This window comes from Gordonia tangerina (assembly GCF_021556435.1).
Classification (GTDB): Bacteria; Actinomycetota; Actinomycetes; order Mycobacteriales; family Mycobacteriaceae; genus Gordonia; species Gordonia tangerina.
Genome location: NZ_JAKGCU010000031.1, coordinates 1 through 53,358, shown reverse-complemented (window position 1 = coordinate 53,358; position 53,358 = coordinate 1). Strand labels below are relative to the sequence as shown.

45 protein-coding genes are annotated in these 53,358 nt (G+C 66.5%); 22 read left to right on the top strand and 23 right to left on the bottom strand.

What is annotated here, in order from left to right; genetic code table 11:
• The first annotated feature begins 197 nt into the window (after nt 1-197).
• Nucleotides 198-422, top strand: a complete 225-nt coding sequence (locus L1892_RS22180; RefSeq protein WP_235725943.1) for a hypothetical protein — start codon at nt 198-200, stop codon at nt 420-422.
• Nucleotides 419-1,498 carry an NAD(P)H-dependent amine dehydrogenase family protein gene (locus L1892_RS22175; protein ID WP_235725942.1) on the top strand — a complete coding sequence of 360 codons (1,080 nt, stop codon included), beginning with the start codon at nt 419-421 and terminating at the stop codon, nt 1,496-1,498. Before L1892_RS22180 ends, L1892_RS22175 begins: the two co-directional genes overlap by 4 nt.
• Nucleotides 1,499-1,529: 31 nt before the next feature.
• Here L1892_RS22175 and L1892_RS22170 read toward each other — a convergent pair whose 3' ends face one another.
• Nucleotides 1,530-3,038 (bottom strand): glutamate-cysteine ligase family protein, encoded by a 1,509-nt coding sequence (locus L1892_RS22170; RefSeq protein ID WP_235725941.1) that lies wholly within the window; start codon nt 3,036-3,038, stop codon nt 1,530-1,532.
• 16 nt (nt 3,039-3,054) lie between these two features.
• Here L1892_RS22170 and L1892_RS22165 point away from each other — a divergent pair, with 16 nt between their 5' ends.
• The 3 genes from L1892_RS22165 (at nt 3,055) to purM (ending at nt 6,504) form a co-directional block, all read left to right on the top strand.
• Entirely contained in the window at nt 3,055-3,462 is a 408-nt protein-coding gene (locus L1892_RS22165; RefSeq protein ID WP_235725948.1) for a sterol carrier family protein, read from the top strand.
• 180 nt (nt 3,463-3,642) lie between these two features.
• Nucleotides 3,643-5,220: an amidophosphoribosyltransferase gene (gene purF / locus L1892_RS22160; protein ID WP_235725940.1), complete on the top strand. Its 1,578-nt coding sequence runs from the start codon at nt 3,643-3,645 to the stop codon at nt 5,218-5,220.
• Between the two features lie 171 nt (nt 5,221-5,391).
• On the top strand, nt 5,392-6,504 hold the full coding sequence (gene purM, locus L1892_RS22155) for a phosphoribosylformylglycinamidine cyclo-ligase (RefSeq protein ID WP_235725939.1): 1,113 nt from the start codon (nt 5,392-5,394) through the stop codon (nt 6,502-6,504).
• 419 nt (nt 6,505-6,923) lie between these two features.
• On the opposite strand, the gene L1892_RS22150 is transcribed toward purM, so the two are convergent.
• From L1892_RS22150 to ygfZ, 3 genes are all read right to left on the bottom strand, one after another.
• Entirely contained in the window at nt 6,924-7,100 is a 177-nt protein-coding gene (locus L1892_RS22150; RefSeq protein ID WP_235725938.1) for a DUF3073 domain-containing protein, read from the bottom strand.
• Between the two features lie 169 nt (nt 7,101-7,269).
• A complete protein-coding gene (locus L1892_RS22145; RefSeq protein WP_235725937.1) occupies nt 7,270-7,920 on the bottom strand; it encodes an MOSC domain-containing protein in 651 nt (216 codons plus the stop codon).
• Nucleotides 7,917-9,092: a CAF17-like 4Fe-4S cluster assembly/insertion protein YgfZ gene (gene ygfZ, locus L1892_RS22140; protein WP_235725936.1), complete on the bottom strand. Its 1,176-nt coding sequence runs from the start codon at nt 9,090-9,092 to the stop codon at nt 7,917-7,919. Before ygfZ ends, L1892_RS22145 begins: the two co-directional genes overlap by 4 nt.
• A 103-nt stretch (nt 9,093-9,195) precedes the next feature.
• Between ygfZ and L1892_RS22135 the strand changes: the two genes are divergently transcribed.
• The 6 genes from L1892_RS22135 to L1892_RS22110 all read left to right on the top strand — a co-directional run bounded on the left by L1892_RS22135 (nt 9,196) and on the right by L1892_RS22110 (nt 18,328).
• A complete protein-coding gene (locus L1892_RS22135) occupies nt 9,196-10,071 on the top strand; it encodes an aminodeoxychorismate lyase (RefSeq protein WP_235725935.1) in 876 nt (291 codons plus the stop codon).
• Nucleotides 10,072-10,319: 248 nt separating this feature from the next.
• The gene (locus L1892_RS22130; RefSeq protein WP_235725934.1) at nt 10,320-11,876 is read left to right on the top strand and encodes a cytochrome ubiquinol oxidase subunit I; all 1,557 of its coding nucleotides are present in this window, start codon (nt 10,320-10,322) and stop codon (nt 11,874-11,876) included.
• Between the two features lie 11 nt (nt 11,877-11,887).
• Nucleotides 11,888-12,970 (top strand): cytochrome d ubiquinol oxidase subunit II, encoded by a 1,083-nt coding sequence (gene cydB / locus L1892_RS22125; RefSeq protein WP_235725933.1) that lies wholly within the window; start codon nt 11,888-11,890, stop codon nt 12,968-12,970.
• A 113-nt stretch (nt 12,971-13,083) separates the two neighbouring features.
• Nucleotides 13,084-14,724, top strand: a complete 1,641-nt coding sequence (gene cydD / locus L1892_RS22120) for a thiol reductant ABC exporter subunit CydD (protein WP_235725947.1) — start codon at nt 13,084-13,086, stop codon at nt 14,722-14,724.
• Nucleotides 14,721-16,499, top strand: a complete 1,779-nt coding sequence (cydC, locus tag L1892_RS22115) for a thiol reductant ABC exporter subunit CydC (RefSeq protein WP_235725932.1) — start codon at nt 14,721-14,723, stop codon at nt 16,497-16,499. The genes cydD and cydC overlap by 4 nt, the downstream gene beginning before the upstream one ends.
• 488 nt (nt 16,500-16,987) lie before the next feature.
• A complete protein-coding gene (locus L1892_RS22110) occupies nt 16,988-18,328 on the top strand; it encodes a hypothetical protein (protein WP_235725931.1) in 1,341 nt (446 codons plus the stop codon).
• Between the two features lie 17 nt (nt 18,329-18,345).
• Here L1892_RS22110 and L1892_RS22105 read toward each other — a convergent pair whose 3' ends face one another.
• The 4 genes from L1892_RS22105 to L1892_RS22090 all read right to left on the bottom strand — a co-directional run bounded on the left by L1892_RS22105 (nt 18,346) and on the right by L1892_RS22090 (nt 21,635).
• Nucleotides 18,346-19,011, bottom strand: a complete 666-nt coding sequence (locus tag L1892_RS22105; protein WP_235725930.1) for a heme-binding beta-barrel domain-containing protein — start codon at nt 19,009-19,011, stop codon at nt 18,346-18,348.
• Nucleotides 19,012-19,259: 248 nt separating this feature from the next.
• Nucleotides 19,260-19,565, bottom strand: coding sequence for a DUF1416 domain-containing protein (locus L1892_RS22100; RefSeq protein WP_235725929.1), 306 nt, complete (start codon nt 19,563-19,565; stop codon nt 19,260-19,262).
• 2 nt (nt 19,566-19,567) lie between these two features.
• Complete coding sequence (locus L1892_RS22095; protein ID WP_235725928.1) at nt 19,568-20,407, bottom strand: sulfurtransferase; 840 nt, start codon at nt 20,405-20,407, stop codon at nt 19,568-19,570.
• A 316-nt stretch (nt 20,408-20,723) separates the two neighbouring features.
• The gene (locus tag L1892_RS22090) at nt 20,724-21,635 is read right to left on the bottom strand and encodes an LmeA family phospholipid-binding protein (protein WP_235725927.1); all 912 of its coding nucleotides are present in this window, start codon (nt 21,633-21,635) and stop codon (nt 20,724-20,726) included.
• Nucleotides 21,636-21,782: 147 nt separating this feature from the next.
• Here L1892_RS22090 and L1892_RS22085 point away from each other — a divergent pair, with 147 nt between their 5' ends.
• From L1892_RS22085 to L1892_RS22075, 3 genes are all read left to right on the top strand, one after another.
• Nucleotides 21,783-22,589, top strand: a complete 807-nt coding sequence (locus L1892_RS22085) for a winged helix-turn-helix transcriptional regulator (RefSeq protein ID WP_235725926.1) — start codon at nt 21,783-21,785, stop codon at nt 22,587-22,589.
• Between the two features lie 19 nt (nt 22,590-22,608).
• Complete coding sequence (gene mshD, locus L1892_RS22080; protein WP_235725946.1) at nt 22,609-23,493, top strand: mycothiol synthase; 885 nt, start codon at nt 22,609-22,611, stop codon at nt 23,491-23,493.
• A gap of 69 nt (nt 23,494-23,562) precedes the next feature.
• On the top strand, nt 23,563-24,516 hold the full coding sequence (locus L1892_RS22075; RefSeq protein WP_235725925.1) for an endonuclease/exonuclease/phosphatase family protein: 954 nt from the start codon (nt 23,563-23,565) through the stop codon (nt 24,514-24,516).
• 28 nt (nt 24,517-24,544) lie between these two features.
• On the opposite strand, the gene L1892_RS22070 is transcribed toward L1892_RS22075, so the two are convergent.
• The 6 genes from L1892_RS22070 to L1892_RS22045 form a co-directional block, all read right to left on the bottom strand.
• Nucleotides 24,545-25,729: an LLM class flavin-dependent oxidoreductase gene (locus L1892_RS22070; RefSeq protein WP_235725924.1), complete on the bottom strand. Its 1,185-nt coding sequence runs from the start codon at nt 25,727-25,729 to the stop codon at nt 24,545-24,547.
• Nucleotides 25,730-25,732: 3 nt separating this feature from the next.
• The gene (locus L1892_RS22065) at nt 25,733-26,935 is read right to left on the bottom strand and encodes a 3-dehydroquinate synthase II family protein (protein ID WP_235725923.1); all 1,203 of its coding nucleotides are present in this window, start codon (nt 26,933-26,935) and stop codon (nt 25,733-25,735) included.
• Between the two features lie 62 nt (nt 26,936-26,997).
• A complete protein-coding gene (locus tag L1892_RS22060) occupies nt 26,998-27,834 on the bottom strand; it encodes a 2-amino-3,7-dideoxy-D-threo-hept-6-ulosonate synthase (RefSeq protein ID WP_235725922.1) in 837 nt (278 codons plus the stop codon).
• Nucleotides 27,835-27,949: 115 nt separating this feature from the next.
• Nucleotides 27,950-29,164 (bottom strand): 4-hydroxybenzoate 3-monooxygenase, encoded by a 1,215-nt coding sequence (locus L1892_RS22055; protein WP_235725921.1) that lies wholly within the window; start codon nt 29,162-29,164, stop codon nt 27,950-27,952.
• 22 nt (nt 29,165-29,186) lie between these two features.
• Nucleotides 29,187-30,011, bottom strand: coding sequence for a glycosyltransferase family 2 protein (locus L1892_RS22050; protein ID WP_235725945.1), 825 nt, complete (start codon nt 30,009-30,011; stop codon nt 29,187-29,189).
• Nucleotides 30,012-30,206: 195 nt separating this feature from the next.
• Complete coding sequence (locus L1892_RS22045) at nt 30,207-31,613, bottom strand: hypothetical protein (RefSeq protein WP_235725920.1); 1,407 nt, start codon at nt 31,611-31,613, stop codon at nt 30,207-30,209.
• Between the two features lie 280 nt (nt 31,614-31,893).
• On the opposite strand from L1892_RS22045, the gene pstS reads away from it, so the two are divergent.
• From pstS to pstB, 4 genes are read left to right on the top strand one after another with little or no spacing between them, the layout of a single operon-like run.
• Nucleotides 31,894-33,015, top strand: a complete 1,122-nt coding sequence (gene pstS / locus L1892_RS22040; protein WP_235725919.1) for a phosphate ABC transporter substrate-binding protein PstS — start codon at nt 31,894-31,896, stop codon at nt 33,013-33,015.
• Between the two features lie 41 nt (nt 33,016-33,056).
• Nucleotides 33,057-34,145 carry a phosphate ABC transporter permease subunit PstC gene (pstC, locus tag L1892_RS22035; RefSeq protein WP_235725918.1) on the top strand — a complete coding sequence of 363 codons (1,089 nt, stop codon included), beginning with the start codon at nt 33,057-33,059 and terminating at the stop codon, nt 34,143-34,145.
• Nucleotides 34,142-35,068: a phosphate ABC transporter permease PstA gene (gene pstA, locus L1892_RS22030; RefSeq protein WP_235725917.1), complete on the top strand. Its 927-nt coding sequence runs from the start codon at nt 34,142-34,144 to the stop codon at nt 35,066-35,068. The genes pstC and pstA overlap by 4 nt, the downstream gene beginning before the upstream one ends.
• Nucleotides 35,069-35,107: 39 nt before the next feature.
• Nucleotides 35,108-35,884 carry a phosphate ABC transporter ATP-binding protein PstB gene (gene pstB / locus L1892_RS22025; protein ID WP_235725916.1) on the top strand — a complete coding sequence of 259 codons (777 nt, stop codon included), beginning with the start codon at nt 35,108-35,110 and terminating at the stop codon, nt 35,882-35,884.
• Nucleotides 35,885-35,987: 103 nt separating this feature from the next.
• On the opposite strand, the gene L1892_RS22020 is transcribed toward pstB, so the two are convergent.
• From L1892_RS22020 to L1892_RS21995, 6 genes are all read right to left on the bottom strand, one after another.
• A complete protein-coding gene (locus L1892_RS22020; RefSeq protein WP_235725915.1) occupies nt 35,988-36,137 on the bottom strand; it encodes a hypothetical protein in 150 nt (49 codons plus the stop codon).
• 189 nt (nt 36,138-36,326) lie between these two features.
• A complete protein-coding gene (phoU, locus tag L1892_RS22015; protein ID WP_235725914.1) occupies nt 36,327-36,989 on the bottom strand; it encodes a phosphate signaling complex protein PhoU in 663 nt (220 codons plus the stop codon).
• A gap of 101 nt (nt 36,990-37,090) precedes the next feature.
• Nucleotides 37,091-39,187: an LCP family protein gene (locus L1892_RS22010; protein WP_235725913.1), complete on the bottom strand. Its 2,097-nt coding sequence runs from the start codon at nt 39,185-39,187 to the stop codon at nt 37,091-37,093.
• Nucleotides 39,188-39,356: 169 nt separating this feature from the next.
• On the bottom strand, nt 39,357-40,535 hold the full coding sequence (gene dusB / locus L1892_RS22005) for a tRNA dihydrouridine synthase DusB (RefSeq protein WP_308191730.1): 1,179 nt from the start codon (nt 40,533-40,535) through the stop codon (nt 39,357-39,359).
• A 32-nt stretch (nt 40,536-40,567) separates the two neighbouring features.
• Entirely contained in the window at nt 40,568-41,566 is a 999-nt protein-coding gene (locus tag L1892_RS22000; RefSeq protein WP_235725911.1) for an acyl-ACP desaturase, read from the bottom strand.
• A 341-nt stretch (nt 41,567-41,907) separates the two neighbouring features.
• Nucleotides 41,908-42,420 carry a nuclear transport factor 2 family protein gene (locus L1892_RS21995; protein ID WP_235725910.1) on the bottom strand — a complete coding sequence of 171 codons (513 nt, stop codon included), beginning with the start codon at nt 42,418-42,420 and terminating at the stop codon, nt 41,908-41,910.
• Between the two features lie 178 nt (nt 42,421-42,598).
• Here L1892_RS21995 and L1892_RS21990 point away from each other — a divergent pair, with 178 nt between their 5' ends.
• On the top strand, nt 42,599-43,999 hold the full coding sequence (locus L1892_RS21990) for a WS/DGAT/MGAT family O-acyltransferase (RefSeq protein ID WP_235725909.1): 1,401 nt from the start codon (nt 42,599-42,601) through the stop codon (nt 43,997-43,999).
• 23 nt (nt 44,000-44,022) lie between these two features.
• Here the strand turns inward: L1892_RS21990 and L1892_RS21985 are convergent, their stop codons facing one another.
• The 3 genes from L1892_RS21985 to L1892_RS21975 form a co-directional block, all read right to left on the bottom strand.
• Nucleotides 44,023-46,038, bottom strand: coding sequence for an NAD(+) synthase (locus L1892_RS21985; RefSeq protein WP_235725908.1), 2,016 nt, complete (start codon nt 46,036-46,038; stop codon nt 44,023-44,025).
• Nucleotides 46,039-46,112: 74 nt separating this feature from the next.
• Nucleotides 46,113-47,270, bottom strand: a complete 1,158-nt coding sequence (locus L1892_RS21980; protein ID WP_235725907.1) for an acyl-CoA dehydrogenase family protein — start codon at nt 47,268-47,270, stop codon at nt 46,113-46,115.
• A gap of 10 nt (nt 47,271-47,280) precedes the next feature.
• Nucleotides 47,281-48,477 (bottom strand): acyl-CoA dehydrogenase family protein, encoded by a 1,197-nt coding sequence (locus tag L1892_RS21975; protein ID WP_235725944.1) that lies wholly within the window; start codon nt 48,475-48,477, stop codon nt 47,281-47,283.
• Nucleotides 48,478-48,841: 364 nt separating this feature from the next.
• Here L1892_RS21975 and L1892_RS21970 point away from each other — a divergent pair, with 364 nt between their 5' ends.
• From L1892_RS21970 to L1892_RS21960, 3 genes are all read left to right on the top strand, one after another.
• Nucleotides 48,842-50,221 carry an MFS transporter gene (locus L1892_RS21970; protein ID WP_372475396.1) on the top strand — a complete coding sequence of 460 codons (1,380 nt, stop codon included), beginning with the start codon at nt 48,842-48,844 and terminating at the stop codon, nt 50,219-50,221.
• Between the two features lie 138 nt (nt 50,222-50,359).
• Nucleotides 50,360-51,493 carry a thiolase family protein gene (locus tag L1892_RS21965; protein ID WP_235725905.1) on the top strand — a complete coding sequence of 378 codons (1,134 nt, stop codon included), beginning with the start codon at nt 50,360-50,362 and terminating at the stop codon, nt 51,491-51,493.
• Between the two features lie 50 nt (nt 51,494-51,543).
• The gene (locus L1892_RS21960; RefSeq protein WP_235725904.1) at nt 51,544-53,187 is read left to right on the top strand and encodes a class I adenylate-forming enzyme family protein; all 1,644 of its coding nucleotides are present in this window, start codon (nt 51,544-51,546) and stop codon (nt 53,185-53,187) included.
• The last annotated feature ends 171 nt before the right edge of the window (nt 53,188-53,358 follow it).

Here is a 53,358-nt window from a genome sequence, read left to right as displayed (position 1 = left end):
AACAGGGCTCGCCATAAGGTGGCGTTCTGCACGCCGTTCTCCGCTCACTGGTTCCTGGTCCTAGACAGCTCAGAAACCTAGACAGGGAACGGCGTGCTCACGTTTCAGGCGCGCTCAACCAACCCACGGATGCGTCAGGAGAGCCGCAATTCCTGGTGCTCCGCGAGGTGATGCCGCACGCGGTGGGGTGGATACCGGTGAATGTGGCTGCCTGGTCGGTCGGCCTGGTGGCGACCTTCGTGCCCGGCCCGTTTGTCGACGAGGACACATCGACAGTAGTTCTGGTGACTTCCTTCGCCGGGGCGGGTATGTGCATGGCGCTCATCGTCGCGACCATCACCGGCTGGTGGCTACGCCGTCGGGCCGCCGTTTCGCCGAACCCGCCACCGAAAAGTGAAACGTGTTCTAGTTTGAGTGTATGACTCTTCGCGTGGTCGAGTGGTCGACCGGAACCGTGGGCAGGCACGCCATCGCCGGGATCGACGCCCGGCCGGACCTGGAACTGATCGGCGTGTGGGTGTCCGATCCGGCCAAGGTCGGTCGCGACGCCGGGGACCTCGCCGGCCTCGGACGCGAGCTGGGCGTCGCCGCGACCAACGATCGGGATGCGCTCATCGCGCTGAAGCCCGACTGCATCGTGCACACCGCGATGACCGACGACCGCATCTTCGAGGCGATCGACGACCTCATCTTCTTCATCGAGTCCGGTATCAATGTCGTGTCCAGCGGACCGGTTCTCCTGCAATTCCCGCAGGGCATCCTCGATCAGGACCTGATCGATCGGATCGCGGCGGCCGGGCGCAGTGGCAACGCGAGTCTGCACGTCAACGGCATCGACCCGGGTTTCGCCAACGACATGCTGCCACTGTCGATGACGAGCCTGTCCCAGCGGATCGACGAGGTGCGCTGCCTGGAGATCGCCGACTACTCCACCTACTACCAACCCGTGGTCATGAAGACCATCTTCGGGTTCGGCCAGTCGATGGACGAGATGCCGATGCTGCTCTACCCGGGGGTGCTCGCGATGGGGTGGGGCAGCGTGGTGCGCCAGATCGCCGCCGGCCTCGACCTGACACTCGACGAACCGCTCGTGGAGCGATTCGACCGGGTCGCAGCCGACCGCGACTACTCCACGGTGTCGGTCGACATTCCCGAGGGGGCCATGGCGGCACTGCATTTCGAGGTCGTCGGACAGGTGAACGGCGTCGACCGGGTGGTTCTCGAACATTTCACGCGCACCCATCCAGAGCAATGTCCGGATTGGCCCACCCCGGCTCAGGGCGACGGCTGCTACCGCATCCTGATCTCGGGTGAACCGCAGATGCAGGTCGAGTTCACCCACCACGGCGAGAACGGCGACCACAACGTGTCCGGCATGATCGTCACGGCAATGCGGCTGGTCAATTCGGTTGCTGCGGTTGTGGATGCGAAGCCCGGGCTGGTGACCGCGCTGGACCTTCCGCCGGTGAGTGGTCGGGGGCTCGTGGCGGGGAGGTGAGCGCCGAGTAGAACTGTGCGTGCACTCGCGTCTACACCGACCAGGTGTGCACCGGTTCCCCTTCGTGCATCTGGGTGACGTAGTCCCGCAACATCCCCCGCAGTGCTCGCGCTCGGTCCTCGCCGGCATCCTCGCGTGCCAGGACCGCCCTGCGTTGCCATGCCGAACCGGTCTGATGGGTGATGGCGCGGCCCTCGATCACCGACAGGTACCGCGAACGGGCCTTGCCTGACACCCCGTACGCGCGTAAACCGGTGTCGGCGACGTCGATCAAGCGTCGCAGCGTCAGTTCGTCGGGGCGAACCCACCCGACGTTCGGCCAATACAGTTGTGCCTCCATACCTCCGCGAGCACCCGACTGCAGGTTCTCCGCAGCCGCGTTGAACGACATCTGTGACCACAGTGGCCGGTCGGATTCGACGAGGCCACGCACGAGTCCGTAGTAGAACGCGGCATTGGCCATGGTGTCGACGACGGTCGGGCCCGCGGGCAGCACCCGGTTCTCCACGCGCAGGTGTGCGCGGTCGTCGACGACGTCGTAGACGGGCCGGTTCCAGCGGTACACGGTGCCGTTGTGCAAGCGTAGTTCGTCGAGTGCGGGGATGCGGCCGGCGTCGATCTCATCGATGGGATCGACGTCGCTGCACACCGGCAGCAGGGCGGGGAAGTAGCGAGTGTTCTCCTCGAACAGATCGAAGATGGTGTTGATCCATCGTTCACCGAACCACACTCGTGGGCGCACGCCCTGATTCTTCAACTCCAGCGGGCGGGTGTCAGTGGCCTGTTCGAAAACCGGGATACGACTCTCGTGCCATAACGCGGTCCCGGCGAGAAAGGGGGCGTTGCCCGCCAGCGCCACCTGCACACCGGCGATCGATTGTGCGGCGTTCCAATAGGCGGCGAAGTCCTCCGGTGCCACCCGAAGATGCAATTGCAGTGACGTGCACGCGGCCTCGGGCAGGATCGAGTCGGTGGTGGTGCGCAGCCGTTCGCCTGCGTGCCGTTCACTCAGCGGCACGCCCGCGATGTCGATCTCGATGTCCTCACCGCGGGCTGCGAAGATCTGCCGGTTCAGCAGGTCGTAACGCGGGTTCGCCGAGATCCACTGATGCGCGAAGTGCTCGTGCGTCAGCGTCGGCAGCATGCCGATCATGACGAGGTGGTTGTCGGTGCGCGACGCGCGCTCCTCGGCGCGGTTGAGCGACGTGCGCAGCGCCTGCTCGAGCGAGATCGTGTCGTCGGTGACGAATGGGCGGGGGGAGACGTTGATCTCGATGTTGAACTGGCCGAGCTCGGTCTGATAGTCGGGATCGGCGATCGCGTCGAGCACCGTCGCATTGGCCATCGCCGGGTTCATGTCCTCATCGACCAGGTTGAGCTCCACCTCCATGCCGAGCAGCGGCTCGGGCGGACGGCCCTGATCGGTGAACAGGCCGTCGGCGAGCATGCGGGCGATGGCCTCGGTTCCGCGGCTGACCTGCCTGCGGAACCGCACCCGGTCGTCGCCGGTGAACTCGCGTTCGGCCACATCGGTGCCCATGGGTCAATGGTGCATGATGGTCGGCGTGGCAGCGCGCAAACCGATCGATCCGGTCGCCGTGCGTGCAGCGGTGCTGGCCGTGGCGCCCTGGTTGCTCGACGACGCCGCCCCCGAACCGACACGCAGCGAACTGGCTGCTGCAGTGCGCCTCAGCGTCCGTACCCTGGCCCAGCTCGCTCCGGGCAACTCCGTCGAGGTCCGGGTGCCGCCGTTTGTGGCCGTGCAATGCATCGAAGGTCCCCGCCACACCCGGGGGACACCGCCCAACGTGGTCGAGACGGATGCCCGGACCTGGCTGTTGCTGGCGACCGGGCTCGCCGGCTACGACGATGCCGTCGGCGCGGGGCGGCTCAGCGCGTCGGGTCACCGGGCGCCGGCCATCGTGGACCTGTTGCCCATCGTCCCGCTCGACCGGCAGGTCTAGTGTCCGGAGACAGTGCGATGCCTCACACCGCGGAATTTCCCGCCGCGGCGCACCGCTGCTTGATTCGCACGGGCCGACTACCGACCGGTAAACTCGCGGTATCTCCCAATCCGCCGACATCTCGCCCCGTCAACGTGTTGTACCGCCGTGATCTGTAGAGCCCCAGGGAGCGCACCTCGAATGACCGACTTGTCGATCACCAGCAAGAACCTGCTCGCGCCGGTGCGTACCTGCGGTGCGCCCCAGATCTCCGAGGAGCCCGAGAACGAGCCGCGTGAAGAGTGTGGCGTGTTCGGGGTGTGGGCGCCGGGTGAGGATGTCGCCAAGCTCTCGTATTACGGCCTGTACGCGTTGCAACATCGTGGTCAGGAGGCCGCCGGAATCGCCGTCGGCGACGGCTCTCAGGTGCTCGTCTTCAAAGACCTCGGACTGGTCAGTCAGGTCTTCGACGAGCAGACTCTCGGCGCGATGGTGGGGCACGTGGCGATCGGGCATTGCCGATATTCCACCACCGGCTCCACGACCTGGGAGAACTCGCAACCGATCTTCCGCACCACCGCTGCTGGCACCGGCGTCGCGCTGGGACACAACGGAAACCTGGTCAACACCGCCGACCTGGCGAGCCGCGCCCGCGGGCTGGGCGTGATGAGCACGGCCGCGACGTCGGACTCCGACCTGGTCGGCGCCCTGCTCGCGCATGGTGCCGCCGACAGCAGTGTGGAGCAGGCGGCGATGGAACTGCTGCCGCATCTCAAGGGTGCGTTCTGTCTCACCTTCATGGACGAGCACACGCTGTATGCGGCGCGTGATCCGCACGGCGTGCGACCGCTGTGCCTGGGACGCCTCGATCGCGGCTGGGTGGTCGCGTCGGAGACCGCGGCGCTCGACATCGTCGGTGCCTCCTACGTGCGCGACATCGAGCCCGGCGAACTGCTCGCGATCGACGCCGACGGGGTGCGCAGCTCGCGGTTCGCCGAGCCCACGCCACGCGGCTGCGTCTTCGAGTACGTCTACCTCGCCCGGCCGGACAGCGTCATCCACGGGCGTTCCGTGCACTCCACCCGGGTGGAGATCGGTCGGCGGCTCGCCCGTGAGTTCCCGGCCGAGGGCGATCTGGTGATCCCCGTCCCGGAGTCGGGCACTCCCGCCGCAGTCGGATACGCCCAGGAATCTGGTATCCCCTACGGACAGGGGCTGATGAAGAACGCCTACGTCGGACGTACGTTCATCCAGCCGTCGCAGACGATCCGCCAGCTCGGTATCCGCCTCAAACTCAACCCTTTGAAGGAAGTCATCCGGGGCAAGCGCCTCGTCGTCGTCGACGACTCGATCGTGCGCGGTAACACCCAGCGAGCGCTGATCCGGATGTTGCGCGAGGCCGGGGCGGCCGAGATCCACGTCCGTATCGCCTCGAGCCCGGTCCGCTGGCCGTGCTTCTACGGGATCGACTTCGCTTCGCCCGCAGAGCTCATCGCGAATGGCATGGAGTCCGAAGAAGGCATGGTCGAAGGTGTCCGGCAGGCGATCGGCGCCGACTCGCTCGGCTACATCGGTATCGACGAGATGATCGCCGCCACCGAACAGCCGGCGGAGAACCTGTGTGCCGCGTGTTTCGACGGTGACTATCCGATCGAACTGCCCGAGGAGACCTCGATGGGCAAAGCCGTCCTGGAACAGATGCTGGCCAGTGCGGCCGGCGACGGCCGCGACCCGTTGACCGCTTCGAACGACAATGTCAGCGCGGTGATGCGGCCCTGACCGGGTTCGGATCAGGGCGCGACACCCTGCCCGCGGCCATCGCAGGGTCGGGTAGCGTATTCGGCGTCGGGACTCGTGGGTGACCTCAGGCGCGAGCCGACCGTACGACGACGGAGGCTCCGACGCCCGGAGATCCGACCACCTGGATTTCGACAAGGGGTGCTCAGCTAGATGACCGATCGGGATTCGGCTGCCGACGCAACGGCCAACGACCGTGGTGATGGTCTTTCCTACGCCGCCGCGGGCGTCGACATCGACGCCGGTGAGCGCGCGGTCGAACTCTTTGCCCCGCACGCCAAGCGGGCCTCTCGCCCGGAGGTGATGGGCGGTCTCGGCGGGTTCTCCGGTCTCTTCGCATTGAAGGGCAATTACCGCGAGCCGGTGCTGGCCGCCGCAAGCGACGGTGTGGGCACCAAACTGGCCATCGCTCAGGCGATGAACAAACACGACACCGTCGGGCGCGACCTCGTCGCCATGTGCGTCGACGACCTCGTCGTGTGCGGCGCCGAGCCGTTGTTCTTGCAGGACTATGTGGCCGTGGGCAAGGTCGTACCGGAGACCGTTGCGCAGATCGTCGCCGGGATCGCCGACGGTTGCGTCGATGCCGGTTGCGCTCTGCTCGGTGGCGAGACGGCCGAGCATCCCGGTCTGATGGACGAGGACCACTACGACCTGTCGGCCACCGCCGTCGGTGTGGTCGAGGCGGATTCGATCCTCTCTCCCGAGCGTGTGCGGCCTGGAGACGTCGTGATCGCGATGGGGTCGTCGGGCCTGCATTCCAACGGTTACTCGTTGGCCCGCAAGGTGCTCCTGGAGTGGGGGCACATGGATCTCGCCGGCCACGTCGAGGAGTTCGGCCGCTCGCTTGGCGAGGAACTCCTGGAACCGACCAGGATCTACGCCCGGGATTGTCTGGCCGTCGCCGCGGAGGCAGATGTCCGTACGTTCGCCCATGTCACCGGTGGCGGGCTCGCCGAGAATCTGGCCCGGGTGATCCCAGCCGGCCTCGTCGCGGAGATCGAACGGGAGACCTGGACCCCGGCGCCGGTGTTCGCGCTCATCGCTCAACGCGGACGGGTTGCGCGGGAAGAGATGGAACGCACCTTCAACATGGGTGTTGGCATGGTCGCCGTTGTCGCGCCGGAGGACACCGAGCGGGCTCAGGCGGTGCTGACGGCTCGGCACGTGGACAACTGGGTTCTCGGCTCCATCAAGCGCGCCGCCGAACCGAAGAACCCCGACCTTCATCGTGTGGCGCTGTCCGGGGAGCATCCCCGGTTCTGAGCTGAATGGCGGGGCGCTACCTGCGGGGTGCCCGGGAGAACGACCGGAGGCGCCGCCTGTTCTGTGACGGGAACGGCGCGGGACATCAGGTCCACGCGCTGTGGTGGCGCATGGCGCCAGTCAGCGAACGCAGCAGCATCTGTCGGCACATGATTTCGGGCACGCGGCGAGACGCCGCAATGGCGACCTGGCCGACCGGTCCCGCGCACAGGGCGTTGGTGGTATCCGGACGCGACGTGACCGACCGCCCGCAGGTGGTCCGGCGATGGTTCGGTCGCACGTCAGAGACCCAGCACGAAACCACACCCGGGGCGAAGACGGGCAACAATGCCCAGAGTGTGCCGATCAGGTGTGGTTTCGTGTGATGCGCATCGACAACGATGCAGAGGCATGAGGGTCATGCCGACGTCGAACGAGAGTCAGGCTCTACGCCACTCGTCCTCATCGGCCCACTCATCCACTGGATCCCGGCGATCCGCCGAGTCGTCCGACCCGGACAGCTCGCGCTGCAAGCTGTCGAAGTCGGTGTGGGGAGTGGAGTACTTCAGCTGACGAGCAACCTTCGTCTGCTTTGCTTTTGCCCGGCCGCGGCCCATGTGGGACCCCCTCGCACAATGACGGGGCGGCCAAACACTTGGCGGCCCCGTTCTCTAGGTAATGAATCTGTCGTGGGACCCAGTTTAGCGCGCTCGTCTCGATAATGCGGATCGCCCTGCCGTACACGCCGACGCCGACGCAGAATGTGCTGCGCAGAGCGTCAAAAATTCAGGTCCGGGCGAGCTTGCGGGAGGCCTCGCGGTGCACCTTGGGTGCGAGACCGTCGTGGGAGAGCAACACCGACAGAGCCTCGGCATCGGCCTCGGTGCCGGCGAGTAGGTGGCGCACCAGAACGCCGTGCGAGGGTCGGTATGTCACCCGCACGACGTCCCCTGCGGCGACACTGCCGGGCCGCACGATGCGCAGGTAGGTGCCGGTGTCGGCACGTGCCATGAATCGCTTCACCCACTTCGGTTCACCAGCCCAGGAGGCGAAGGTCCGGCACGGGGTGCGCGGGATCGTCGTCTCCACCACCAGGCCGTCGTCGCCGATCTCCCACCGCTCACCGACCACCGCGTCGGTGGTCTCGAGCCCGTCGATGCGAAGGTTCTCCCCGAACCACCCGTGCGGGAGGTCGCGGTCGAGTTCCTCGGCCCACCGCTGCGCCTCGCGTTCGCTGTAGGCGTACAGCGCCTGGTCGATCCCGCCGTGGTGCTTGGTATCGACGACGTGGTCGGTCACCAGGCCCAGTTCGGTGACCTGAATCCGGCCTGTTTGCGGGCGTTTGTCTATTCCGCTGGCGCCGACGTTGTCCAGGATCACATCGTGGCCTGCGGCACAGACGGTCAGCACGGTGCCGCTCGGTGGCGCGTCGGTCACGAGTTCTGTCCGCCGCGGCGGAGCCGCTCGACCGCTGCGCGTCCGGCCTGCACGTGGTCGTCGGAGCGCACCGAATCGGGATCGATCCGGGCGGACACCGGATGTTCGCCGTTGACGAGGAGGTCGACGTCGGGTCCCACCGACCGCTTCACCAGCGCGAGGGCGATCGGGCCCCATTCGAAGTGATCCACCACCGTCCCGACCCGGCCGACGGTCCGACCGCCCGCGGTCACCGGGTCGCCGGTGGCCGGCCGCTCGTCGCCACTGCCGTCGAGGTGAAGCAGGACGAGGCGTCGCGGCGACTTGCCGAGGTTGTGTACCCGAGCGACCGTCTCCTGGCCGCGGTAGCACCCCTTGTCGAGGTGGACCGCACCATGAACCTCCGGACCCCCGATCCAGTCGACCTCGTGCGGGATGGTGCGCTCATCGGTGTCGACACCCAACCGCGGTCGCAGCGCCGCGACGCGCATCGCGTCGTAAGCCCAGGTACCGGCCATCCGGACGCCGAGGTCGGTGAGCTGCGCCCACCACGACTGCACCGCATGGTCGGGCACCACGAGGTCGACCACCGGCACTCGTCCGCCGTCACCGAGGCCGGGCATGACCCGCCAGAAGCCGATCGGCTCGTCCTCGTGGTGCAGTTCGGGGAGGCTGCCGGCGGTGTACACCTCGGCATCGGGCGTCAGTTCGAGCAGCTCGGCGATGGGTCCACCGACGATGTCGGGACCGATCAGCGTCAACACCGCCATGTCGGGGCGCGCGGCCGGTTCGGCCTTGGCCCAGAAGACCATCTTGGTGAGGAAGTCCGTGAACGGGGCGCCCCGGCTGCCCTCGCAGTCGATCCAGGTGATCCCGTCGATGTCGGTGAGCACGAAATGCTCCTCGACACGCCCGTTCAGGTCGAGAGAGAGGTTCTCGGCGCTGTGCCGGTCGGCGAGCGACGCGACGTGCTGGCTGGAGATGGTGTGCAGCCAGGACAAACGATCGGCGCCCGGGATCTCGATGACGGCCCGATCGGACCTGTCGACGATCACCGCGGTGCGTTGCGCTGCCCGCTGCTCCCCGAGAGGATCTCCATAGTGCCAGGCGACATGGAGCAGGTCGTCGGCGGAATCGGGACCGGGCACGGCGCCCTGGTCGGAGTACCTGGTCAAAATTGGTGACGCGGCCACAACGTCCATCCTACGGGTCGACGCGTTCGCATCTTGGCGGCCCGAAAGGCGCACTGCCTACGGGATCCCGCGAATCCTCGGTGTGGGTAGCTAGCCTCGTGCCATGGCTGTTGCGCAGATCCTGGTGACCCTCGACGGCACGGTGCATGACCCCGACGTCCCGTTCCTGCACGCCGACGACCTCGCCGCGCTGCGCGGGGACGGGGTGTTCGAGACCCTGCTCATCCGTTCCGGGCGTACCCGCAAGGTGGGCGCGCACCTCGACCGGCTCGAGCGCAGTGCAGCGATGATGGAGCTGCCCGCGCCCGACCGTGCGCAGTGGCGCGGTGCCATCGAGGTCGTCGAGAAGCAGTGGTCCCGCGCAAACCCTGATGCCGAGGCATGGCTGCGCCTGGTCTACTCGCGCGGCCGGGAGAATGCCCCGGACGCTGGACCGACGGCCTACCTGATGGCCGGGCCGGTTGCCGACCGGGTCGCCGCGGCCCGGTCCGACGGCGTTTCGGTGGTGACGCTGGACCGCGGGTTCTCCACCGACCTCGCCGACCGCGCCCCGTGGCAGCTGTTGGGCGCCAAGACCTTGAGCTATGCGACCAACATGGCTGCGCTACGCTACGCGGCTGCGAACGGGTTCGATGACGTGATTTACCTGAGTAGTGAGGGCTCGGTCCTCGAGGGGCCGCGCTCGACAGTCGTCACCGTGACCGGAACCACCCTGACCACCCCGCCGTCGGAGGCCGGAATCCTGCCGGGCACCACTCAACGAGCGGTGTTCGAAACCGCGGCGTCCGAAGGGTGGACCACCCGCACCGACGCGCTCGGCCGCGCCGACCTCATCGCGGCGGACTCGGTCTGGCTGATCAGCAGTGTCGCGCTGGCCGCGCGGGTCACCTCGCTCAATCGCTACATCATGCCGGTGTCACCGAACCACCACGATTTCGTCGATTTGGTGGACCGTGCCATTTGTGTTGATCGAGAATGATGTCGTCATCGGGGTCCTTCGGCGGTGACCGAGCTCTGGCGCGCCGAACGACGCGATGCATCCCACAATTGAATCCGGGTGCGATCTGACTGCGAAGGGCTTGAGCCGGACGTTCTGCGCAGCGTAGCGTGGGCCACACACCTACTACGACGTCTTGTAGTAGTAGGTGTGGTTCGGTGGTCAGGAGTTCGCACAGCCGGACCGGCCCGTGCATCGCAGCCCGATGCACCGACTCTGATTGAGGCGACATGGACGCTCTTGATGTCTCCCGATGGCAATTCGGGATCACCACCGTATATCACTTCATTCTCGTCCCCCTGACCATCGGCCTGGCGCCGATGATCGCGGTGATGCAGACGGTCTGGCATGTGACCGGCAACGAGCAGTGGCTGCGCGCCACCAAGTTCTTCGGCAAGCTGTTCCTGATCAACTTCGCCCTCGGCGTCGCCACCGGCATCGTGCAGGAATTCCAGTTCGGCATGAACTGGAGCGAGTACAGCCGGTTCGTCGCCGACGTCTTCGGTGCGCCGCTGGCGTTCGAGGGTCTGGTCGCATTCTTCCTGGAGTCCACGTTCATCGGACTGTGGATCTTCGGTTGGGGCCGGCTGCCGCGTCGCGTACACCTCGCCTGCATCTGGCTTGCCGCAATCGGGGTCAATGCGTCCGCCTACTTCATCATCGCCGCCAACTCCTGGATGCAGCATCCGGTCGGTGTCGCCTGGGACGACTCACGTGACCGACCGGCGATGAATGACTTCTGGGCGGTGCTCACCAACAACACCACGTTGGCCGCCTTCCCCCATGTGATCGCCGGCGCCTTCCTGACCGCAGGCACTTTTGTCGCGGCGATCGGTTGCTGGTGGATGGCTCGCAACATGTGGCGGGCGAAGAAACTGCGAGCGGCGTCTGAAGCCGGCGAGACCGCCGATCTGCCGCCCACCACCTCGCCGAGCCAGATCGACGCCACGCCGGAAGATCTGGAACACGACGCCCGTCGTCTCTGGCGCCCGGTGACCAGATTCGCACTGTGGGTCGTGATGGTCTCCGGTGTCGCGCTGTTCATCACCGGCGACATCCAGGCCGAGATCATGTTCAAACAGCAGCCGATGAAGATGGCCTCGGCGGAGTCGCTGTGCGAAACCACCACCGGCGCGCCGTTCTCGGTGCTCGCCATCGGACGGCAGAACAACTGCGACAACATCACCCAGGTCATCGAGATCCCGAACATGCTGTCCTTCCTGGCCAACCGGGACATCAACAGCACCGTGCAGGGTGTCAACGAGTTGCAGGTGCAGTATCAGGAACAATTCGGCATGCCGGGCCAGAACTTCGCGCCGAATCTGTTCGTCACCTACTGGGGTTTCCGCGCCATGATCACCTGGGCGCTCGGGTCGGCCCTGCTCGCGCTGGGCGCGCTGTGGCTCACCCGCAAGAAGCGGGTGGTGGAATCCCGCAGATTCGGGTTGTTCGCGCTGTGGATGATCCCGACCCCGTTCCTGGCCAACAGTTCCGGCTGGATCTTCACCGAGATGGGCCGCCAGCCGTGGGTGGTGGTGCCGAACTGGGAAGATGACCTCGATCCACTGCGGATACATATGCTGGTGCAGGACGGTGTGTCCAACCATGTGGCGGCGACAGTGTGGGTCACGCTGATCGGATTCACCCTGCTCTACGGTGCGCTCGGCGTGGTCTGGTTCATGCTGCAACGCCGATACATCATCGAGGGTCCGGCCACCTATGACGCGGTACCGCCCGACGAACCGTCGGATAGTGATGAGCCCAAACAACTCTCGTTCGCGTACTGAGGAGGTCGACGATGGGTCTGCCCGAACTCTGGTTCCTGATCATCGCGTTTCTGTTCGTCGGCTACTTCGTGTTGGAAGGCTTCGATTTCGGTGTCGGCATGCTGATGCCATTCCTCGGCCGCAGTCACACCGGCGGTGACGAATCGGTGTCACCCACCGAGGAGCTCGCCGATCCCGATGCTCGGCGTCGAACCATTCTCAACACCATCGGACCGGTGTGGGACGGCAACGAGGTATGGGTGATCACCGCCGGCGCCGCGCTGTTCGCGGCGTTCGGCGGCTGGTACGCGACGATGTTCAGCGCTTTCTATCTCCCGCTGTTCCTCATCCTGATCGGGCTGATCACCCGGGTCTGCGCCATCGAATGGCGCGGCAAGATCGACGATCCGAAGTGGCGCAAGGCCGCCGACGTGGGTATCGGCCTGGGCTCGTGGATTCCGGCGATCCTCTGGGGAGTGGCGTTCGCGAATGTGGTCCGTGGCATTCCCATCGACGCCGAATATCAATACACCGCAGGCTTCTTCAACCTGCTCAACCCGTACGCCCTGCTCGGCGGACTCACCACGCTGCTCGCCTTCTTGACCCACGGCGCGGTCTTCCTCGCGCTCAAGACCTCCGGTGTGCTGAAACAGGACGCAATGACCTACGCCGCGCGGCTCGCGATCCCGACGCTCGTGGTGGCCGCGGTCTTTTTGCTCTGGACGCAGTTCGCCTACGGCAACGGATGGACCTGGATACCGGTGCTGATCGGCGCGGTTGCCGCGGTGGTGATGGTGGTCGCCACGCAGATCCGCCGAGAGGGCATCGCCTTCGCCGCGACCTTCGTCGCCATCGGCGGCACGGTGGCGACATTGTTTGCGGTGCTCTACCCGAACGTGTTGCCGTCGAGCACGAGTGAGGACTACAACCTCACCATCGCCAACACCTCGTCGAGCAACTACACGCTGACCATCATGACGTGGGCCGCGGTGCTGATCACCCCCGTTGTCATGGCCTACCAGGCATGGACCTACTGGGTTTTCCGCAAGCGGCTGTCCGTGGAGCAGATCCCGGCGCCCACCGGGTTGCCGTCATTGCGTATGCGTTCGCAGTGACCCGGCCCCTCCGCGCCCCGGTTATAACGGCCACGGCCGAGGCCACGACCGAGGACGGTTCGCCGAATCCCGGGCCGGCCACCGCGGGACGGTCCGGGCCGGTCGATCCGCGACTGCTGCGGCACTCCACGGTTGCCCGCGGCTACGTTGTCGCCACGGCTATGTTCGCCTTCGCCGGTGTGGCGATGACCATCGTGACAGCGGCGATGGCGGCTTCGATCGTCTCCGAACTCATCGTCGACCCGAGCCGGCGATCGTTGGGTGCACAACAACTGCATCTGGCGGTGTTGGCCGGGGCTCTCGTCGCGCGCGGAATGCTGACCTACTTGCACGACCGTTACGCCCACCGTGGGGCCGCGCGGGTCATCGCCCAGCTGCGCGGCCGGGCGCTCGACGTCCTCACGGACCCGACGCAGACCTCGGTGCGTGCCCTGGTGGCCCGTCGCGAACACGCCGCGACGGTGGTGTTGCGGGGACTCGACGCGTTGGGACCATATCTGTCGGGTTACCTTCCCGCACTGATCGTCACGATGACGGTCACGCCGACGGTCGTGGTGGTGATCGGGTTCACCGATTGGCCGTCGGCTGTGGCCATCCTCATCACTTTGCCGCTGATCCCGCTGTTCATGATCCTCATCGGCCTGATGACCCGGGAACGGACCGATCGCAAACTGGCGGCGACCAGTCGCCTGGCGGCGCAACTGCTCGACCTGATCGCCGGACTACCGACTCTGCGTGCGCTCAACCGCGCTCGTGGTCCGGCGGCGAGGGTGGCCGAACTTGGTCGGGCGCAGCGACGCAGCACGATGTCGGCGTTGCGGGTGGCGTTCCTGTCGGGGGCGGTGCTGGAACTGCTGGCCACCTTGAGTGTGGCGGTGGTCGCGGTCGGCATCGGTCTACGGCTGGTCCACGGCGACATGAGCCTGTATGCCGGTGTGCTGGCGCTCATCCTGGCTCCCGAGGCCTATCACCCGTTGCGGCAGGTGGGCGCCCAGTTCCACAACTCCGCCGACGGCGTCGCCGCCGCCGGCGAGGTCCTCGACCTGATCGAGTCGGCACCCGACGACGCGGTGATCGCGCCGGGCCGCCGGAGCTGTTCGGTGGCCGGGCAGCCGGTCCGACTGCTCGATGTCGGTGTGCACGGCCGGGACGGCTGGGCACCCGAGCACCTCGACGCCGTGTTCGAACCCGGCCGGCTCACCATGGTGACCGGGGCGAACGGGGCCGGGAAGTCCACCGCCCTGCTGGCGGTGATGGGGCTGGTGGCTCCCGACAGCGGGTCGGTGCTGATCGGCTCGATTCCCGTCGCCGAACTCGAACCGAGCCTCCTGCACGAACAGATCGCGTGGCTGCCGCAGCAACCCGTGATGGTGCCCGGCACGGTGAGCGAGAACCTCGCGCTGTTCGGCCGGCTCGAATCGGCTGCGTCGGCCCGTGCCGCGGCTGCCACCGGGTTCGACAGGGTGCTCGCGGCTCTGCCCGACGGCGTCGACACCCCGATCGGTGCGGACGGCTCGGGGCTGTCGGCCGGCCAGCGTCAGCGTCTCGCGCTCACCCGGACACTGGCGTCCCCGGCGCCTCTGCTTTTGCTCGACGAACCGGCGGCGCATCTCGACGACGCATCGGTGCGTGCCGTATTCGAGGTCCTGTCCGCCCGGGCGGCGGCGGGGGACACCGTGGTGGTGGTGGCCCATCAGTCGGTGGCACGCGCGTTCGCCGATCGTGTTCTCGTAGTCGGACAGGAGTCGGCATGACGACCCGACCCGGCCGGGATATCGGCACGGCGCCCCCGGTGTCATCGGACGCCGCGCTGCGCCGGGCCTTCGCTTTCCTCGGGCTGCGTGGGCGCCCGCTGGTCAAGTCGATCCTCCTCGGTGTCGGCGGAGCCCTCTCGGCACTGGGACTCGCCGCGCTGTCGGCCTGGCTGATCACCCGCGCCTGGCAGATGCCGCCCGTGCTCTACCTGTCGGTCGCGATCACCGCGGTGCGCGCCCTCGGCATCTCTCGCGGTGTCTTTCGCTATCTCGAGCGTCTGGCCACCCATGATCTGGCGCTCGGCGCGATGGCCACTGCACGCGAGCGGGTGTACCGGACTCTGGCCGCGGGCTCGCCCGCCTACTCGGTCAGCCTGCGGCGCTCGGACTTGCTCGGCCGAACCGGTGACGACATCGACGAGATCGGCAACGCCCTGATCCGCGGCGTCATCCCGATCGCCGTGGGCGCGGTGACCAGCGTGGCGGCCGTCGCCATCATGGCTTCCGTCTCCTGGTGGGCCGCCGGGGTGCTCGCGGTCGCAATGATCGTCAGCGGACTGCTCGCACCGGCGCTGGCCGCGCGGGGAGCGGCGCGGACCATCGCGGACTCCTCCGCCGCACATGACCGGTCGGCCGATGCCGCGGTCACCGCGCTGTGGCATGCGCCGGAACTGACCGTGGCCCGTCGACGCTCCGAGGTGTTGGCCATCGCGCGGCGCACCGAGGCCGACGCCCTGGCCGCAGCCGACCGCGGCCTGCGCTACGAGGCGGCGGCGAGTGCCGCCACACCGCTGTCGATGGGGGCATCACTGCTCGCGGCATGCCTCATCGGGGTGCACCTGGCCTCGCAGATCCCCGGATCGCTGGCCGACGTGGCATCGGGGGAGGGGCTGACACCGATGGTGCTCGGAGTCCTGATCCTGTTGCCGTTGTCGGCGTTCGAATCGACGGGTCCGCTCACCGAGGCGGGTATCCAACTCGAGCGCAGTCGTCAGAGCGCCCGACGGGTGATGGCCCTGGTGGACGGTGCCGGTGTGGACGGCGCCGCAGGAGAACCCGAGGGCGACGGACCCGATCGCGCCATTCACTCCGGCCCGGTCACCCTGGACACCACCGGCCTGCGGTGGGGATGGCCTGCCGGCGATTACCTGGGATCGGCCGACGGACTCGATCTGCACTTGTCACCGGGCGACCGCTTGGTGATCGTCGGTCCGAGCGGCGCGGGCAAGAGCACCCTCGGCCTCACCGTGACCGGGCTGTTGGCACCGCACGCGGGCCGCATCGACACCCGCGACGACCACGGCGCGACAGTGGACGTCCGCTCGGCGAGCTGCTATTTCGCCGAGGAAGGCCACCTGTTCTCCACCACGCTGCGGGAGAATCTGCGGGTCGCCCGCGGGGACGCGAGCGACGACGAGCTGGTCGCCGCCCTCGAGTCCGTGGGTCTGCGGACCTGGCTGGCGGGTCTGGCCGACGGACTCGACACCGAGCTCGTCGGGGGGTCGGCGGCCGTCAGTGGTGGGCAGCGCAGACGTCTGCTGCTCGCGCGGGCTGTGGTGCACCCGGCGCCGGTGGTGGTGCTCGACGAGCCGACCGAGCACCTCGACGCTGCCGACTCGGCGGTGCTGCTGCACCGACTTCTCGGGCGTACCCGCGGCCTGTTCGATTCGGCGCGGATCGTGGTGGTGATCACGCATGATCCTGCAGCACAACAGATTTCGTCGGAGAATCCGCGATGCCGGGTGCTCGAGGTGCTGCCGTCGCCAACCGGCTGAAAACCTGTTGCCGCGCGCCGGGTCCGAGCGTATCTTCGTCGGTACACGAGGAAGGAGGTGGTTCGAAGTTGTATGACTGTTGGACACGTGAGGTGACCATCCGCTAGCGCGGACCGAGGTGTTCACCTCCGCGGAGTGCGCGGCCGATGCCGAGAGGGATCGGTGACGTCGCACCGGTCCGCGTCGGCGAATCCCAGGTGGTCACCCGGCCCCCGTACCCCGATCCTTGTCCGATCGGCTCAGGCCCGTTCACGGGCGGTACGGGGGCCGTCTGCGTCCGCGGCACCAGGCATTCGACGCGATGCGCCGGAAGTAACGCAGATCACCGCAGGGTCGATGCGTAATTCAAGTAGTCGACTACTCGTGTTCGCGACCTGATCGTGACGTGAACTAGGCACAGGCGTCGATCAGCACAGATCACACCGACCCATCCGCACCGGGCCGGGGCGCGAACCACAGATGAACGAATACTCGCAAGGGAGACCGCCATGACCACGACGCATGCACACGTGGTGTCCGTCCTGGACGAGCCGATCGCGCAGGGTCCACGCGCGTCGGCGGCAGAGCTCGACGGCCGCGTCGACGAGCACGTCCGAGCGCGGTTTCTCACCCCCGATGATGCGGACTGGACCAACGACGGCGCCGCGAACTGGGTTGCCGGTCACGTCAGCGGGTTGGCGTATTCGCACGCACCCGGCGCCGACCACCTGGTCCTGCACAATCGCGGCGATTCCGAGCTCGGCGTGCTGTCGGTCCCCGAGCGGCCTGGTACCTCCGACAATGTCTTCACCCACCTGCCCGCCGGCAGCTCGGTGGCTCTGCCTTCCGCCGACTCCCACGTACTGCAATCGGCGCGCATCGACCGACGTCCGGTGCTTGTCGGGCAGATCCTCGAAGGCCGCGACGCACATACCGGTGAACCGCAGATGATTCTCGACGGCCCGGAAGTCGGCGACGTCGATTGGGATCAGCGCGATCCCGACGGCATCTTCTGGCGACCCGGCGACGTCGATTTCGGGGTCCCCACGTCGCCGTCATTCGTCTTCGTCGACCCGCTGACGCACGGGGTTCATCACACCCGGATCGATTCCGAGGTGACCATTCACAACCGTTCCGACGGGCCCGTCGCGGTGTTGACCGTGGGCGCCGACGGGCCGCTGGACCTCCTGGTCGCCGAGCCGGGCGAGTCGGCGCCGGTGCCACCCGGCGACCAGGTCTGCTACGTGCAGGCGCCGCGGACCGACGGGAGCCCGACGATTCTGGGCGTGATGTGGTTGGTCGGTGGTGTACCGATGCCCAGTGCGCTGCCCGTCCCCGATCGTCGTGATCACCTGGCCCGCAACTTCCTGACGCCGTGGAGTGCCGATTGGGAGTGTGGCTACAACCAGCAGGACCACCTCGACGCCGAGGCCGACGGGGTGACCTACCAGTATCGAACGGGCGCCGAGACGTTGACCATCCGCAATACCGGCGACGAGTCGATCGCGGTGATCTACAACCTCGGATCGGATCGGGCAGTCGCCGAGATCGCGCCGCGCGGCAGACGGGTGTTCCCGGTGCGGTCGGATGCCGACACCGGGCAGGTGTTCTCGGTGGTGGGTACGCGACGGGGTGGAACCGCCGGGCGTGCGGCGAGTGTGGATTCCGCGGGTGGGTTCGTCCCGGGTGCATCCGGGCGGCCCGGCACCCCCACCAACTACGGGTCGGTGGTGGTCATGCTCGGGACCGTGGTCTACAGCGCCATCCCGAAGAAGAATCTGTATCTCGCCTGGTCAGATCGTCCCTGGTCAGATCGCCGTCACCGTCGGCATCGTCGGTCGCAGCACTGAGCGCTCGACGGTGGCGGTCAGCCGGCGACGCGGCGCAGTTTGGCCGACAGACGCGGGATGAGGTCACCGTCGGCGTCCACGCGTTCCTCGACGTAGGCCAGGTCACCGTCCTCAACAAGTCCGTAGAGCCGCTTGGCCCCACCGGTGCGGCGGCCGGAGTCGGCCTTGATCACCACATCGGTGGCGAGCTCCCAGGACGTTTGGGTCAGCGGTGCACCGTAGAAGAGTTCGATCGACCCCTCGGCATGGGCGAGAAGCAGTTCGATGCTGTCGTCGTCACCGATCCGCCAGAAGCCCGTCTCGCGCAGGTCCGGACGGACGAAGTGCGCATCCTCGTCGATCACCCAGGAGCGTGCCTGCCAGTTGAGGAAGTTCTGGCCGTCGTGGCTCACCACGATCTGTTGCGCGAAGTGATAGTCCTCGCCGGTCTCGGGGTCGTTCGCCTCACCCTCGCCCTGCCAGATCCCCACCATCGGTAGCAGGGCGAGCAGACCGGAATGCAGATCCGCGCCGTGGCGCAGGTTGGCGGTGTCGTGCGGCAGCGGCAGATCGCCCCACTCGGGCAGGTTCCGTTCGGCGGTCTCCCGCGCGCGTTCGGCCGCCTGGGTGATTGCTTCGTCGCCGGACCGGCGGCCGGCCGGGGTCGGCTGGTCGTCGGCGCCGTCCGCGTCTGCGGAGGTCACGACTCGTCGGTGATCAGACGGTAGAGGACGTACACACCGAACCAGGCGATCAGGATCGATGCCAGAATCAGCAGAATCTCGAAGAAGATGACCACGCGAGGAGTCTACCGCCCGGCTTTCGGGTCCTGCGCGGCGGTCGCTGCTCGGTCACCATGAGCGGCCCGAACACGGCGAGGCCCCCGGGTGGTACCCGGGGGCCTCGGTGGTCTAGTGGCGTGCTACTTGCTCACCACATACTCGCTGACGACCTATTTGCTCACGACGATGTCGTGCTCGTGCACGCCGGGTCCCTCCGGGGACACGGTCACGTCGCCGTTGCCCGACGACGACAGCGCACGCAACGTCCACTTGCCGGGAGCGGCGAAGAATCGGAAGTCGCCGGTCGGGCTGGCCACGACCTCGGCGGTGAACTCGCCGGTGGAGTCGAGCAGCCGGACGAACGCGCCGGCCACCGGGGTGCCCGACTCATCGTTGACGGCGCCGGTCAGCACGGTCTCCTTCTCGACGTCCACGCCGGCGGGAAGCTTCTGGCCCTGTTTGGGTGCAGCACACATGATTACTTTCCTTCTCCCAGCTCGACCGGGACACCGACCAGCGAACCGTACTCGGTCCAGCTGCCGTCGTAGTTCTTCACGTTCTGGTGGCCGAGCAGCTCCTTGAGCACGAACCAGGTGTGGCTCGACCGCTCGCCGATACGGCAGTAGGCGATGGTCTCCTTCTCGCCGTCGAGGCCCGCTTCGGAGTAGAGCTCGGCGAGATCCTCGTCGCTCTTGAAGGTGCCGTCCTCGTTGGCGGCCTTGCTCCACGGCACGTTGATCGCGCCCGGGATGTGACCGGGACGCTGGCTCTGCTCCTGCGGCAGGTGAGCCGGGGCGAGGATCTTGCCGGTGAACTCGTCGGGGCTGCGCACGTCGACCAGGTTCTTGGCGCCGATCGCGTCGACGACCTCGTCGCGGAACGCGCGGATGGAGGTGTCCGGCTCGGCGGCCTTGTAGCTGGTGGCCGGGCGGTTCACTGCGTCGGTCGACAGCGGACGGCCGTCGAGCTCCCACTTCTTGCGGCCACCGTCGAGGAGCTTGACGTCGTTGTGGCCGTAGAGCTTGAAGTACCAGTACGCGTAGGCGGCGAACCAGTTGTTGTTGCCACCGTAGAGGACGACGGTGTCGTCGTTGGCGATGCCGCGCTCGGACAGGAGCTTGGAGAACTGGTCGGCGTCGACGAAGTCGCGACGGACCGGGTCCTGCAGATCGGTCTTCCAGTCGAGCTTCACGGCGCCGGCGATGTGGCCACCGTCGTACGCGCTGGTGTCCTCGTCGACCTCGACGAAGACGGTCTTGTCGGCGTTGAGGTTCTGCTCAGCCCAATCGGCGCTGACCAGGACGTCGCTGCGTGCCATGGTTGATCCTTCCCGAACTATCGGAGATTGTGTGCGATGTGGAGCGGGTGATGAAGGCCGAACCGTCGTGGCAGATGTCGTCACCGACGGAGGAGTCCGGATCGGACACAATAGATGAGGTGTGCAAGACTGCCCGGCCGCCATCGAGAAGGTGAACGCGTCGATCTTCCGACGCCACGTCCACCGTCTAACGACAGCAACAGTCGGCGACACGACAGAAGTCGATCGCACGACGGCGAGTGAGCATGAACTCACGGCGCAGCTGCATGCGCCTCACCATACAGGGACGCATCGGCCCTCCCAAACGGCTGGGTGCTCAGAACTCGTCGGGCCGGAGATCGCGGGCCCCGGTGTCGCCGATGAGCAGGACATCGCTACCTTCGCTGGTGGCCTCGGTGGGGGTGATACCCCACGGCATCGGTACCGGGCCGAGGAGAGTGCTGAAGCGGGACAGAACGTAGGCGTGCAGGTCGTCGGCGATATCGGACTCGACGTGTTCTTCGGGTCCGCGATAGAAATCGGTCGCGGTGATTCGCAGCCGACCGTCGTCGACCGACAGGTCGGCCGCGACACTCACCCGTACGGTCGGGCCGGGATACATCGACGCCGACGGCGGCACATCGGTGGCCCGATTGACCGGGGGGAGCGCGACGGTGCCCGTCAGCAGCACACCGCTCTTCCGCCGCAACAGTCCGTCCGCGGGTCCGCCGCCACCCGCTCGGTCGGCGGGGGCCGGGGTGTTCACGGTCAGGTCGATGATGCCGAGCATGCGCCCGAGATTGACCGAATCGAGCCGCGTGTAGGCCTGCATCGACGAGGTGTGTATCAAGTCACTTGGCTGAAATTCGAAGCCGTCGGGCACCGAGATCGACCCCAGGGTCGCGCCCATCTCCGCGTGGCAGTCCGTGAGTCCTGGACAATCGACCGACACGCCGCGCGCGGTGATCACCGCGCCGCCGAACTCGCCGGCGCGCGCGTGGCTCGTGAACGGAAAACCGCTGATCGTGACCTCGGGGTCGTAGCTCAGGCGTGGCGAATCGAGCAGTGCCTTCGACAGCGAGTGTTCGGCCCGCATCGCGACGAGGGTGTCGGCGAGCAGCGCCGCGGCCCCGAGTACGACGATCGCGACGATGCCGATCCCGATGCCTCGCCGCAGTGCGCGGCGCGGGTGCTCTGCGCGCTGTCGCCGACCCTCCCCGGTCGCCTTGTTAACAGCGAAACGCCCCATTGGCGCTATTCTGTCATCTATCGCGCACACGTTGGTAAGGCGGCGTAAACAATCGCCGGCGGTCCATTCCGACGTCGCACCGGGCTCACAGGGGCGCTCGGGAGGGCGTGACCGAGGGTTTGGGGAACGACGAGATCGGAGTGGTTCATGGATCTCTTGCTGTTGACAGCCGATCCGAACCCGGAAGCAGTGTTGCCGTCGTTGTCGCTGCTGGCACATACCGTGCGGACCGCGCCGACCGAGGTGTCGTCGTTGATGGAGGCGGGCAATGCCGACGTCGCGATCGTCGATGCGCGCACCGACCTGGCGGCTGCACGCGGTCTGTGTCGGTTACTCGGCAGCACCGGGTCGTCGGTGCCGGTGGCCGCAGTGCTCACCGAAGGTGGATTGGTGGCGGTCAACGCGGACTGGGGGCTCGATGAGTTCCTGCTACCGGGTACGGGGCCGGCCGAACTCGACGCGCGACTGCGGTTGTTGGTGGTGCGTACTCGGGGCATGACCACCGAGGAGGCGAGCGGCAAGGTCACGCTGGGGGAACTCGTCATCGATGAGGGCACCTACACCGCGCGGTTGCGCGGGCGCCCGCTCGATCTCACCTACAAGGAGTTCGAGCTACTCAAGTACCTCGCGCAGAACGCGGGCCGGGTGTTCACCCGGGCGCAACTGCTGCAAGAGGTCTGGGGATACGACTTCTTCGGCGGTACCCGGACCGTGGACGTGCACGTTCGACGGTTGCGCGCCAAGCTGGGCAGCGAGCACGAGTCGCTGATCGGTACGGTGCGTAACGTCGGCTACAAGGCGGTGCGCCCCAACCGCGGTCGGGGCAGCGGTGCGGCGGACTCACTCGACGTGATGGGCGACGACACCGCCGGTGACGACATCGGCGAAGACGACATCGACACGGACGATCTGGGCGGTCCGTACGAGGAGTTCAGTGCGAGTGCAGGGAACTGAGGGGTCTGCCGCAGATCCGATGGTGATGGATCGGCTGACGCCGGAGCAGGCTGCTCGGGCACGGGCGATGGTCACCGCGGCGCGGGCGGTCGACGGCGTTGCGCCGCTGTCGGAGCAAGCGGAAAAGGCTATCGGCGATGCCGCCGATCCGGTTGTGCGCCACATTCTTTCCGACACCGGCTATGCCAACGTCAGCGTCGGCCGCGACGATGAGCCGGCGATGATCGAGGCGGTGGTGGACCCCGGTTCGCGCGGACGCGGCCACGGCCGTGAGTTGCTACTGAAGGCTTTTGACGTCGCCCGCGAGATGGTCGCCGAACCGGCGCCGCGTGTGTGGGCACACGGGGATCTGCCTGCTGCGGTGGCCACGGCGGCGGCGTTGGGCCTGACCCGGCGGCGTGAGCTCCTGCAGCTGCGCCGCCCCGTGGGTGGCGCCGCCGACGCGCTGCCCCCGCTCGAGGTGGGCGACGACATCGTGTTGCGGACCTATGCCGGCTCCGCCGACGACGCCGAGATCCTGCGGGTCAACAATGCGTCGTTCGACTGGCATCCGGAGCAGGGTGGGTGGACGGCCGACCAGATCTCCGATCGGGTGCACAGCTCCTGGTTCGATGCGGCCGGCCTCTTTTTGGCCTTCGACGCCGCCAATCCCGCGCAGTTGTTGGGTTTTCACTGGACCAAGCAGCACGACGCCGATCTTGGTGAGGTCTATATCGTCGGGGTCGATCCGGCGGCTCAGGGCCGCGGGTTGGGGCGGTTGTTGACGCTTGCCGGACTGCATCATCTCGCCGAGCGTGGCATGACAGAGGTCGAACTGTACGTGGAGGGCGACAACGCCGCCGCGTTGCGCACGTACGAACGTCTCGGATTCACCCGCTACGCCATCGACGTAGCCTACGGCTGACGACGGCCGCGCGTCGGTCGGTGCCGGTGCATCACAATCGTTGTGGGCGAACATGACAAGATCGATGTCATGCTGCGTGTCGTCCGTGTGATCGGAATCCTGTGCGTCGCCTTGGCTGCGTGCGGGATCGGCGCCCACTTCTCCGGACTGGTCAGCAACACCGTCACCCGGGTCGCGTCGTTCGCGCCGGTGCTCATCGCCGTGGGAATCCTCGGGGCGGTCCTGTTGCTGATCTGCCGGTCGTGGGTGTTCGCCGGCATCGCCGTGGTGGTCGCGGCCGCCGGTGTCGCTTCCCAGGCACCGCTGTATCGCGGTGTGACCGAACAGGTCTCGACCACTGATCTGGCCGTGATGCAGGCCAACATCAAGAGGGGCACCGCGGACCCGGCCGCCCTTGTTGCGCAGGTCCGCGATGCGCGGGTGGACGTGTTGACCGTCATCGAACTGACCGGAGCGGCGGTCACCGCGCTCGACTCGGCAGGTCTGCGGCGAGAACTGCCCTACGCCTTCGAGGTCCCGCGCGACGGCGGCGGTGGCGCCGGGATCTATGCTCGAACGCCGCTCGACGGTGGAGCCGCGCTGCACGGATTCCGGCTCGCCAATCTCCATGCCCGGCTGGATGTTCCGGGACGTGGCGGCGTATCGGTGTACGCGCTGCATCCGTTGCCGCCCTACCCGGAGGCGTCTTGGCGTTGGGATGCTGAGCTGCGACGCCTGCAGGCGATCTTGGCCGCCGACACGCAGCCGCTGATCATCGGAGCCGACGTGAACTCCACCTATGATCACCGGCCGTTTCGCGACTTGCTCACCGGTTCCGACGTCGACGGCTCACCCCAACTCGTCGATGCCGCCGAGCATCTCGGGTCCGGGATCGTGGCAACCTATCCCGCCGATCGCCGCTACCCGCCGCTCCTGGCGCTCGATCGTGTGCTCACCCGCAATGGACCCATCCCGACATCGTTGCGGCGCATCGATATTCCCGGGTCGGATCATCACGGGGTGATCGTCACGGTGCGCGTGTGATCTGCCGACTCGTGTCGGCGACCTGGCGTCAGGTCTGCGGCGAAGTGCTTGCGTGAGACGGATTCAACAGCGGTAGAAGAAGTTCGGCGGTGATCTCGGCTTCAGCCGCCAACGGCCAGCCAGACAGAATCCAGATGTCGACACCGGCCTGCTCGGCCACCGCCGACATCGCGGCGGCGACATTCTCCGGGCTGCCCACGAAATAGGTGCCGGTGCCCTTGCCCGCGATATCGAAGGGTGGTTCGGCCGCGGTCCAGGTGGTCAGTCCCGCTGCCATGTTCGGAGCGAACTCCAGATCTGCGCGGTCCGGCAGGCGGCCGGCGCGCAACGCGTCGATCCGATTCTGGACCTGCGGATCGCGACTGCTGAGTTCATCGAGGCCGGGGTAGCCGAAGCTGCGGAGATTACGATCGGCGGTGGCCAGCACGGTCTCCGGGCGGGTGCGGTTCACTTGCCATTCGAAGCGCTCCCACGCCTGTTCGTCGGTCTCGCGCACGATGACACTGGCCAGCACCCCGAACCGGAGACGTCGGCCGCGCTCGGCGGCGGCGGCGCGGACCCGGTCGAACAGGCCCGTCAGCGCGGTGGGTTCGGACATGAACGACAGATAGACGTCGAGCACCTCCACGGCGTGTGCGATGCCCTCCGGCGATGCACCCGTGCCCCACACCTCGATGCCGCCAGGCTGGCGCGGACCCGGTATCGCGGGCTTGTACCGCGGTCCGTAGGAGAAGAACTCACCCTCGAACGGTTCAGCGTCGTCGAGGTAGAGACGTTTGACCTGCGTCCAGAACTCAGCCGAGACGCGGTAACGTTCGGCCTTGGAGCCGAAGCGGCCGTACCGGTGCAGCACGGGGTCGGCGCCATTGACCTGGTTGTAGATCAGTCGACCACCGGAATACTGATCGAAGACCTGAGCTTCCTCGGCGAGCAGCACCGGAGGTTTGACTCCCGGGTATTCGGGGATCAGGAAGCGTAGCCGTTCGGTGTCGGCCACCAGCGAGATCGCCTCGCGCGCGGTGGTCAGCGCGCCGTAGTAGCCGAGCCGATCAAGCGTCCGAGCCTGGTGACGGATCACATCGAACGTGGGTGCCACCCGTTCGGACGGTTCCCACGGAACCTCGCCGTCGGTCGGATTGATGTACCAGAGGACTTGCGGCCCGGCACGCCCCGGTTCGATGCCGACGTCGGTCCCGAGTTCGGCGATGCTCATGACCTAGCGCTCGTCGCAGAATTCCGTGATGGGCAGGCCGACGTGTCGGGATTCCGGCGGGGCATAGCCGAGCAGCTTGTCGCCGGGCGTCAGGTCGGTCACGTTGTTCACCGACCCGCCCGGTCCCAGCAGTCGCACGTGCCAGTCGTCCTGTGCGATGACGTTGACCACCCGGCCGTCATCGGTGGTCGCGGTCACCGAGATCAGCGGTCGCCGTTCGATCTTCACCCGGCCGATCCGCACCTCGCGGACCTCGCCGGTGCTGCGGATGGCCAGGATCGGCTGGCCCGCCTGCAGTTCGCTGACATACCGGGTCCGGTTGTCGGGCACGAGGACATAGGAGTGCACCGCACCGGCGTTCCAACGGAACGGCCGGGTCGGCATGTAGGGCAGCGGGTGGGTTTCACTGCAGGACAGAAACATCCCGGTGGAGAAGGAACCGATCAGGCAGCCTTCGTCCTTCTCCAGCAAGGAGCAGGTGTCGATGCAGGCCCGCTCACCCATGCCGATGTGTTCAACCTTGGTGACGGTGAGTTCACCGAGTTCGATGCGATCGGCGCTGGGCCGGATCACGTCGGCGAGCGTCGCGACGTCATCGGCGCTGCGCGGGGCCAGCAACAAGCCGTCCGAGCCGTGCTCGAGAACCAACTTGACGATCCCCGCGTCCTCGATGTCGTTGACCACCGTCACCGTTCGACCGCCGGAGTTCTCCGCCGCCGCTATCACGATCTCCAGCGGGATCTTGGTGGGATCGGTGAAGGTCAGCAGTGTCCACGGCGCCCGGCGCACCGTCTCGCAGGCGTGCCGCAGGGTGTCTGCATCGGAGACCACCACGTGTACCCCCGCCTCGGCGGACGGGCCCGCGTCCACGATCGGGTTGACATCACGGCCCGTGTGCGCGGCGAGCACGATGTCTGCCTGACTGGCAGCCTCGACGTCGACCTCCGGCGAAGCAACAGCCAGGACCCGGCGGATCGTGGGGGGGAGATCGGACAACGTGGCGGCGTCGTCGCTCACGATGCCGTCGATGCGGTGGTGGATGGCCGCCTGTACCAGTGCGGCGCGGACGTCGCCGACGGTGCCCCGGATGTCGATCCAGGCGAAGTGGGCACGGGCCGTGCCGTCCGGCCCGGGGCCGTTGTCGGCAGCGGGGACCGCGGTCAGTGGGGTGATGTCGTCGGTGACGATATCGGTGGAGGAGTTCACGGTGGTCTTTCTGTTTGGCTGGGCTGGGCTCGGGGGATGGAGGCTCGGGGTCGGTAAACCGATCAGGCGAGTTCGAGGGCGGCGGCCAGTGGTCGACTCGGGTCCGATCCGCGGTGCAGACGCTCCGCCAACGCCCTCGCCACGCGGTGGGGATGGTCGGCGCCGAAGATGAGGCGGCCGAAACTGAGGCCGGCCACCCGGGACTCCGCGACCCGCATGCCGAAGTCGATGGCGTTGTCGTCGGTGGCGGTGGCCGGACCACCGGCGACCAGGATGGGCAGCGGGCAGGTGTCGACGACCTCGTCCATCTGCTGGGGTGCACCGGCATAGTCGAGTTTCACGATGTCCGCGCCCAGATCGGTGGCGATGGCACCGAGATGGGCGAGTGTCGACACCGACGTCGGCGCGGTGTCGGCGACGCCGCCGCGCGCATACATCATCGCCAGCAGAGGCACACCGAGGCGGTCGCATTCCGCTGCCACGACTCCGAGGTCGGTCAACTGTTGCGCTTCGGTGGGCGCCCCCACGTTCACGTGCACGCTCACCGCGTCGGCACCGAGAGCCAAGCACTCCTCGACGGACCCGACGAGCACCTTGCGGGTCTGGTCCACAGCGAGGTTGGTGCCGGCCGACAGGTGGACGATCAGACCCATGGCGCCGAATCGGGTCGGTGCGATGGTGCGTGCCCGGCCCTTGTGCACGATGAGGGCATCGGCGCCCGCAACTTCCAGGATCGCGGCGGTGTGATCGGCATGTCCGGCCGCGCCGAGCGGGCCGATGGTCACCGAATGATCGAGCGGCACCACCAGGGCGCGGCGATTGACGGCACCGAAGATCCGGGACAACCGGATCTGCTTGCCCGATGGCAGGTGCCTGCGGGCGTCGGGATTGTCGATCACACTGTTCTCCGATCGGTGAGCGTGCGGTTGTCGTCGGTCCGCGAGGCGCGGAGCGACGACACTCGTTCAGTAAGGTTAGCCTCGCCTATTGACATGCGGCAATCCGGGGGAAGGTTCATGCGCGCGACGTTGCGCGGGGGCGCCACGGTGTCGGGAAGGGCAGGCCGAGGTAGACCTCGCCGAGCGCGCGTTCCTCGTGGACCGAGCTCGTCCATCTCGTCAGCCGGGCATGGCGTAGGTGCCAGTCGAACCCATCGTCGCCGAGGCGATGCAGCGTGGTGGTCAGATTCCACGAGAACGCTTGTGCCTGCCAGACTCGCGGCAGCGCCGTCTCGCTGTACCGGTCCAGCGCGGTGTGGTCCCCGGTGGCGTAATAATGTCCGAGGCCGTGGGACAGGACGCAGGCGTCGGAGATCGCGAGGTTGAGGCCCTTGGCTCCGGTGGGCGGCACGATGTGGGCCGCGTCCCCGAGCAAGAACAGCGCACCCTGCTGCATCGGGTCGGTGACCACACTGCGCAGCGGCGCCAGGGATCGCTCGATGATCTCGCCGGTCTCGAGTTCGGGATGGTCGTCAGCTGCGCTGCGTCGACGCAGTTCCCGCCAGATCTGCTCGTCTGACCACGTGCCGAGGTCGGTGTGTGCCGGCACCTGCAGATACTGGCGGGTCAGGTGCGGGCCGCGCATGCTGTGCACCGACAACCCATCGGGGTGCGCGCAATACATGCCCTCGTCGGTGACCGGGGTGGTGCGTGCGAGGATGCCGAGCCAGGCGAACGGGTAGGTCCGGTTCGCAACGGTGGTCCGGTCGGGATCGAGAGCCTGTCGACAGATGCCGTGGAAGCCATCGCATCCCGCCACGAAGTCGGCGCGAATCCGGTGGGCCCGTCCGTCGACGACGAACTCGACGAACGGGGCGTCGGTGCCGATGTCATGCACGCTGACGTCGGTCGCCTCGAAGTGCAGCGGACGACCCGTGGCGTGGCGCGCATCGATCAGGTCGGCGACGAGTTCGCTCTGCCCGTAGACGAATGCGTGCCTGTCGAGGTGGCGGTGGAAGTCGAGATGATGTGTGGTGCGATCGAAACGGATATAGAAACCGTTGTGCACCAGAGCTTCACGTCGGAGTCGGCCGGCCAGGCCGATCTCATCGAGCAGGTCGACGGTGGTCTGTTCGATGACACCGGCCCGGATCCGGGCGCGCACATGTGCCTGCGACTGCCGCTCGATCACGACGGTGTCGATGCCCTGCAGGTGAAGCATCTGCGCCAGGGTGAGCCCGGCGGGGCCGGCGCCGATGATGGCGACCTGTGTTCTGATCTCGTGGGTCATACTTCTCGATCGGTAGTGCTGGTCAGCGCGCAACCGCGGCCGGGGTGGTGTCGGCTTCGACGACTTCGGCTTCAGCGACACCGGTTTCGGCGCCACCGGTTTCGGCGACGACGGTATCGGCGGCGACGTCATAGGGTTCGGCGGCGTCCGATTCACTGTGCGCGCCCCGCTGCCCGGCCCTTCGCGAGCGTCGCTCGCGATCGATCGTGCGCAGCACCCGCAGTCCGTCACTCACCGCGTTGAGGTTGCTGCGTCCGTGGATTCGTCGACTCTCGTGGCTACCGACCTCGGTGATCGTCAGGCCAGCACGGGCCATCCGCACATTGATGATCGTCTCCACCTCGAAGCCGTCTCCCCACTGCGCCTCGGTGGTGTCGGTCGAGGGCAGGTCGATGATGGGGAGATGCCGGCGCCAAAAAGCGTTGTATCCGTAGCAGAGGTCGGCGAACCCGGTGTGGAAGATCCGGTTCACCAGGCCGTTGAGTCCCTTGTTGCCGAGGCGGCGCAGTGCGGTGATGTCGTCGCTGTGGCCGCCCAGTGAGAAGCGACTGCCCTTGGCGAGATCCGCACCTTCGGTCAGGGCGCGCACAAAGGCCGGGATCTCGGCGGGGTCTGTCGAGCCGTCGGCGTCGATCATGACGATGATGTCGCCGGTGGCCGCGGCGAACCCGCAGGCCAGTGCGTTGCCTTTTCCGGTGCGCGTCTGTTGCACGATCACGGCGTCCGGCCAGAGCCGACGAGCCACCGCGACGGTGTCGTCGACCGATGCGCCGTCGACCACGACGATCTCGTCGACGTAGGGCATCCGTTCGGCCACGTATGGAAGGTTCAGGGCCTCGTTGCGCATGGGGATCACCACGGTTACTCGCGGAGTGGTCTTGCCCAGGTCTACTCGTTGGCCGGTCACAGCGCCCCTTCGTCATCGAGTCCGCGCATGTGGCGGAACCGCTTCGAGCGCCCGTCACCACGCAACTGTCGTTGCATGTGACCCTATTTGTTTAGGTAACCCTTGCCTAATTCTCAGCTTCTTTTGTGGTCTATGTCACTTGTGGTGGAGGGTGGTCGCCACATGGCCGGGGAGCGCCGCGAGGGCGGCTCTGACGGCCGTGGCGTCGCAATACTCAGGATAGAACGCGGCGGTCACGCACAGCGCGCCACCGACCGTCGACGACGTCACGGTTATGCCCGTCGGTGTCGCGGGATCGCTGACGGTGTAGTTGACCGCGCGCGCCGGATCGGTGAACCGGGTATGCGCGGTCTGTGGCAGGCGACCCACCGATGAATGGAGCAGCTGGGCGCGTGGCAACGACGAGTCCGGCGCCGGCGGGTGTCGACGGGCGAGTCGACTCGTCCATTCCCCCATCGTGCCGATCGTCATGGTCGCCACCGGCCGACCGGAGCGGCTTGCCACGTCCAGCATCTGCGTCAGTGTCCGGGCCGCGGTGTCCGCCGTGACTGGGAAGGTCAGGCCGGCCGAGAGCGGGGCGAGGGTATCGGTGCCGGCCGGGAGGTACGGGCGGAGGTCGAACGGGATGGTGACCGCGGGGTCGAGGTCGATGCCCGCGTCGAGTAGCGCCCGGACCAGGGCGCAGGTGAGCACTGCGAACATGCTCACCCCGGGCAGATCGCGGTCCCGCGCATCGCGCAGCAGGCGCATCTCGATGACGGGGATGCGCACGGTGGCGGCGCTCGGGGGTCTGCCGGCGCCGGCGGGAATAGGTGCGCCCGGTCCGGGCTCCGGTGGAGCCGCGCGTTGTGTGTCGGCGTCATCGGTGGGGAGTCGGTGCCGACGGGAGTGCCCGAGGCTCGCCAGCCGTCCGGGGTGGCGGCCGAAGGTGTGGATGGCGGCCGCGAGTAGCGGACGGGTGGTGCCTCGGTATCGGTCCCAGTGCGCATCGGACATCGTCAGCCCGCCGATCATCGCATCGACCACGGCCTGGGTGAACGCGACATCGCCGAGTCCGTGGTTGAAATCGACGGCGACCAGATCTCCCGCGCACACCACGCGCAGACCGGCGTCGGGCAGTGCCCGCACCGATTCGAGCAGGGCCAGCGGATCTCCTTCGGGCTCGATCCGACCCCTGTCGGCGATCGACTGCGTGCAGGCCGATTGGGCATCCGACTCCGTGGCAACCGATTCCGGGGAAATCCACGCGGGGGGAATCCACGCGGGGGGAATCCGCCCGGGGGAAATCCACTGGGGGGCGATCGACACCGCGGTGGCCGTCGGCGCGGGCTGCCAGTGGATGTGGTGCGCCGATGGACGTAAACCGAGTCGCAGCGCGGGGCCGGCGGCAGCCATCGCGTACAGGCGGTCGCGGGCCTCGTCGACCGTCGGCACGGGCATCGGGCCGAAAACCGAGGCGCAACGGCGCTGTGCGTGCAGCAGGTCGATCAGCGCCACTCGGGTGCCGCCGGACACCGGCGGGCGGCGGTCCTTGCGGTTCACCTCGTGTTCACCCGTTCTCTGTGTTTTGCGTAGCCGCTCGGGGCCGAGCGCTATTCTGGGACAGGATGTTTTGCGACTATCGCGGATCGGCTGTTTGTTCTGCCGGATGCGCACTCGGGCGCGTTGAGTGTTGGATCACATTCGGCGAAGGTATAGCGATGGTAATTCATCTTCCGTTAACCCTCGGGGCGCGGAGTGTCCACCAGCGAATCCTAATGTCTCCAGCGACCGGGTGATGCCGTGACTGCGGTGCACCATGTTCTGATGCTGGAGGAATCCTGTGAAATTGAGTCGTTCCGGTGTTGCGGTGGCCTCCTTGGCGGCCACCTCCGCGCTCATCCTGAGTGCGTGCAGTGACAACTCGGAGAGGGGGGACAGCAGCGCCGCACCCGCGTCGGCGGTGGCGGACATCCAGTGCGAGGGCAAACAGGATCTGCAGGCCAGTGGCTCGACCGCGCAGGCAAATGCGATGACCATCTTCTCCACGTCGTTCGCCCAGACCTGCCCCGGCTTCGAACTCGCCTACGGGGGTGGCGGTTCCGGCCAGGGCGTCTCTGACTTCACCCAGAACCTGACCGACTTCGGCGGCTCCGACTCGCCGCTGGAAGGCGACGACGCCGCCGCCGCCCAGCAGCGATGCAGCTCCGAGGCGTGGAACCTGCCGCTGGTCTTCGGCCCGATCGCGGTGGCCTACAACGTCGAGGGCGTCGATGACCTCGCGCTCTCCGGCCCGACGCTGTCGAAGATCTTCGGCGGCGAGATCACCAACTGGAACGACCCGGCCATCGCCGCCGAGAACGAGGGCGTCGAGTTGCCGGATCTGCCCATCAGCGTGATCTACCGCGCCGAGGAGTCGGGTACCACCGACAACTTCCAGAAGTACCTGACTGCCGCCGGCGGCTGGGACAAGGGTGACGGCAAGACCTTTAACGGCGGTGTCGGCGAGGGCAAGCAGGGTAACCCGGGCGTCGGCTCGGCGATCGGCCCGACCGCCGGATCGATCGGCTATGTCGAGTGGGCCTATGCACAGTCCAACAACCTGTCGATGGCCAAGATCATCACCGACCAGGACCCCGAGGGCGTCGCCCTGACCGCAGAGTCCGGTGGAAAGACCATCGATGGTGCCACGCTGGCCAATGGCGACGAGAGCCACAACATGGTGATCGACACCTCCTCGTTCTACAAGCCGACCGAGTCGGGTGCCTACCCGATCGTGTTGGCAACCTATGAGATGGTGTGCTCCGATTACGCGGACGACGCCACCGCACAGGGTGTCAAGACGTTCCTGAGCGTTGCCTCTGCACCGCAGAACCAGGGACAGGATCTGCAGAACGCGGGCTACATCCCGCTGCCGCAGGAGTTCCAGACCAAGCTGCAGGGTTCGATTGAGGCCATTCAGTAACTGCGGCTCGAACTCAACCGAGAGAAGAGCGATTCACCATCATGTCAGTGGATGACACCACCGGTGTCGGCCGAGGCCGGACGGGTAAGCACTCGTCCGGCTCGGTGCCGACCCAGACGCCCGATCAGGATCCGAACCTCACCCCCGGCGACGATCTAGAAGAACAGCTACACCCGGGTCTGCGTAGCAGTCGCGGTCAGGTGGGCGACCGGGTCTTCTCGTACCTGGCGCAGGGAACCGGTCTGCTGGTCATCATCCTGATCGCCGGGATCGGGATCTCGTTGTTGATCGATGCCATTCCGGCGCTTCTCGACAACAACGCGAATTTTCTCTTCTCCTCGGACTGGAACACGAGCGGAGCTGCCTTCGCCGATGGGACCGCATCCTTCGGTGTCTGGGAACTGTTCCGGGCCACGGTCTTGACCTCGTTCTTCGCGCTGTTCCTGGCGACCCCGATCGCCATCGGCATCGCCGTCTTCCTGGTCGAATACGCTCCGAGGCAGGTCTCGCGACCGCTCGGCGCGGTCATCGACCTGTTGGCGGCGGTGCCGTCGATCATCTTCGGTCTGTGGGGTATCTACGTCCTCGCGCCGGTGATCGCTCCGTTCGCCGTGTGGCTCAACGACACCTTCGGGTGGTTCTTCCTGTTCTCGAGCGGGAAGACGTCGATCACCGGCGGCGGCACGATCTTCACCGCCGGCATCGTGCTCGCGATCATGATGCTGCCCATCATCACCTCCATCACCCGCGAGGTGCTGCGGCAGACGCCCAGTGGACACAAAGAGGCCGCGCAGGCGCTCGGTGCCACCAAATGGGAAGTCATCCGCATGACCGCCTTCCCGTACAGCCGATCCGGGATGATCGCGGCGTCGATGCTGGCGCTCGGTCGCGCCCTCGGCGAGACGATCGCGCTGATGATCATCCTGAGTGCGGCCGTCGGCCGACTCAACTGGTCGCTGTTCGAAGGCGGTGACACCTTCGCCTCGAAGATCGCCCGCGACGTCGGCGAGTTCGTCGGCAGTGAGTCATCCGCCGGTGCCTACATCGCGGCCGGCCTCGTCCTCTTCGTCCTGACATTCGTCGTCAACGCGATCGCCCGTGTGATCGCCGGTGGAAAGGTGAACGGATGACCGTGACCGTCGATACGACACCCGGTGGGCCGGTCAAGTCCTCGGCCACCGCTTTCCGAGAGGTGTCGGCCAGTCGCAAGATGCGCAACGAGGTCGCCCGCGGCACGTTCGCGCTCTGCTTCGTGTTGGGCGTCATCCCACTGGTGTGGTTGCTGTGGACCGTGATCTCCAACGGTGCGCCCGCGCTTGCCGACCCGAACTGGTGGTTCGGCAATGCCTACGGCGTGGACACCACCACGCAGTACGGCGCCGGTATCTCTCAGGCGATCATCGGCACCCTGATCCAGGCATTGATCGCCACCGTGATCTCGGTGCCGATCGCGGTGATGACCGGCATCATGCTGGTCGAGTATCCGACCAGCCCTTTGGTCAAGCCGGTGAGCTTCATGGTCGACATCCTGGCCGGTGTCCCGTCGATCGTCGCCACCCTGTTCATCTTCACCGTCTTCGTGATCGGACTCGGGATGGGCCAGAGCGCGCTGATGGTGAGCCTGGCGCTGATCCTGCTGATGATCCCCATCGTGGTGCGGTCCACCGAAGAGATGCTGAAACTGGTCCCTGACGAACTGCGCGAGGCGTCGTACGCTCTCGGTATCTCCAAGTGGCGGACCATCATGAAGGTCGTGCTGCCCACTGCCCTGTCGGGCATGCTGTCCGGCGTCTTCCTCGCCATCGCCCGCATCATGGGGGAGACCGCCCCGGTGCTCATCCTGGCCGGCCCGGCGAGCTCGCAGGTGCAGACCAACCCGTTCGAGGGCGGGATGAATTCGTTGCCGCTGTTCATCAAGGACATGTGGGCCTCCGCGCAGCCGGCATCGGACTTCTATTACTGGGGTGCGGCGCTCACGCTGATCATCATCATCGCGGCGCTCAATCTCGTCGCCGCCATGACCGCCAAGTTCCTCGCCCCCAAGACCAAGTAAAACGGTCCTCGACCGCCGCCACACAGCAAAGGCATCATCATGGCCAAGCGCCTCGACATCAAAGATCTCAACGTCTATTACAGCAAGTTCCACGCCGTCAAGGACGTGACTCTCTCGGTGCCGCCCCGCAGCATCACGGCTTTCATCGGGCCGTCGGGGTGTGGCAAGTCCACCGTGTTGCGCACGCTCAATCGCATGCACGAGGAGATTCCGGGCGCCTACGCGGTGGGCAGCGTGCTGCTCGACGGTGAGGACATCTACGCCAAGGACATCAACCCGACCGCGGTGCGCACCACCATCGGCATGGTGTTCCAGCGGCCGAACCCGTTTCCCACCATGTCGATCCGTGACAACGTGGTGGCCGGGCTGAAGCTGCAGGGCGTCCGCAACAAGAGTCAGCTCAACGAGGTGTGCGAGCGCAGCCTGCGCGGCGCCAACCTGTGGGAAGAGGTCAAGGATCGCCTCGACAAGCCGGGCGGCGGCCTGTCGGGCGGACAGCAGCAGCGTCTGTGCATCGCCCGTGCGATCGCAGTGTCGCCGGACGTGTTGCTGATGGACGAGCCGTGCTCGGCGCTCGACCCGATCTCTACGCTCGCCATCGAGGATCTGATGGGTGAGCTGAAAAAGGACTACACGATCGTCATCGTCACCCACAACATGCAGCAGGCTGCCCGTGTGAGTGACCAGACCGCGTTCTTCAACCTCGAAGGCGTCGGCCAGCCCGGTCAGCTGATCGAGATCAACGACACCGAGACGATGTTCTCGGCGCCGACCAAGCGGGAAACCGAGGACTACATCTCCGGCCGCTTCGGCTGAAATCCGACAGCCACACGATCGACGACTCGCGCCGCGGACCGACAAGGTCTGCGGCGCGAGTCGTTTCGGTGGGGGGAGGGTTTAGTGTGTGACCGAGGGAGGGTCACATACTGACGACCAGGATGACCAACAACGCGATCAGCGACAGCGTGAATCCGCTGTAGGTGAGGATCTGTCGTCGGTGGGCAGCCGCAGCGTGCCCGTCGTCGTCGACGGCGTTGAAGTCGGGTTCCACACGATGGTGCCGATCCATGTCGGTCACCCTAGCGTGCACTCGGTCCGAGGGCGAAATCCCAAGTCAGACATGGTGAGCGCCGTCTCAAACAGATACGTCGAGGGATCTGGACCGCATCGGAGGTGGGGACGAGGTACCACAGACGACCGCACCGCCGGCCTCATCGAGCGAGATCGGCGGTGCGGTGGGGAAGCACAGGTCGGCGTGTCAGGACACCTCGAGGAACTGCTCGGGTGTCTGACCGGTCGCCTGGAAGACCACCCGGCGTCCGATGAGAACCGCGTGGTCGGCGAAGCGCTCGTAGTAGCGGCCGAGCAGGGTGACGTCGACGGCAGCGGCCACGCCGTGGCTCCACTCCCGGTCCATCAGGACCGTGAACAGGTGCCGGTGCAGGTCGTCCATCGCGTCGTCATCCTCCTGCAGGCGGATGGCATCTTGCGGATTCTGCGTGTTGAGCACCTCGCGGGCGGTGGTGGCCAGCTGCACGGCGAGGCGGCCCATCTCGGCGAAGTAGCCGTTGACCTCCTCGGGCAGTGCCTTGGCGGGGTGACGGCGACGCGCGACCTTGGCCACATGCAGCGCCAGCGCACCCATCCGGTCCACGTCGGCGACGATCTGGAAACCGCTGACGATCCCACGCAGATCACCGGCCACCGGCGCCTGCAGGGCGAGCAGCGCGAACGCCTGTTCCTCGGCGCGGGCCGACAGCTGATTCATTCTCTCGGTCTCGGAAAGGACCTCTTCGGCGATGGCCAGATCGGCCTGGAGCAGGGCCTGGGTGGCGCGGGCCATCGACGAGCCGGCGAGTTCGCACATCTCGCCGAGGATGGTGTTGAGCGCGTCGAGCTGCTCATGGTAGGCGGTACGCATGTAGTCCACAATACTTGGCACACCGGTGGGCTTGTGGACCCTGCGGATGAACGAGCCGTGAACGCCCGGTGCATACTGCGCGTTTGGCGTGTTCGCGCAGGTCAGCTGCAGGTAGTGTCGCCTGCGTTGGTCACCGCGAGGTCGTTGGGCAGGTTGGACGTGTTGGAGGCCGGCGGCAGCTGCGACACCGAGATCGTGCTCCCGACGGCGGCCGGAGAGCCCATCGAACCGTCGTAGTCCGAACCCAGGATCACCTCGACACCCGACTTCACCGTGCGGTCGAGTTGGATCGACGATCCCGGGAACATCGTGGCCAGGGTGGCGGCAGAGTCCTCTTCACCGCCGCCGTACCGGATGACGGTGTCCTCGCGGTTCTCCGAGGCATCGGCCACCCCGCGGACGTCGAAGCCGATCGACACCAGTTGATCGGAGGTGTCGCCGGCGGCGCCGGTACGCCCACTGCCGTTGAGTACACGGACTCCCACGTTGCCGGGGTTCTGTGCGGTCGCCGACACCTGCGTCGGCGCCGACTCGGAGGTGGTACTGCGTGACGTCGCCGACGTCGACGAACTGCTCGACGACGATGCCGCCTGCTGCTTGGCCTGTTCGCCGGGCAGGGGGGCGTCGTCGATGATCGCGTTGAAGATGGCGTTGATGTCGTCGGTGCGCGGGATCTCGTTGTTCAGCCCGTCGGTCGTGGTGCCCGACGTCGGGATGGTCAGGAAGGTCACGCGCCCGGCCTCGATACCTTGCATCGATTCGGCCAGGTTCAGCAGCGACTGGGTGTCGACCCCGTCGACGAAGCTGTATTCGATGAATGTGTTGACGATGCTGTTGAGCTTGTTGGGACTCGACAGGACATTGCCGGACAGGGTCGCCCGCAGCAGTGACGACATGAACAGTTGCTGGCGTTTGATGCGTCCGTAGTCGCCGTTGCCCTCCGACGCGATGTTGCGGGCTCGCACGTAGTTGAGCGCGCGCCTGCCGGTCAGCTTCTGGGTACCCGGCTTGCGCAGCACCTGACCGAGTTCGTAGTCGTAGAGCGGGGTGGGGGAGCACACCTCGACGCCGCCGACCGCGCGCACGACCTTCTCGAAGCCGAAGAAGTCCATGGCGATGAACCGGTTGATGTTGAGACCACTCATCTGCGTGATCACGCTGACCAGGCACTTCGGGCCGCCGTCGGCATAGACCCCGTTGAGCTTGACGCCGTACGCGGGGGGTAGTTCTTCACCGTAGGTGCCGGTGGCGTTGTCCCACTGCTGGCAGGCGGGCCGGTCCACCTGCAGGTCACGCGGGAAGGACACGGCGACGACGCGACTGCGGTTGGCCGGGATGTTGACCAGGATGATGGTGTCGGAGCGGGCGCCCGCCGCGTCATCGGTGGTTCCTGCGCCCACCTTCGCGTTCTGGCCGGCCCGGGTGTCGGTGCCGACGATGAGGTAGTTCTCGTCGCCGTACTGGGCATCCTTGTTGCGGATGTTGGCGTCTTCGGGGTTGACCGCGTTGATGGTCTTCCAGTTGCCGTTCCACGACTGCAGATAACCCCAGACAAAACCGGTGCCCACCAGTGCCATCACGCAGGCGACCGCGACGAGGATGCGTCCGGTGACGGTGACGTTGTGACCGAGGTTGCGACGGCCCGCGCGGGCGCCGGGATGGCGCCGAGGTCGCGACCTCGGCGGGATGGTGTCGGATAGATCCGGAGTGGGCTGCAACGGCCGCACGCGACTGCCCTGACCGCGTGACTCGGCGGTGACCCGCTCGCGGGTGGCGTCGTCGGAGAGATCGACGTCGGTGTCGGGGACAGTCGCCGGCGGCCGGATCGTCGGGATCTGCGTGGTGACGTCGTTCTCGTGGGGGAATCGTTCGAGGTCCTCGAACCGGTGCACCTCGGTCGGTGCCTCGTCGGCCGGCGGTTGTGGGCGAGCTCCGCTGGGCTCGGCCGGGCCGACCTCACCGCCCGCGTTCATCTGCTCCATGAGCTCGCGCACCGTCAGGCGGGTGCGGCCGCGCACATAGCGGTCGGTGGCGCGTGGCTCATGGAGGGCCCCGTGCGCCGGGGCATCGTTGGTGGGGGCCTGACCGAACATCTCGGAGAAGTCGTTGGCGGCTCCGGAGCGGCCCGCGCGCCGGCCCCGGCGGGGCGTACTGCCCTCGTCGGCCGGTTCGTCCGGTCCCGATCCCCTACGACTCAACTCTGATTCCCCTCGACCCCGACGCAGTGGCGCACCGGGTTGTCGGCTCTCGCGCACCAGCTCTGGCGCACCATGACATGGCTCCGCGCACGCGGAACCTCCGCGTCATAGTACTGATTGCACCTGAGAAGATCTCTCAGCCACCATGCGGACAAGCGCAATGGGCAGGTCATCCACCCGAGTGCATCACCTCGGCGCCTTCGGGCACGACGTCCTCGTACGGGTCGTCTAGCCATCCCTCCGGCAACGCCACCTTGGCCGGGGAGCCCTGCCGACCGCGGGGTCCGTGACCGTCGTCGGGAAACGGTGCGTCGTCGGGCAGCGTCGCGACCAGTTCGCGCAGCTCCTCGAGGGTGCCGACGAGAGCGAGTCGGTTACGCAGGTCCGAGCCGGCCGGAAAGCCGCGCAGGTACCAGGCGACGTGTTTGCGGATCTCGCGCATGCCCTTGTTCTCGCCGTGGTGGGCAGCGAGCAGTTCACCGTGGCGCACGATGATCTTCGACACCTCGCCGAGATTTGGCGCAGCAGGCGCCTCGAGCCCGTTCAGTTCGGCGGCGAGTTCGGCGAAGAGCCACGGGCGGCCGAGGCAACCGCGGCCGATCACGACCCCGTCGCACCCGGTGTGACGCATCATCGCGATCGCGTCGGCGGGCTCGAAGATGTCGCCGTTGCCCAGGACCGGCACCTCGGTGACGTGGTCTTTGAGGCGGGCGATCTCGTCCCAGTCGGCGGTGCCCGAATAGCGTTGAGAAGCGGTGCGCGCGTGCAGGGCCACGGCCTGTGCGCCTTCGCCGGCGGCGATGCGGCCCGCGTCGAGGTGCGTGTGGTGTTCGTCGTCGATGCCGATCCGGAACTTCACGGTCACCGGGATCGAGGTGCCTTCGGTGGCCTTCACCGCGGCTGCGACGATTCGCTGGAAAAGCTTGCGCTTGTAAGGAATTGCTGATCCGCCGCCCTTGCGGGTCACCTTGGGGACCGGGCAACCGAAGTTCATGTCGATGTGGTCGGCGAGGTTCTCGTCGACGATCATCTTGGCCGCGGCGTAGGTGTTCTCGGGGTCGACGGTGTAGAGCTGCATCGATCGCGGATTCTCGTCCGGACCGAAGGTCGTCATGTGCATGGTGACCGGATGTCGCTCAACGAGTGCGCGGGCGGTGACCATCTCACACACATACAGACCCGACACCGTGCCGGTGCGGGCCAGTTCGAGTTCGCGGCACAGGGTGCGGAAGGCGACGTTGGTGACCCCGGCCATCGGGGCCAGCACGACGGGGCTGGCCAGTTCGATGGAACTGATCCGCAGAGCTGCGGTTCCGGCTTCTGGAGACGCCGAACCGGCGCCTTCGATGTCCGAAGGCGCCGGGCGGTTGATGGTCGTGGTCAGGATGCCTGCTGCTCCCGTTCCCGCTTCTTGGCCTCGCGGGCGAGTGAGCGGTCGCGCATCTCCTCGAAGCGGATGGTGTCCTTTTCGAGCTGTTCGAGGAAGTTGCCGAGCTCCTCGCGGGTCTTCTCGCCTTCCGCGGAGAAGTCTTCGCGTTCGAAGACTTTCCACTTCCGCAGAACGGGCATGATGACCTCTTCGAGGTGCTGGCGCAGGTCGTAGATGCCGTGCTTGGCCATCAGCACGCCGTTGCGGCGGAAGTTCGGCATCCCCGCGCCGGGCATCTGGAAGTTCGTCACGATATCGGTGACCGCGCGCAGCGTCTGGTCGGGCGAGATGTCCATGCCGGCGCCGCAGATGTTGCGGTAGAAGATCATGTGCAGGTTCTCATCGGCGGCGATGCGCTGCAGCATCTTGTCGGCGATGGGGTCCGCGCAGGCCTTGCCCGTGTTGCGGTGGCTGACACGAGTGGCGAGCTCCTGGAAGGTGACGTAGGCAACCGAATGCAGCAGGCCGACCTCCTCGCCCTTTTCCTTCATCTCCTCGGCACGGTCGGCTGCGGCCAGCAACGGATCGTAGCCGTTGGTCATGTGGATCATCCGGGCCTCTTCGAGGGCGACCGGGTCGACGCCGCGGGTCACCACGAGGTAGTCGCGCATGACGATGCCGTGCCGGTTCTCCTCGGCGGTCCAGCGGCCTACCCAGTGGCCCCAGGCCGAGTCCATCGAGAAGTTCTCGGCGATCACTCGGTGGTAGGAGGGGAGGTTGTCCTCGGTGAGCAGGTTGGTGACCATCGCGGCCTTGGCGACTTCGTCGAGCTGAGACTGCTCGGGGTCGTAGTCGACGCCGCCGAGAGCGGCGAAGTTGCGGCCCTCGTCCCACGGGACGTAGTCGTGCGGGTTCCAGTCCTTGGCGATCTTCAGGTGCCGGTTGACGTTGTCCTCGGCGACCGGCGACAGCTCCTTGAGCAGTTCAAGCTGAGTCAGCTCGCGTGGCATACTTTCCTCCGAACGGTGTTGTCCGCATGTCGTGTCTGGTGGTCTCGACGCCCGACTGACACGGTGATCAGTCGTCCAGGGTACGTCACCGGGCCGGTCGACCCAAGTCCATACCTACGCAATCGTAACCGCGGCCCCGCTTCGTTACGTGCGGCTCGCGTGTCCTCGGTCACCTGCCTCGACCTCGTGCTCGTTGCCTGTCGATGGTGCCCGATACCGGCCGATCATCGGTACCGCTCGCAGTGAATTCACAGCAAAACAGGCGGATTCACCACCGGCCGGGGGATCACATCCAACATCGCCGGGCATGCGCCGAATGCCCGGCGCGTGATCGTCGGGTGCTACCGGCGCCGGGCGAACATCGCACCGACGGTCTCCCGCCACCGGAGGGCCTCGGCGTCAAGGGTGCCGAGTTGCTCGGCCTTCTCACACCAACGCGCCGCGGCCTGTCCGAACTCCAAGGGGTTGTACACATCTTCTTCGCACGACCACAGACCGTCCCCGGCGTAGGTGAGGATCGTCAGGTTGGTGGCCGTGATGTGGGTGCCGTCGCCGGGGTCGCGCATGGGGTTGTCGACCTCGCAGATCACCCGCCCCGTCGGTGCGTCCACCACGTGCCACAGGGCTGGAAAGCCGGTCATGTGGCTGCCGGGGAACGTGGTCATGGTCTTCCAGATCCAGGTGCGGATCTCCTCGCGCCCGGCCATGGTGCCCAGCGCGTGCTCGATGTAGCGGGCGTCGGTGGTGAACATCTCGGCGAAACGATCCCAGTCACGGGTCACCGCGATCTCGGCGACCGTCTTCTGGAAGACGCGAAAGGCGTCGTCGAGCTCGGCGTGGCTGTATGTGCTCATCGGGAGGCGACCCTACCCTGAACGTGTTCTCATTCGGGTGGCTTCGCCGCAGCCGGTCACCTGAGCTGAACCGGCCCGTCGCGGCGCGGGCCTCAGGCATGATGAGGACGGTTCGCAAACGGCGGGCATCACCCGGGGTGGCTCGGCAGTGAGATCGGTGGGAGCAGATGGTGATCGTATGCAACGGTTGAGCGGACTCGACGCGTCATTCCTGTACTTGGAGACCCGATCTCAGCTGATGCAGGTGATCGGGTTGATGGAGATCGACCCGACGACCGTGCCCGGTGGTTACAGCTTCGAGAAGATGCGCGACGAACTCGAACGCCGCATCGCGGCCATGCCGGCTTTTCGACGCAAACTGGACAATTCGATGCTCAACATCGATCACCCGGTGTGGATCGAGGACGAACGGTTCGACATCGAGCGACACGTGCATCGCGTGGCGGTGCCCGCACCCGGTGGCGAACTCGAGGTCGCCGAACTGTGCGGACATCTTGCCGGGCAGACCCTCGACCGTGGAAAGCCGTTGTGGGAGTTGTGGATCATCGAAGGGATGGCCGACGGCCGGATCGCCGCGATGCTACGGATGCACCACGCCGGCACCGACGGGGTGACCAGCGCCGAGATGCTCGCCCAACTGTGCACGCTCACACCCGAATCCCCGGATCTCGACACCGCGAAGATGCAGGAGACGGCCGGCCCGTCGTCGCGGACCTCGATGGCCGTCGGTGGGGCGGTCAATTTCTTCGTGCAGCGACCGATCGCGATGGCGAAGTTGGTGCCCGGTACTGTCGGCGTCCCGATCGGATGGTTTCGCCGCAGCCGCTCCAAGTCGGCCATGCCTGCGCCGTTCCAGGCGCCGCGGACCCGCTTCAACGGGCCGATCACCCCGCATCGGTCGATCGCGCTCACCCAGCTGTCCCTTGACGACGTGAAGAGGGTCAAGAACCGGTTCGGCGTCACGATTAACGACGTCGTGCTCGCCATCACCGGCGGAGCGTTGCGTAGCTACCTGCTCGAACACGACGAGCTACCCGAACAGCCGCTGATCGCGATGGTGCCGGTGTCGGTACACGGGTCTGATGAGAGCTCACTGGTCACCACCGGCACCAACAAGGTGACCGGCATGTTCACGCGGTTGCCGTCGGATCTCGGCGACCCGGTCGCGCGGGTGGAGCGCGCCGCCGACCTCACCCGGACCTCCAAGGAGCATCACGCAGAGATCGACGCGAACATGTTGCGCGGCTGGGCCCAGTTCGCGCCGGGAACCACGATGTCGACGCTGATGAAGTTCTATGGCGATCGCCACCTCGCGACAAGTCATCCGCCGATCTTCAACGTGCTGGTATCCAATGTCCCCGGCCCCGATTTCCCGCTCTACTTCCTCGGTGCGCGGGTGACGTCGGTGTATCCGCTCGGGCCGATCTTTCACGGCCTCGGGCTCAACATCACCGTGTTCTCCGCCGACGGTCACATCAACGTCGGCGTGGTCGCCTGCACCGACCAGACACCCGACGTCTGGTCGATCGCGCACGCCTTCGACGAGGAACTCAAGCAGCTGCTCGAGGCCTGCGACTGACTCCGGTCACGGCGGGCGGTCGGTCAGAAGCTGTCGAGCCACGCGCGGGCACCCGAGTCGCTGGGGGCCCGCCAATCCCCGCGCGGGGACAGTGAACCACCGGAACCGACCTTCGGTCCGTTGGGCATCGCGCTGCGCTTGAATTGACTGTTCATGAACCGCGTCAAGAACACCCGGAGCCAACTGTCGATGGTGGCCGCATCGTATTCGTTGCGCCGATCAGCGGTCAGCAACTCCGACCACGCGCCGCGGTCCCGGTCGCCCCACGCCTGGCCCGCCAGGTAGGCGATTTTCTCGGGACGGTAACCGAACCGGGTGAGGTGATACAGGAAGAAGTCGTGCAGCTCGTAGGGGCCGACGGTGTCCTCGGTGCTCTGGATGCGACCGTCGTCGTCGGCCGGCACCAGCTCCGGTGAGATGACGTCGTCGAGGATCTCGGCCAGAACGTCGGCCGTCTCGTCGGAATAGGCGCCGGTGGCGATCATCCACCGGATCAGGTGTTGGATCAGCGTTTTGGGCACCGACGAGTTCACGTTGTAGTGCGACATCTGGTCGCCCACCCCGTAGGTGCACCAACCCAGTGCCAGCTCGGAGAGATCTCCGGTGCCCAACACGAACGCGCCGTGGTGGTTGGCCAGCCGGAACAGATGCGAGGTCCGCTCGCCGGCCTGTACGTTTTCGAAGGTGACGTCGTAGAGTTGCTCGCCACGCGCGTACGGATGGCCCAGGTCGGCGAGCATCTGCTCGCAGGACGGACGGATGTCGATCTCGGTGCCGCTCACACCGAGGCTGTCCATCAGGATGTGTGCCCGCCGCAGCGTTGCCGATCCGGTCGCGAAACCGGGCATCGTATAGGCGAGGATGTTCTCGCGCGGCAGCCCGAGTCGGTCAAAGGTGTCCACCGCGACCAGCAGCGCCAGAGTGGAGTCGAGACCGCCGGACACGCCGATGACGATCTTGTCCATGCCGGTGGCGCGCAGCCGCGCGGCGAGTCCTTGGACCTGGATGTTGCCGACCTCGCGGCAGCGCGCGTCGCGGTCGGCGGAATCCGCGGGCACGAACGGGAATCGAGGGACCGCGCGGCGCAGGCTGTCGTCTGCCGAGGCGGTCTCACCCAGGGCGAATCGGATCCGGCGCAACGGCTTGAGGTCGTCGGCGAAATCGCCGACCTGGTCGCGCAGACTGATCATCCGCATCCGTTCCTGACGCAGCCGGTCCAGGTCGATGTCGGCGGTGATGGTCTGTGCCTCCATCGCGAACAGCTCGGAGCGTGCCAGCAGGGTCCCGTTCTCGGTGATCAAGGCGTCGCCGTCCCAGGCCAGGTCGGTGGTCGATTCCCCGAACCCGGCCGCCACATAGATGTGGGCGGCGACGCACCGAGCGGAGTGACTGGTGCACAGGGCCTTTCGATAGCTCTCTTTGCCCACGGTGACCGGGCTGCCGGAGAGGTTGGCCAGCACTGTCGCACCGCCCAGCGCTGCCCAGGTGCTCGGCGGAATGGGCACCCAACCGTCCTCGCAGATCTCCACGTGAACTCCGAAACCCTCGAGGTCGGTCGCCTCGAAGATCAGATCCGCCCCGAACGGCACGTCGCGGCCGAGCACGGTCACGGTGGTGACCGGTGCGTCGCGGGCGGCCGCGAAGAAGCGCTGTTCGTAGAACTCCCGGTAATTGGGCAGATACGACTTCGGCACCACGCCCAGCACCTCGCCGTCGTGGATCACTGCGGCGCAGTTGTAGAGGCCGTCGCCGACCTGCAGCGGCAACCCCACTGCCACCACCGGCCGCAGCCCCGTCGTCGCCTCGACGATCGTCGCCAGACCTGCCAGACAGGCGTCGATGATCGCGTCCTGGTGAAACAAGTCGTCGATGCTGTAACCGCACAATCCCAACTCCGGGAACACCACGAGAGCCGTGCCATCGTCGGCGGATGCGCGCACCTGTTCGATGATGCGTTTGGCATTGGTGGCCGGGTCGGCGAGGGCGACGAGTGGGACCGCTCCGGTCACCCGGGCGAATCCGTGGTCATAGACAGACACACTGCGAGCCTATCCGAGGGCCGCCCGGTCCCACGTCGGTCCTCGCGTCGGCGGTGCCACCATGACCGAGTCCGCTACAGCCCCAGGTCCTTGGCGATGATCGTCTTCATCACCTCGTTGGTGCCGCCGTAGATTCGCGACACTCGGGTGTCGGCGTAGAGGCGGGCGATCGGGTATTCCAGGATGTAGCCGTACCCGCCGTGCAGTTGCAGACATTTGTCGATGACCCGGCCGGCGGTCTCGGTGGCGAACAATTTCACTCGTGCCGCGTCGGGCACCGAGAGATCCCCGGCGTTGTGCAGTTCCATGGCCCGGTCGACGAACTGCCGGATCGCCTCGACCTCGGCGGAGCATTCGGCAAGCACGAACTTGGTGTTCTGGAACGACGACACCGGTTTGCCGAAAACATCGCGCTCGGTGGTGTATGCCAGCGCGTGCTGTACTGCGGCCGCGGCGGTGGCCGATGCGCCGACCGCGATGGTCAGCCGTTCCTGCGCGAGATTGTGTGTGAGATACGAGAATCCCGCGCCCTCGTCGCCGAGGCGATCTTCGACGGGAACGCGAACCGAACTGAACGCCAGCTCCGCGGTGTCGGATGCCTTCAGCCCGATCTTCTCCAACTTGCGGCCGACGGAGAACCCTTCGGAGGTGGTGTCGACAACCAGGATTGAGAGCCCGGACCGGCGGTTGTCCGCGTCGAACGGCGAAGTGCGACAGACGGCCAGGACGCGGTCGGCGAGTGCACCACCGGTGATGAATGTCTTCGCGCCGTCGAGCACGTAGTGGCTGCCGTCCTCGGACAGCGTGGCGGTGGTGGAGATGTTGGCGAGGTCCGAGCCGGTTCCCGGCTCGGTCATCGCGATGGCGAACATGATGTCGCCGGAGCAGAATCCGGGCAGCCAGCGGTGCTTCTGCTCGTCGGTTCCGTACTCCATCAGGTAGGGCAGGATGAGATTCGAATGCACCGAATAGCTGCCGAAGGTCACGCCGGCCGCCGATGTCTCCTCGGCGATCACCATCGAGTAGGTGAAGTCCTTGATGCCGCCGCCGCCGAACTCCTCAGGCGCTTCGATGCCGAGCACGCCGAGTTCGCCGAGCCGATTGTAGAAGTTGCGCGGCGGGTGGCCCTGCTTCTCCCAGTCGTGGTAGTGCGGCACGACCTCTTTGGCGATGAAGTCGCGAAGGGTTTTGCGGAATGTCTCGTGATCGTCGTTGAACACGGTGCGCTGCATGGTTTTCCCCTCAGTTCTCGCGGTAGTCGCGCAGTAGTCCCTTGCTGATGATCTGTTTCTGGATCTCGCTGGTGCCCTCACCGATGAGTAGAAACGGCGCCTCCCGCATGAGCCGTTCGACCTCGAAGTCTTTGGAGTAGCCGTAGCCACCGTGGATGCGAAAGCTTGCCTGGGTGACCTCCGCGCAGTACTCGCTGCACAGGTATTTGGCCATTCCGGCCGACACGTCGTTGCGGTCGCCGGAATCCTTGAGTCGGGCGGCGTTGACCATCATCAGGTGTGCGGCCTCCACCTTGGTGGCCATTTCGGCGAGGCTGAACGCAATCGCCTGGTGCTGTGCGATCGGCTTACCGAAGGTTGATCGTTGCTGGGCGTAGCGAACGGCGAGCTCGAAGGCGCGCTGGGCCACTCCACAGGCGCGTGCAGATACGTTGACCCGGCCCACCTCGACCCCGTCCATCATGTGGGCGAACCCGCGGCCCGGGAAGCCGCCGAGAATGTCGTCGGCCGAGGCGCGGTAACCGTCGAAGATGAGCTCGGTGGTGTCGATTCCCTTGTAGCCCATCTTGTCGATCTTGGTCGGGATGGTCACCCCGGGGAGCACTTCGCCGAACCCGGCGGGTTTCTCCACCAGGAAGGTGGTGAGATTCTTGTGCGCCTTGTCCTGGCCCTCCTCGGTCCGCACCAGCGCGGCCACCAGCGTCGAACTCGCGCCGTTGGTCAGCCACATCTTCTGGCCACTGATCGAGTAGTCACCGTCGGCGGTGCGCTTGGCGGTGGTCTTGATCGCGGCCACATCCGAACCGAGTTCCGGTTCGGACATCGAGAACGCGCCGCGCACTTCGCCGGTCGCCATCCGTGGCAGGAATCTGCGCTTCTGTTCCTCGGTTCCGTGCTGACGCAGCATGTAGGCAACGATGAAATGGGTGTTGATCACCCCGGACACGCTCATCCACCCGCGCGCCAGTTCTTCGACGCACAACGCGTACGTGAGCAGCGACTCGCCGAGCCCGCCGTATTCCTCAGGGATCATCAGGCCGAACAGGCCCATGTCGCGCATCCCGTCGACGATCTCGTGTGGATATGAATCGTTGTGCTCGAGTTGCTGGGCGTTCGGGATGATCTGCTTGTCGACGAACTGTCGGACGTTCGCCAGAATCTCGGTCTGGATGTCGGTGAGACCCAGGGTCTGTGCGAGGCGGGCCATCGTGATCTCTTCTCTTTTGGGTGCGGTTCGGCCGGGGAGAGACAGTCGTGGCGTGATGCCGGCGGTGGCCGGCATCACTGAACCCTCTCAGCATGCCCTGCAGACCTCGGTAGCGGAACGAGGTCATCGACTAACGATCTGTTAGCGGGAGCCAATGACGGGTGGTCGCGGGACATGGTGACCGCACCCATAGGTATTCGCAGTCTGTCGATTCGTCGAACCGGCATTGCCCGCGATTGCGCGGGAGGGGTTCAATGATCGCAGATGTGATCCACGACACGATGATGTTCGAGCCTCGCTCACGTCACCTGTGCTGATTACTTCGCTCGACACCCCCATCCATTTTCCGTCGCAGGAGGACGACATGCCCACCATCAAGGCCAGATCGGACGCGGCCACCGGAGGTGCGCCCGTGACCGACGCAGTCCCCGCCGATGGCGCGCTTCGGCGCCGGGCATGGGGACTGACCTCCCTGCTCGTCGCTCTGTATGTCGTCAACTATGCCGACAAGGCAGTCCTCGGGATCATCGCGCAGTCACTCGCCGACGAGTTGGGTTTCAATTCATCGCAGATCGGTCTGGTCGGCAGCCTCTTCTTCCTCACCTTCACGATCGGCGGGTTCTTTGCCGGCGCTTTGAACCGATGGCTGTCGCTGCGGTGGGCGTTGGTCATCCTGGCCGTGTGCTGGGCGGCGGCCATGCTGCCGATGGTGGCGGTCGCTGCGTTCTCGGTGCTCATCGTGAGTCGGTTGTTCCTAGGATTCGCCGAGGGGCCGAGTTCGGCGCTGCTGCACACGGCCGCTTACTCGTGGCATCCACCGGCCCGCCGAGCACTTCCCGGCGCGCTGTTGGCCGGGGCGGCATCGATCGCCAAGATCGCCATCGCCCCGATCCTGGCGGTCATCACCGTCAACCTCGGCTGGCGGGCAGCCCTGATCACGCTTTCGGTCGCGGGTCTGTTGTGGTGCGTGGTCTGGCTGGCCACCTGGAAGGACGGACCCTATATCGCGGGCGGCAAGCAGCCCAAGGGCTCGGGCGACAGCACCTCGGTTACGTCGGTATCCGGAGCAGACGAACCTGCTGTGCCGTGGGTGCGGATCTTCACCACCCGGACCTTCATCAGCGCCGCACTTCTGGTGATGAGCGTGTACGCGCTGGTCACGGTGGTGCTGACCTGGTTGCCCTCCTATTTCGAGAAGGGCTTGGGTTACAGCCGATTGGAAGCCGGGTCGATGTTCGCGCTGCCCTCGATCGTCGGACTCGCGATGATGCTCGTGACGTCCGTGGTCGGTGACCGGCTGATCTCTCGCGGTGCGACATCACGCAAGTTGCGGGTGATCGTCCCCTCGACGGGCGTGCTCGTCGCCGGCGTGCTGTTGGTGACCCTCCCAGGGATCAGTACCCCGGCCCTCGCGGTGTTGGTGGTCTCGCTCGGCTACGGCTGCGCCACCTCGGTGTTCCCGCTGTTCAACGCAGCCATCTCGGAAATCTGCCCGCCGCGCCAGACCGCCGGGACGCTGGGTGTTTTCCTCGCGATCATGGCCATCGGCGGTCTGGTCGCCCCGTACGCCACGGGCGTCATCGTCGACAACGCCTCGACCCCGGCGGCCGGCTACGCGACCTCGTTCCAGATCATCGGCATCGTTGCCTCCGTATGCGCGGTCCTCGCCCTGGTGTTCGCGAATCCGGAGCGGGACAAGGTGCTGGTGCGCCGGGACCTGCCGGTCGGCGCGCACGCGACATAGGCGAGGGCTATCGCACCGTGAGTGTGAAACATCTTGTGCTCGTATGCCGCACGAGGTTCATTCGATGGGAGGGCGCGTCTCGCCACCGCAGCCGAGCCGCACATCAGTACAAGCCGCATTTCAGTTCAAGGAGATCCCATGCGTGATGCAGTGATCGTCGATGCCGTCCGCACGCCGATCGGACGTCGACGCGGCGCCCTGTCCGGCATCCATCCCGCCGACCTGTCGGCACATGTGCTCGAGTCGTTGGTCGAGCGGACCGGGCTCGATCCGGCCGTGATCGACGATGTCGTCTGGGGGTGTGTCAGTCAGACCTCCGAGCAGGCAGGCAACGTCGCGCGTACTGCGATTCTGGCCGCCGGTTGGCCGGAATCGGTGCCGGGCACCACGGTGACCAGGGCCTGCGGATCCAGCCAACAAGCGCTCAGTATGGCTGCGGCCGCGGTGATCTCCGGTCAACAGGACGTCGTGGTGGCCGGCGGTGTGGAGTCGATGAGCCGAGTGCCGATGGGGAGCGCCGCGCCCAACGGGGAGAGTCAGCCGCCCACCGTCCTCGACCGGTACGGCGTCGATCGCTTCAGTCAGGGCATCGGGGCGGAGATGATGGCCCAGAAATGGTCGCTGAGCCGGACCGCCCTCGACGAGTTCTCCCTTCGCTCACACGAACTCGCCGCCCAAGCCGCTGATGCGGGCGCCTTCGACGGGCAACTGGCGCCGATCACCGGCGTCCTCGAAGGGGATGAGGGCATTCGGCGTGGCGGCACGCTCGAGTCGATGTCGGCGCTCAAGCCCGCTTTCCGAGAGGACGGGGTTATTCACGCCGGCAATGCTTCTCAGATCTCCGATGGTGCGGCGGCGTTGCTCGTCATGTGTTCGCAGACTGCGGCTGAGCACGGGTTCACGCCGATTGCCCGGGTACACACGGCGGTGGTAGCCGGTGACGACCCCGTCATCATGCTCACCGGCCCGATCGCAGCAACTGCGAAAGCTCTCGAGCGGTCCGGTCTGACCATCGGCGACATCGGCGCGTTCGAGATCAACGAGGCGTTCGCGCCGGTGCCGCTGGCCTGGCAGATCGAGACCGGTGCTGACGCGGATCGGGTGAATCCGCTCGGCGGCGCCATCGCGGTGGGCCATCCGCTCGGTGGCTCCGGCGCGATTCTCATGACGCGACTCGTACATCACATGCGCAACAACGGCATCCGGTACGGCTTGCAGTCGATGTGCGAAGCCGGCGGGATGGCCAACGCCACCATCGTCGAGCGTCTCTGACGCCGGCCCGGCGAGGACATGCATTCGGGGCGCACCGAGACAGGAGATCGATGAGCACGGAGCTGAACTACCCGGACATCACGATGGCGGCGCTGCCACCGAGTACGGCGCGGATGTACGGTTCGCGGGCCGCTGTGGTCGACGAGGACCGCATAGTCACCTACGACGAACTCGATGTGGCGACGGCACGTGTGTCCGCGGCGCTGCGTGCCGCGGGTGTCGGGGACGGCGACGTGGTGCTGTTGCATCTGGGCAACAGCATCGAGTTCCTCGTCTGCTACTACGGTTCGTTGCGCGCCGGTGCGGCTGTCACGCCGGTCAATCCGTTGCAGCCGATGCCAGGCTTGCGAGCACAACTGGCCGAGACCGGAGCGTCGATTGCGTTCACGGGCAGTGCGCAGCTCGATCGTCTCCTCGAAGCCGACAGCGATCACGGTGTGACCGCTGTCGTGCTGGCCGATCGACCCGGTGTCGATGTCGAAACCGTTCCGGACGGTGTGATCACCTTGGCGGAGTTCACTGCCGGCCATACCGATCCGGCGATCACCGACGTGGTCGGATCGGATCTGGCGCATCTCGCCTTCACCGGCGGCACGACGGGCGTGTCGAAGGGGGTCCGGGTGCTGCACCGCAATGTCGTGGCGAATGTGACGCAGATGGTCGGGTGGCGGGCCGGTCATGCGGTGGTCGCCGACGCGACCGGACTGGTGCGGCTCGAGAGCCGCGACGGCGCCGATGAGCGCGGCGTGGTTCCAGGGTCGGCGGCGACCGTTGTGGTGTCACCGCTGTTCCACGCACATGCCCTGATCAACATGTCCTTTCTGCTGCTCTGCGGCGCCACCCAGGTGCTGGCCGGCCGATTCGATCCGGCGGGCATGCTCGAACTGATCGAGCGGCATCGGGCCACGTATGTCACGGGAAGCCCGGCGATGTGGCACGCACTCGCCTCACACCCCGATGTCGCTCATCGTGACCTGACGTCGGTGCGCGTCGTGTCCTCTGGTGCCGCCCCCATCGATCAGGTGACGTTGGAGACGCTGACATCGGCGTTCCCTGCGGGCGCGGTCGTCGAGGGTTACGGACTCACCGAGGCGACCTGCCTGGTGTCGTCGGCTCCGCTGACCGGCGACGGCGAGTATCGGCTCGGCAGTGTCGGACTACCTACATTTGACACCGAGATCCAGATTCGGTCCGCCGACGACCGTGCGGCCGTTCTGGAACCCGGGCAGCGTGGCGAGCTCTGGGTCCGCGGACCGCAGGTCACCGACGGCTATCACAACCATCCCGAGATCACCGCCGCTCAGTACGTCGACGGATGGCTCGACACCGGCGACATCGCTTATCGCGACTACGACGGCTACCTCTACATCTGCGATCGGGCAAAGGACATGCTGATCTACAAGGGCTACAACGTGTATCCGCGTGAGCTCGAGGAGATTCTCGTCACCCACCCGGACGTCGCCGCGGCGGCCGTCGTCGGTCGCGAGGCGGGCAGTGTGGGCCAGGAACCCGTGGCCTTCATCGTCGCAGCAGCCGGTCACCAGGTCGACACCCATCGCCTGCAGGCCTACGTTGCCGAACAAGTGTTGCCGTACAAAAAGATCCGGGACGTCCTCGTGGTGGATTCGCTACCGACGTCAGCCGCCGGCAAGGTCCAAAAGGTTGCGCTCCGGGAGCGTCTGGTCACCGCATGACGGTTGCGACGGTCGCAGGGGGACGAGTGTCGGTGGGTGCCGACCCGCCTGCTGATCGAGCGTGCTGACCGACCGGCCGCGATGGTGTCGCGTCCGTCGCTGACGTTCGGGTCGGTCGGTCAGCAGGCTTGTTCACACTGTTGAGTTGTCAAGGTACAGATGCGGTCCCGT

Bases quoted from the DNA above. Each gene is read 5' to 3' on its own strand.
- L1892_RS22175 (WP_235725942.1), top strand. From the start codon at position 419: ATGACTCTTCGCGTGGTCGAGTGGTCGACCGGAACCGTGGGCAGGCAC.
- L1892_RS22170 (WP_235725941.1), bottom strand. From the start codon at position 3,038: ATGGGCACCGATGTGGCCGAACGCGAGTTCACCGGCGACGACCGGGTG.
- L1892_RS22165 (WP_235725948.1), top strand. From the start codon at position 3,055: ATGGTCGGCGTGGCAGCGCGCAAACCGATCGATCCGGTCGCCGTGCGT.
- purF (WP_235725940.1), top strand. From the start codon at position 3,643: ATGACCGACTTGTCGATCACCAGCAAGAACCTGCTCGCGCCGGTGCGT.
- purM (WP_235725939.1), top strand. From the start codon at position 5,392: ATGACCGATCGGGATTCGGCTGCCGACGCAACGGCCAACGACCGTGGT.
- L1892_RS22150 (WP_235725938.1), bottom strand. From the start codon at position 7,100: ATGGGCCGCGGCCGGGCAAAAGCAAAGCAGACGAAGGTTGCTCGTCAG.
- L1892_RS22135 (WP_235725935.1), top strand. From the start codon at position 9,196: ATGGCTGTTGCGCAGATCCTGGTGACCCTCGACGGCACGGTGCATGAC.
- L1892_RS22130 (WP_235725934.1), top strand. From the start codon at position 10,320: ATGGACGCTCTTGATGTCTCCCGATGGCAATTCGGGATCACCACCGTA.
- cydB (WP_235725933.1), top strand. From the start codon at position 11,888: ATGGGTCTGCCCGAACTCTGGTTCCTGATCATCGCGTTTCTGTTCGTC.
- cydC (WP_235725932.1), top strand. From the start codon at position 14,721: ATGACGACCCGACCCGGCCGGGATATCGGCACGGCGCCCCCGGTGTCA.
- L1892_RS22110 (WP_235725931.1), top strand. From the start codon at position 16,988: ATGACCACGACGCATGCACACGTGGTGTCCGTCCTGGACGAGCCGATC.
- L1892_RS22100 (WP_235725929.1), bottom strand. From the start codon at position 19,565: ATGTGTGCTGCACCCAAACAGGGCCAGAAGCTTCCCGCCGGCGTGGAC.
- L1892_RS22095 (WP_235725928.1), bottom strand. From the start codon at position 20,407: ATGGCACGCAGCGACGTCCTGGTCAGCGCCGATTGGGCTGAGCAGAAC.
- L1892_RS22090 (WP_235725927.1), bottom strand. From the start codon at position 21,635: ATGGGGCGTTTCGCTGTTAACAAGGCGACCGGGGAGGGTCGGCGACAG.
- L1892_RS22085 (WP_235725926.1), top strand. From the start codon at position 21,783: ATGGATCTCTTGCTGTTGACAGCCGATCCGAACCCGGAAGCAGTGTTG.
- mshD (WP_235725946.1), top strand. From the start codon at position 22,609: ATGGTGATGGATCGGCTGACGCCGGAGCAGGCTGCTCGGGCACGGGCG.
- L1892_RS22075 (WP_235725925.1), top strand. From the start codon at position 23,563: ATGCTGCGTGTCGTCCGTGTGATCGGAATCCTGTGCGTCGCCTTGGCT.
- L1892_RS22070 (WP_235725924.1), bottom strand. From the start codon at position 25,729: ATGAGCATCGCCGAACTCGGGACCGACGTCGGCATCGAACCGGGGCGT.
- L1892_RS22055 (WP_235725921.1), bottom strand. From the start codon at position 29,164: ATGACCCACGAGATCAGAACACAGGTCGCCATCATCGGCGCCGGCCCC.
- L1892_RS22050 (WP_235725945.1), bottom strand. From the start codon at position 30,011: ATGCGCAACGAGGCCCTGAACCTTCCATACGTGGCCGAACGGATGCCC.
- pstC (WP_235725918.1), top strand. From the start codon at position 33,057: ATGTCAGTGGATGACACCACCGGTGTCGGCCGAGGCCGGACGGGTAAG.
- pstA (WP_235725917.1), top strand. From the start codon at position 34,142: ATGACCGTGACCGTCGATACGACACCCGGTGGGCCGGTCAAGTCCTCG.
- pstB (WP_235725916.1), top strand. From the start codon at position 35,108: ATGGCCAAGCGCCTCGACATCAAAGATCTCAACGTCTATTACAGCAAG.
- L1892_RS22020 (WP_235725915.1), bottom strand. From the start codon at position 36,137: ATGGATCGGCACCATCGTGTGGAACCCGACTTCAACGCCGTCGACGAC.
- phoU (WP_235725914.1), bottom strand. From the start codon at position 36,989: ATGCGTACCGCCTACCATGAGCAGCTCGACGCGCTCAACACCATCCTC.
- L1892_RS22000 (WP_235725911.1), bottom strand. From the start codon at position 41,566: ATGCCACGCGAGCTGACTCAGCTTGAACTGCTCAAGGAGCTGTCGCCG.
- L1892_RS21995 (WP_235725910.1), bottom strand. From the start codon at position 42,420: ATGAGCACATACAGCCACGCCGAGCTCGACGACGCCTTTCGCGTCTTC.
- L1892_RS21990 (WP_235725909.1), top strand. From the start codon at position 42,599: ATGCAACGGTTGAGCGGACTCGACGCGTCATTCCTGTACTTGGAGACC.
- L1892_RS21980 (WP_235725907.1), bottom strand. From the start codon at position 47,270: ATGCAGCGCACCGTGTTCAACGACGATCACGAGACATTCCGCAAAACC.
- L1892_RS21975 (WP_235725944.1), bottom strand. From the start codon at position 48,477: ATGGCCCGCCTCGCACAGACCCTGGGTCTCACCGACATCCAGACCGAG.
- L1892_RS21970 (WP_372475396.1), top strand. From the start codon at position 48,842: ATGCCCACCATCAAGGCCAGATCGGACGCGGCCACCGGAGGTGCGCCC.
- L1892_RS21965 (WP_235725905.1), top strand. From the start codon at position 50,360: ATGCGTGATGCAGTGATCGTCGATGCCGTCCGCACGCCGATCGGACGT.
- L1892_RS21960 (WP_235725904.1), top strand. From the start codon at position 51,544: ATGAGCACGGAGCTGAACTACCCGGACATCACGATGGCGGCGCTGCCA.